Origin of the sequence: Sphingorhabdus buctiana, assembly GCF_042680825.1 — a bacterium.
In the GTDB taxonomy this organism is placed as follows: Bacteria; Pseudomonadota; Alphaproteobacteria; order Sphingomonadales; family Sphingomonadaceae; genus Sphingorhabdus_B; species Sphingorhabdus_B buctiana.
Genome location: NZ_JBHUEL010000011.1, coordinates 1 through 57,671 on the forward strand (window position 1 = coordinate 1; position 57,671 = coordinate 57,671).

47 protein-coding genes and 1 tRNA gene (1 of these 48 running past the window's edge) are annotated in these 57,671 nt (G+C 58.3%); 29 read left to right on the forward strand and 19 right to left on the reverse strand.

Going from position 1 to position 57,671, the window contains the following annotated elements; translation table 11 throughout:
* The 3 genes from ACFSAG_RS12570 to ACFSAG_RS12580 all read left to right on the forward strand — a co-directional run.
* On the forward strand, positions 1-983 hold a 983-nt coding region (locus ACFSAG_RS12570; protein ID WP_381515360.1), incomplete at its 5' end, for an amidohydrolase family protein.
* Positions 980-1,942, forward strand: coding sequence for an alpha/beta fold hydrolase (locus ACFSAG_RS12575; RefSeq protein ID WP_381515364.1), 963 nt, complete (start codon positions 980-982; stop codon positions 1,940-1,942). The genes ACFSAG_RS12570 and ACFSAG_RS12575, both read left to right, overlap by 4 nt.
* A 5-nt stretch (positions 1,943-1,947) precedes the next feature.
* Positions 1,948-3,474 (forward strand): FAD-dependent oxidoreductase, encoded by a 1,527-nt coding sequence (locus ACFSAG_RS12580; RefSeq protein WP_381515367.1) that lies wholly within the window; start codon positions 1,948-1,950, stop codon positions 3,472-3,474.
* A gap of 9 nt (positions 3,475-3,483) precedes the next feature.
* Here ACFSAG_RS12580 and ACFSAG_RS12585 read toward each other — a convergent pair whose 3' ends face one another.
* Positions 3,484-4,158, reverse strand: a complete 675-nt coding sequence (locus tag ACFSAG_RS12585; RefSeq protein ID WP_381515370.1) for a TetR/AcrR family transcriptional regulator — start codon at positions 4,156-4,158, stop codon at positions 3,484-3,486.
* Between the two features lie 185 nt (positions 4,159-4,343).
* On the opposite strand from ACFSAG_RS12585, the gene gltB reads away from it, so the two are divergent.
* Positions 4,344-8,984, forward strand: coding sequence for a glutamate synthase large subunit (gltB, locus tag ACFSAG_RS12590; protein ID WP_381515373.1), 4,641 nt, complete (start codon positions 4,344-4,346; stop codon positions 8,982-8,984).
* Between the two features lie 17 nt (positions 8,985-9,001).
* The gene (locus ACFSAG_RS12595) at positions 9,002-10,438 is read left to right on the forward strand and encodes a glutamate synthase subunit beta (RefSeq protein ID WP_381515380.1); all 1,437 of its coding nucleotides are present in this window, start codon (positions 9,002-9,004) and stop codon (positions 10,436-10,438) included.
* Between the two features lie 6 nt (positions 10,439-10,444).
* Here ACFSAG_RS12595 and amaB read toward each other — a convergent pair whose 3' ends face one another.
* Positions 10,445-11,935: an L-piperidine-6-carboxylate dehydrogenase gene (amaB, locus tag ACFSAG_RS12600; RefSeq protein ID WP_381515385.1), complete on the reverse strand. Its 1,491-nt coding sequence runs from the start codon at positions 11,933-11,935 to the stop codon at positions 10,445-10,447.
* Between the two features lie 196 nt (positions 11,936-12,131).
* Between amaB and ACFSAG_RS12605 the strand changes: the two genes are divergently transcribed.
* Positions 12,132-13,316, forward strand: a complete 1,185-nt coding sequence (locus ACFSAG_RS12605) for an acyl-CoA dehydrogenase (RefSeq protein ID WP_381515387.1) — start codon at positions 12,132-12,134, stop codon at positions 13,314-13,316.
* Between the two features lie 35 nt (positions 13,317-13,351).
* Here ACFSAG_RS12605 and ACFSAG_RS12610 read toward each other — a convergent pair whose 3' ends face one another.
* Positions 13,352-17,986, reverse strand: a complete 4,635-nt coding sequence (locus ACFSAG_RS12610; protein WP_381515391.1) for an NAD-glutamate dehydrogenase — start codon at positions 17,984-17,986, stop codon at positions 13,352-13,354.
* A gap of 196 nt (positions 17,987-18,182) precedes the next feature.
* Between ACFSAG_RS12610 and ACFSAG_RS12615 the strand changes: the two genes are divergently transcribed.
* Positions 18,183-19,520, forward strand: coding sequence for a dicarboxylate/amino acid:cation symporter (locus ACFSAG_RS12615; RefSeq protein ID WP_381515393.1), 1,338 nt, complete (start codon positions 18,183-18,185; stop codon positions 19,518-19,520).
* Here ACFSAG_RS12615 and ACFSAG_RS12620 read toward each other — a convergent pair whose 3' ends face one another.
* Positions 19,521-20,639 carry a kynureninase/PvdN C-terminal domain-containing protein gene (locus ACFSAG_RS12620; RefSeq protein WP_381515394.1) on the reverse strand — a complete coding sequence of 373 codons (1,119 nt, stop codon included), beginning with the start codon at positions 20,637-20,639 and terminating at the stop codon, positions 19,521-19,523.
* On the reverse strand, positions 20,636-21,424 hold the full coding sequence (locus tag ACFSAG_RS12625) for a tryptophan 2,3-dioxygenase (protein ID WP_381515397.1): 789 nt from the start codon (positions 21,422-21,424) through the stop codon (positions 20,636-20,638). The genes ACFSAG_RS12620 and ACFSAG_RS12625 overlap by 4 nt, the downstream gene beginning before the upstream one ends.
* Before the next feature lie 84 nt (positions 21,425-21,508).
* Here ACFSAG_RS12625 and ACFSAG_RS12630 point away from each other — a divergent pair, with 84 nt between their 5' ends.
* Positions 21,509-21,847 carry an Mpo1-like protein gene (locus tag ACFSAG_RS12630; protein WP_374614660.1) on the forward strand — a complete coding sequence of 113 codons (339 nt, stop codon included), beginning with the start codon at positions 21,509-21,511 and terminating at the stop codon, positions 21,845-21,847.
* On the opposite strand, the gene ACFSAG_RS12635 is transcribed toward ACFSAG_RS12630, so the two are convergent.
* Positions 21,844-22,437, reverse strand: coding sequence for a TetR family transcriptional regulator C-terminal domain-containing protein (locus ACFSAG_RS12635; protein ID WP_374614659.1), 594 nt, complete (start codon positions 22,435-22,437; stop codon positions 21,844-21,846). The genes ACFSAG_RS12630 and ACFSAG_RS12635 overlap by 4 nt on opposite strands.
* Before the next feature lie 33 nt (positions 22,438-22,470).
* Between ACFSAG_RS12635 and ACFSAG_RS12640 the strand changes: the two genes are divergently transcribed.
* Positions 22,471-23,634: an aromatic ring-hydroxylating oxygenase subunit alpha gene (locus ACFSAG_RS12640; protein WP_381515403.1), complete on the forward strand. Its 1,164-nt coding sequence runs from the start codon at positions 22,471-22,473 to the stop codon at positions 23,632-23,634.
* Positions 23,631-25,247: a phytoene desaturase family protein gene (locus tag ACFSAG_RS12645; protein WP_381515406.1), complete on the forward strand. Its 1,617-nt coding sequence runs from the start codon at positions 23,631-23,633 to the stop codon at positions 25,245-25,247. Before ACFSAG_RS12640 ends, ACFSAG_RS12645 begins: the two co-directional genes overlap by 4 nt.
* Here the strand turns inward: ACFSAG_RS12645 and ACFSAG_RS12650 are convergent.
* Together ACFSAG_RS12650 and ACFSAG_RS12655 are read right to left on the reverse strand one after the other, a co-directional pair.
* Positions 25,187-26,491 (reverse strand): amino acid permease, encoded by a 1,305-nt coding sequence (locus ACFSAG_RS12650; protein WP_381515409.1) that lies wholly within the window; start codon positions 26,489-26,491, stop codon positions 25,187-25,189. The genes ACFSAG_RS12645 and ACFSAG_RS12650 overlap by 61 nt on opposite strands.
* A gap of 11 nt (positions 26,492-26,502) precedes the next feature.
* Entirely contained in the window at positions 26,503-28,929 is a 2,427-nt protein-coding gene (locus tag ACFSAG_RS12655) for a TonB-dependent receptor (RefSeq protein WP_381515413.1), read from the reverse strand.
* A gap of 245 nt (positions 28,930-29,174) precedes the next feature.
* Here ACFSAG_RS12655 and ACFSAG_RS12660 point away from each other — a divergent pair, with 245 nt between their 5' ends.
* Positions 29,175-30,467: an MFS transporter gene (locus ACFSAG_RS12660; RefSeq protein WP_381515416.1), complete on the forward strand. Its 1,293-nt coding sequence runs from the start codon at positions 29,175-29,177 to the stop codon at positions 30,465-30,467.
* A 5-nt stretch (positions 30,468-30,472) separates the two neighbouring features.
* On the opposite strand, the gene ACFSAG_RS12665 is transcribed toward ACFSAG_RS12660, so the two are convergent.
* The 3 genes from ACFSAG_RS12665 to ACFSAG_RS12675 all read right to left on the reverse strand — a co-directional run bounded on the left by ACFSAG_RS12665 (position 30,473) and on the right by ACFSAG_RS12675 (position 32,342).
* A complete protein-coding gene (locus ACFSAG_RS12665) occupies positions 30,473-30,664 on the reverse strand; it encodes a hypothetical protein (RefSeq protein WP_374614652.1) in 192 nt (63 codons plus the stop codon).
* 128 nt (positions 30,665-30,792) lie between these two features.
* Positions 30,793-30,877, reverse strand: a tRNA-Leu gene (locus ACFSAG_RS12670).
* Between the two features lie 43 nt (positions 30,878-30,920).
* Positions 30,921-32,342 (reverse strand): coniferyl aldehyde dehydrogenase, encoded by a 1,422-nt coding sequence (locus ACFSAG_RS12675; RefSeq protein ID WP_381515419.1) that lies wholly within the window; start codon positions 32,340-32,342, stop codon positions 30,921-30,923.
* 143 nt (positions 32,343-32,485) lie between these two features.
* On the opposite strand from ACFSAG_RS12675, the gene ACFSAG_RS12680 reads away from it, so the two are divergent.
* The 5 genes from ACFSAG_RS12680 to glnA all read left to right on the forward strand — a co-directional run bounded on the left by ACFSAG_RS12680 (position 32,486) and on the right by glnA (position 38,633).
* Positions 32,486-33,676, forward strand: coding sequence for an acetyl-CoA C-acyltransferase (locus ACFSAG_RS12680; protein WP_381515422.1), 1,191 nt, complete (start codon positions 32,486-32,488; stop codon positions 33,674-33,676).
* 9 nt (positions 33,677-33,685) lie between these two features.
* On the forward strand, positions 33,686-34,360 hold the full coding sequence (locus tag ACFSAG_RS12685; RefSeq protein WP_381515425.1) for a DJ-1/PfpI family protein: 675 nt from the start codon (positions 33,686-33,688) through the stop codon (positions 34,358-34,360).
* Between the two features lie 66 nt (positions 34,361-34,426).
* Positions 34,427-36,616, forward strand: coding sequence for a PQQ-dependent dehydrogenase, methanol/ethanol family (locus ACFSAG_RS12690; RefSeq protein ID WP_374614647.1), 2,190 nt, complete (start codon positions 34,427-34,429; stop codon positions 36,614-36,616).
* A 198-nt stretch (positions 36,617-36,814) separates the two neighbouring features.
* On the forward strand, positions 36,815-37,153 hold the full coding sequence (locus ACFSAG_RS12695) for a P-II family nitrogen regulator (RefSeq protein ID WP_374614646.1): 339 nt from the start codon (positions 36,815-36,817) through the stop codon (positions 37,151-37,153).
* Between the two features lie 70 nt (positions 37,154-37,223).
* The gene (gene glnA, locus ACFSAG_RS12700; protein WP_374614644.1) at positions 37,224-38,633 is read left to right on the forward strand and encodes a type I glutamate--ammonia ligase; all 1,410 of its coding nucleotides are present in this window, start codon (positions 37,224-37,226) and stop codon (positions 38,631-38,633) included.
* A 67-nt stretch (positions 38,634-38,700) separates the two neighbouring features.
* Here the strand turns inward: glnA and ACFSAG_RS12705 are convergent, their stop codons facing one another.
* Together ACFSAG_RS12705 and ACFSAG_RS12710 are read right to left on the reverse strand one after the other, a co-directional pair.
* A complete protein-coding gene (locus ACFSAG_RS12705; RefSeq protein ID WP_381515429.1) occupies positions 38,701-39,345 on the reverse strand; it encodes a hypothetical protein in 645 nt (214 codons plus the stop codon).
* A 1-nt stretch (position 39,346) separates the two neighbouring features.
* The gene (locus ACFSAG_RS12710) at positions 39,347-39,556 is read right to left on the reverse strand and encodes a helix-turn-helix transcriptional regulator (RefSeq protein WP_381515432.1); all 210 of its coding nucleotides are present in this window, start codon (positions 39,554-39,556) and stop codon (positions 39,347-39,349) included.
* A 205-nt stretch (positions 39,557-39,761) separates the two neighbouring features.
* On the opposite strand from ACFSAG_RS12710, the gene ACFSAG_RS12715 reads away from it, so the two are divergent.
* Both ACFSAG_RS12715 and ACFSAG_RS12720 read left to right on the forward strand, forming a co-directional pair.
* Complete coding sequence (locus tag ACFSAG_RS12715; protein WP_381515435.1) at positions 39,762-41,186, forward strand: aldehyde dehydrogenase family protein; 1,425 nt, start codon at positions 39,762-39,764, stop codon at positions 41,184-41,186.
* An 8-nt stretch (positions 41,187-41,194) separates the two neighbouring features.
* Complete coding sequence (locus tag ACFSAG_RS12720) at positions 41,195-42,532, forward strand: M20/M25/M40 family metallo-hydrolase (RefSeq protein WP_381515438.1); 1,338 nt, start codon at positions 41,195-41,197, stop codon at positions 42,530-42,532.
* Here ACFSAG_RS12720 and ACFSAG_RS12725 read toward each other — a convergent pair.
* The 3 genes from ACFSAG_RS12725 to ACFSAG_RS12735 all read right to left on the reverse strand — a co-directional run bounded on the left by ACFSAG_RS12725 (position 42,529) and on the right by ACFSAG_RS12735 (position 44,428).
* Positions 42,529-43,590: a fatty acid desaturase family protein gene (locus tag ACFSAG_RS12725; RefSeq protein WP_381515441.1), complete on the reverse strand. Its 1,062-nt coding sequence runs from the start codon at positions 43,588-43,590 to the stop codon at positions 42,529-42,531. The two genes, ACFSAG_RS12720 and ACFSAG_RS12725, sit on opposite strands and share 4 nt — an antisense overlap.
* An 82-nt stretch (positions 43,591-43,672) precedes the next feature.
* Positions 43,673-44,149, reverse strand: a complete 477-nt coding sequence (locus ACFSAG_RS12730) for a DUF1465 family protein (protein WP_381515444.1) — start codon at positions 44,147-44,149, stop codon at positions 43,673-43,675.
* Positions 44,150-44,230: 81 nt separating this feature from the next.
* Complete coding sequence (locus ACFSAG_RS12735; RefSeq protein WP_374614698.1) at positions 44,231-44,428, reverse strand: YdcH family protein; 198 nt, start codon at positions 44,426-44,428, stop codon at positions 44,231-44,233.
* Positions 44,429-44,626: 198 nt separating this feature from the next.
* On the opposite strand from ACFSAG_RS12735, the gene ACFSAG_RS12740 reads away from it, so the two are divergent.
* From ACFSAG_RS12740 to ACFSAG_RS12775, 8 genes are all read left to right on the forward strand, one after another.
* The gene (locus tag ACFSAG_RS12740; protein ID WP_381515447.1) at positions 44,627-44,794 is read left to right on the forward strand and encodes a YdcH family protein; all 168 of its coding nucleotides are present in this window, start codon (positions 44,627-44,629) and stop codon (positions 44,792-44,794) included.
* A gap of 80 nt (positions 44,795-44,874) precedes the next feature.
* Positions 44,875-47,139: a phosphoenolpyruvate--protein phosphotransferase gene (ptsP, locus tag ACFSAG_RS12745; RefSeq protein WP_374614634.1), complete on the forward strand. Its 2,265-nt coding sequence runs from the start codon at positions 44,875-44,877 to the stop codon at positions 47,137-47,139.
* Between the two features lie 108 nt (positions 47,140-47,247).
* The gene (locus ACFSAG_RS12750) at positions 47,248-48,108 is read left to right on the forward strand and encodes a helix-turn-helix domain-containing protein (protein WP_381515453.1); all 861 of its coding nucleotides are present in this window, start codon (positions 47,248-47,250) and stop codon (positions 48,106-48,108) included.
* 148 nt (positions 48,109-48,256) lie between these two features.
* Positions 48,257-49,183 carry a tetratricopeptide repeat protein gene (locus ACFSAG_RS12755; protein ID WP_381515456.1) on the forward strand — a complete coding sequence of 309 codons (927 nt, stop codon included), beginning with the start codon at positions 48,257-48,259 and terminating at the stop codon, positions 49,181-49,183.
* Positions 49,184-49,224: 41 nt separating this feature from the next.
* Entirely contained in the window at positions 49,225-50,193 is a 969-nt protein-coding gene (gene tilS / locus ACFSAG_RS12760) for a tRNA lysidine(34) synthetase TilS (protein ID WP_381515459.1), read from the forward strand.
* A gap of 99 nt (positions 50,194-50,292) precedes the next feature.
* A complete protein-coding gene (gene ftsH, locus ACFSAG_RS12765; RefSeq protein WP_381516165.1) occupies positions 50,293-52,242 on the forward strand; it encodes an ATP-dependent zinc metalloprotease FtsH in 1,950 nt (649 codons plus the stop codon).
* A gap of 75 nt (positions 52,243-52,317) precedes the next feature.
* Positions 52,318-52,704 (forward strand): hypothetical protein, encoded by a 387-nt coding sequence (locus ACFSAG_RS12770; protein WP_381515462.1) that lies wholly within the window; start codon positions 52,318-52,320, stop codon positions 52,702-52,704.
* Positions 52,705-52,719: 15 nt separating this feature from the next.
* A complete protein-coding gene (locus tag ACFSAG_RS12775; RefSeq protein WP_381515464.1) occupies positions 52,720-53,334 on the forward strand; it encodes a DUF3800 domain-containing protein in 615 nt (204 codons plus the stop codon).
* 12 nt (positions 53,335-53,346) lie between these two features.
* On the opposite strand, the gene rpoZ is transcribed toward ACFSAG_RS12775, so the two are convergent.
* Positions 53,347-53,691, reverse strand: a complete 345-nt coding sequence (gene rpoZ, locus ACFSAG_RS12780; RefSeq protein WP_324333639.1) for a DNA-directed RNA polymerase subunit omega — start codon at positions 53,689-53,691, stop codon at positions 53,347-53,349.
* Positions 53,692-53,830: 139 nt separating this feature from the next.
* Here rpoZ and ACFSAG_RS12785 point away from each other — a divergent pair, with 139 nt between their 5' ends.
* A complete protein-coding gene (locus ACFSAG_RS12785; RefSeq protein WP_381515469.1) occupies positions 53,831-55,039 on the forward strand; it encodes a phospholipase D-like domain-containing protein in 1,209 nt (402 codons plus the stop codon).
* Here the strand turns inward: ACFSAG_RS12785 and ACFSAG_RS12790 are convergent.
* Entirely contained in the window at positions 55,036-55,662 is a 627-nt protein-coding gene (locus ACFSAG_RS12790; RefSeq protein ID WP_381515472.1) for a class I SAM-dependent methyltransferase, read from the reverse strand. The genes ACFSAG_RS12785 and ACFSAG_RS12790 overlap by 4 nt on opposite strands.
* 139 nt (positions 55,663-55,801) lie before the next feature.
* On the opposite strand from ACFSAG_RS12790, the gene ACFSAG_RS12795 reads away from it, so the two are divergent.
* A complete protein-coding gene (locus tag ACFSAG_RS12795) occupies positions 55,802-56,125 on the forward strand; it encodes an antibiotic biosynthesis monooxygenase family protein (protein ID WP_374615300.1) in 324 nt (107 codons plus the stop codon).
* Positions 56,125-57,435 (forward strand): MFS transporter, encoded by a 1,311-nt coding sequence (locus tag ACFSAG_RS12800; RefSeq protein WP_381515477.1) that lies wholly within the window; start codon positions 56,125-56,127, stop codon positions 57,433-57,435. The genes ACFSAG_RS12795 and ACFSAG_RS12800 overlap by 1 nt, the downstream gene beginning before the upstream one ends.
* Here ACFSAG_RS12800 and ACFSAG_RS12805 read toward each other — a convergent pair whose 3' ends face one another.
* Positions 57,436-57,671, reverse strand: the 3' portion of a protein-coding gene (locus ACFSAG_RS12805) for a CHAP domain-containing protein (RefSeq protein ID WP_374615297.1). It continues 232 nt past the right edge of the window; the window shows 236 of its 468 coding nt (coding positions 233-468); the start codon falls outside the window, past its right edge — the gene reads right to left on this strand; the stop codon is at positions 57,436-57,438.

Here is a 57,671-nt window from a genome sequence, read left to right on the forward strand (position 1 = left end):
ACGATGAGACCAAAACACTCCTTAAATCACAACATCAAATCTGTGCCATTGGTGCTGACGGGGAACACTCGCCGCTATTTGTCAGCGCCGACAATGTCGATGCGGTCAATCGCGTGATGGCACGGGTCGATGAACAGTTCGCGCGCGGTGCGCGCGTCTGGCCTCAGGTGCAGACCCGCCCGATCGACATCAGCTTCAGCTTTGCCGTGCCCAGCCTGTTGTTCATCCGCCTGCCCGGTTGGTACAATGTCATGCGCTTTGGCACCCGCGATGAAATCATCGAAGCCTTCAGCAATCCCGAAAGCCGGGCAAAGCTGGTCGCCGAGGCATCGTCGCAAATGGCACTCTGGTCGTTCCTGCGTCTGCGCCATGTCGCGAGCGAGGCCAACCAGCAATATGTCGGCAAGACATTAGCGGAAATCGGCGAAATGCGCGGTGTGACGCCGCTTGATGCGATGATCGACCTTTCGATCGAGGAAAAGCTCGACGCACATTTCATCGCCGAAAGCATGGGCCATAACCAAGACAAGGATGTCGGTGGCCTGCTGAAGCATCCGCGCGTCCATATAGGCGCAAGCGATGGTGGCGCGCACATCCTGTCATTTTCGACTTATGGCGACACCGGCTATCTGTTTGGCCATTTCGTCCGCGACAAGAAATTGCTGACGCTTGAAGAGTCGGTGCGGAAAATCACGTCGGAAACCGCCGCCATCTGGGGCATTCCCGAACGCGGCCTTTTGCAACAGGGGCTGGTGGCCGACATCGTGGTGTTCGACCCGCAGGCCATCGATCGTGGCGCAGAAGTCTATGTGCAAGACGTGCCCGGAGACGGCAGCCGCTATATCCGCGACGCAATCGGTGTGGATACTGTCATCGTTGCTGGGGGCGTCGCATGGAGCGCCGCAGAGGGTTATACCGATGATGCCCGCGGCTCGACCCTGCCCGCTCCGATCGAAACCCCGCTGGAGCGCATCGCCGCATGAGTTGGGACGGCGTCAGCGAGCGTCGGATCCAGACAAACGGGATATCGCTCAACATCGCAGAAGCGGGCGAAGGCACGCTGGTGCTGCTGCTCCATGGTTTTCCCGAAAGCTGGTATAGCTGGCGGCACCAATTCGCTCCGCTTGCGGCGGCAGGCTATCATGTCGTCGCCCCAGACATGCGCGGCTATGGCAAGAGCGACAAGCCCGCAGAAATCACCGCCTATAATCAGGTCGAAGTGGTGAAGGACATTATCGGCCTGATCCCGGCGCTGGGATATGAGACTGCCATCGTCATCGGCCATGATTGGGGTGCGCCGACTGCATGGGCTACCGCTCTGTTCCACCCGGATAAAGTGCGGGCGGTTGGTGGGCTGTCGGTTCCCTTCATGCCGCGCTCGCCAGTGCAGCCGATGCCGATGATGCGCGAAATGTTCAAAGGGCAGTTCTTCTACCAGCTCTATTTCCAGGAGCCCGGCGTTGCCGAGGCCGAGTTCGAGAAAGATTTGAAGACAGGGCTGCGCAAATTCCTCGTCATGGGTGGAGGTGAGACCGACCTGACCGCATTGCCGCCCAAGACCGAGCATGACGACCTGCTGTCAAACTTGCCCGATCCGGAAAAGCTGCCGCCCTGGCTCAGCGAGGCGGACCTTGATTTCTATACTGCCGAATTCACGCGTTCGGGAATGCGCGGACCGCTCAACTATTACCGCAACCACGACCTGACATGGGAAATGACGGAGGGCGCACCGACGCAAATCCACCAGCCCGCCATGTTTGTGGCAGGTACCGCCGATGGTGTGGTGATGATGGCGGCAGAAGCAATCAAGGCTATGCCCATGTTCGTCACGGACCTGCGGCTCAACCGCATGATTCCGGGGATCGGCCATTGGACCCAGCAAGAGGCACCAGATGCGGTGAATGAGGCAATACTCGAATTCCTTTCGATGGTGGATGGCTGAGGACAATGTCGACAGCTGAAAAAATCTTGGTCATCGGCGCGGGAATTGGCGGTTTGTGCACCGCGCTGCTGCTCGCGTCTTCGGGGCGTGAGATAGTCATGGTCGAACGCGACGGCCCGTTGGGGACATCCGATCCGGACGAGCTATTTCACAACTGGAAGCGCAACGGCGTCGCGCATCTACGCCAGAGCCACGCTTTCCTCGCCCGTTTGCGCAAGATCATGAAAGACGAGCATCCTGCCTTGCTCGACCAACTTCTCGCCACCGGCGTGCGCGAACTGCCCTTTGACGTCTGGCTGACCGAGCAGCAGCAGGCAAGTTATGAAGCCGCGCCGGAAGATGCCGACCTCACCATCATCACCAGCCGCCGCACGACGCTGGAAATGACGATGCGCCGCTATGTCGAGACCCTGCCCAATGTGAAGCTGCTGTGCGGATATCGTGTCGAGCGGTTGATCACGCACAAGGAAGACGGCGGCGTTTTGCATGTTTCCGGTATCGAAGGTGTGCAAGACGCAAAACCAGTCACTTTGACTGCCGACATAATCGTCGACACCTCAGGCAAAGGCGGCCGTTCGATCAACCAGTTGATCGCCGAAGGCGCGAACATCGCGGAAGAGAGCGAAACCGCAGGTATCCTTTATTTCACCCGGCACTATCGCTTGCGCCCCGGCCAGATAGAGCCGGATAGGACCAGCAATCCCCCGGCCTCGGGCGATCTGGGCTATCTGAAATTCGGCGTATTCCCGGGCGACAATGGCAATTTCTCGATTACGCTGGCCGTGCCCGAGGTCGAACTCGAATTGCGACAGAAGATTGTCGATCCTGAAATCTTCCACGGCATAACGCTGATGCTGCCCGGCCTCCATCCCTGGACCAATGCCGAACGTTCCGAGCCGGTCGGCAAGGTCATTGGCATGGGAGACCTTGTCAGCCGCTGGCGCGATATGGTGGTCGACGGCAAAGCTGCGACGCATGGCTATTTCGCACTGGGCGATACGTTGGTCCGGACGAACCCGCTTTATGGCCGTGGCTGCTCATTCGCTGCTGTGAGTGCACAAGCGCTGCGCAAAGTGCTCGACACGCATAGAGGGCCGGAAGAACGCGCCCTCGCCTATCATGAGGCCATAAAGCTCGAACTGCGGCCCTTTTACATCAACCAGCGAACGCAGGATCGCGCTGCCATAAAGGAAGCGCGCCGCGCCTTGACGCCGGGGCAAAAGCAACGGCTGCGCGCTCGGCTGACCAAGAGTTTCGTGAAAGACGGTATCGAAATTGCAATCCGTTCCGATACACGCCTGTTGCGCGAAGCATTGCGCGGTTTCCACATGCTCGAACATCCCGAAGCATGGCTGAAGCGACCCCGCAACCTTGCTGGCGTGCTATATTACTGGGCGCGGGGGAAACGCCGAAATGCTGCCGCCTATCGGCCTGATCCGGGGCCGGAGAGACAGCATATGCTGGCTGCATTGAAGATTGACCACCAGGCAGACATTGATCGTATCGCCGCTGAGCCATCCAAGGTCGCTTAGCGGCGGGTTTCAAGCGATCCGGATCTTCTTTTCGATTCCATCGATAATGCTTCCGAGCTTTGATGCAGCGCGCACCACATCTTCGATGGGTGAAGCAAAATCACTGAGGATCCAATCGAGCGCGATATGAACGATTGCCCCGACGGCGCCGATAGCAACCATCCGGTCGGTCCGCGAAAGCCGGTCGAGCGGCGCATCGACCACAACTTCGGCAAATCGTTCGGTCGCGGTTTCCAGATAAGCGTCAACCACCGGGCTGATGCCCCTGATTTCCACCAGAAAGGCGCGCGCATGGGCAGGCTGTTTGCGCAACATGCCATAATAGTGGAAAAGGATCGTCTCCAACCGGTCGGCTCGTGCGACCGCGGCACATTTGGCCTGCAATTCGCTCACCATATGCTCCAGCGACGCCGAAGCCACTGCGACAAGCATGTCTTCGCTATTGGCGAAGCTTTCATAGAAATAGCGCTCTGTCAGGCCCGCTTCGTCGCAAACCGCTTTTACCGATGAATGGCGAAAGCCCCGTTCGCTATAGACTTTGACGGCAGCCGCCATCAGCAGCGCGCGGCGCTCTGCCTTTCGCTCGTCAGCCCCCCGGCCACGCCATCGTCTTTCGGTCGTTTGCGCCATTATCGCGGGCAAGCTTAGCCGAACCGGATAGGAAGTGACAATCTGTATTGTCATTTATAGAGGCATCGTCACAGTTTGAAATAAATGGCATTTCAAAGCATCGAGTGCCGATCGGCAAATCGAAACTTGCAAATGGTGCAATTTTCTTTGCAGCAATCCGCGCTTTCCGGACTTTAAATTACCAAAACATCCGTCTACCGCGAATCAAATTTTCCAGATTCGCAGAATAAGGGTAGGCCATGGGATTTCCTCCGGCACAGGGACTGTATGACCCGCGTAATGAGCATGACGCATGCGGCGTCGGCTTTATTGCGAACATCAACGGTGAGAAGAGCCACACGACGATCGAGCGTGGCTTGCAGATCCTCGTCAACCTCGACCATCGCGGTGCGGTGGGTGCAGATCCGTTGCTCGGAGATGGCGCGGGCATCCTGATCCAGATTCCGGACGCGCTCTATCGAGATTGGGCCAAAGGCGCTGGCGTAAACCTGCCGGCACCTGGCGATTATGCCGTTGTTATGTGCTTCCTGCCGCAGAACGAGGCAGCGCGCGAATTCGGTATCAAGAATTTCGAGAGCTTCATCGTCAAGGAAGGCCAGACGATACTTGGCTGGCGCGACGTGCCAACCACGCTGGATGGCCTTGGTAAGGCGGTTATTGAACAGATGCCGGTCATTCGCCAGCTCTTCATCGGACGCGGTGAGAATTGTGCAGATCAGGACGCATTCGAACGCAAGCTGCTCGCGATCCGCAAGCAGGCGCAAAACCCACTTTTTGCATTGGAAGAAAAGCATGGTCTTCCCGGCCTTGGCAGCTTCTATATCCCGTCCATGTCAACGCGCACCGTTGTCTATAAGGGCCTGCTGCTCGCCGGGCAGGTTGGTTCCTTCTATGACGATTTGCGTAATCCGCTGTGCCAATCGGCGCTAGCCCTCGTCCACCAGCGTTTCTCGACCAATACTTTCCCAAGCTGGAAGCTGGCGCACCCCTATCGCTTTGTCGCGCATAACGGAGAGATCAACACGGTTCGCGGCAATGTGAACTGGATGAACGCGCGTCGCCGCACGATGGAATCGGACCTGATGGGCCCCGATCTCGACAAGATGTGGCCGATCATCCCGCACGGCCAATCGGATACGGCGTGCCTCGACAATGCGCTCGAACTGCTGCTCGCCGGCGGATACAGCCTCGCCCACGCGGTGATGATGCTGATCCCCGAAGCATGGGCCGGCAACCCGATGATGGATGCCGACCGCCGGGCATTCTATGAATATCATGCTGCGTTGATGGAGCCATGGGACGGCCCTGCTGCCGTCGCCTTCACCGACGGCAGGCAGATCGGCGCAACGCTCGACCGCAACGGCCTGCGCCCTGCTCGTTTCTGCGTAACCGATGATGATCATGTCATCATGGCATCCGAAAGTGGCGTATTGCCGATCAAGGAAGACAATATCGTCCGCAAATGGCGTCTCCAGCCGGGCAAGATGTTGCTCATCGATATGGAGCAGGGCCGCATCATCGAGGATGAGGAAATCAAGGCGCAGCTTGCGACCAAGGAACCTTATGCCAAGTGGCTCGAATCCGCGCAGTATAAGCTGAAGGACCTCGACGAGGTCGAAGTCGCGGATGGCGCGCTCGCCAACGATCACAGCGCATTGCTCGATCGCCAGCAGGCCTTCGGCTACACGCAAGAGGATATCAGCAAGTTCCTCGAGCCGATGGCAACCAATGGCGATGACCCACTCGGATCGATGGGCACAGACACGCCGATTGCTGTTCTCTCGAACAAGCCGCGCCTGCTCTACGATTATTTCAAGCAGAATTTCGCGCAGGTCACCAACCCGCCGATCGATCCGATCCGCGAAGAACTGGTGATGAGCCTCGTCAGCATGATCGGCCCGCGTCCCAACCTGCTTGGCCATGATGCGGGTACGCACAAGCGGCTTGAGGTTGACCAGCCGATCCTCACCAACGCCGATCTCGCCAAGATCCGTTCGGTCGAACAGGCCCTCGATGCCGCGTTCCGCGCCGAAACCATCGACATCACCTGGGATGCCGCCAGTGGTGCTGCTGGCCTTGAAATGGCGATCAAGGAAATGTGCTGGGCCGCGACCGAGGCGGTGCTGCAGGACAAGAACATCCTGATCCTTTCAGACCGTGCGCAGGGCCCGGACCGGATTGCCATGCCCGCCTTGCTGGCGACCGCAGCCGTGCACCACCACTTGGTCCGCCAGGGCCTGCGCATGCAGACCGGTCTGGTTGTCGAAACTGGCGAAGCGCGCGAAGTGCACCATTTCTGCGTGCTTGCAGGCTATGGCGCAGAAGCGATCAACCCCTATGTCGCCTTTGAAACGCTCGAGGAAATCCGCGTTCGACAAGGCCTGCAGCTTTCGACCTACGAAGTGCAGAAAAACTATATCAAGGCGGTCGGCAAGGGCATCCTCAAGGTCATGTCCAAGATGGGGATTTCGACCTATCAAAGCTATTGCGGCGCGCAGATTTTTGACGCGGTCGGGCTGTCGTCCGAATTTATCGGCAAATATTTCACCGGCACCGCGACGACCATCGAAGGCGTCGGGCTAGCTCAAATTGCCGAGGAAACCGTCCGCCGCCATGCCGCGGCCTATGGCGACAATCCGATCTATCGCAACATGCTCGATGTTGGCGGAATCTATGGATACCGCATCCGGGGTGAGGATCATGCCTGGACGCCGAACAGCGTTTCCAAACTGCAGCACGCAGTGCGCGGCAACAATCCGAAGGAATATGAAGAGTTTGCCCGTTCGATCAACGAACAGAGCGAGCGCCTGCTGACCATTCGCGGATTGATGGAGTTGAAGCCGGCCGACAAGCCGCTCGACATCAGCGAAGTCGAACCCGCATCCGAAATCGTCAAGCGCTTCGCCACTGGCGCGATGAGCTATGGCTCGATCTCTTGGGAGGCGCACACCACGCTGGCACTCGCGATGAACCGCATCGGCGGCAAATCGAACACCGGCGAAGGCGGCGAAGACCCCAAGCGTTTCAAGCCTCTGCCCGATGGCAGCTCGATGCGTTCGGCGATCAAGCAGGTCGCCTCGGGCCGCTTTGGCGTGACCGCGGAATATCTGGTCAATGCCGACGATATCCAGATCAAGATGGCGCAGGGTGCGAAGCCCGGTGAAGGCGGCCAGTTGCCGGGCGACAAGGTCGACAAGACCATCGGCGCAACCCGCCACTCAACCCCCGGCGTCGGCCTGATTTCTCCGCCTCCGCACCACGACATTTATTCGATCGAGGATCTGGCGCAACTGATCCACGACCTCAAAAACGTCAACACTGGCGCGCGTATTTCGGTAAAGCTCGTCTCCGAAGTTGGCGTCGGCACGGTTGCCGCTGGCGTTTCGAAGGCGCGCGCCGACCATGTAACCATTTCGGGCTATGAAGGCGGCACAGGCGCCTCTCCGCTCACATCGCTTACCCACGCGGGTTCGCCATGGGAAATCGGCCTTGCCGAAACCCAGCAGACCCTGCTTCTCAACAACCTGCGCAGCCGCATTGCGGTGCAGGTCGATGGCGGGCTCCGCACAGGCCGCGATGTTGCCATTGGCGCGCTGCTCGGGGCAGACGAGTTCGGCTTTGCGACAGCACCGCTGATTGCGGCAGGCTGCATCATGATGCGCAAATGCCATCTCAACACCTGTCCGGTAGGCGTGGCGACGCAAGACCCTGTGTTGCGCAAGCGCTTCACCGGCCAGCCCGAGCATGTGATCAACTATTTCTTCTTCGTCGCCGAAGAACTGCGCGCGATCATGGCCGAAATGGGCTTCCGCACCATCGACGAAATGGTCGGCCGCGTAGACCGCATCGACATGAAGAAAGCGATCCACCACTGGAAAGCGCAGGGCGTTGACCTGTCTCGCCTGCTGCACGTCGTCGATACCAAGGGCGGGTCGCTGCACCAGACCGAAATGCAGGATCACGACCTCGACAAGGCGCTCGACCGTGAACTGATAGCGGCAGCTGCACCCGCACTTGAAAGGGGTGAGGCTGTTCGCATCGAACGTGAGGTCAAGAGCCTGAACCGTACAGTAGGCGCGATGCTTTCGGGCGAAGTGGCCAAGAAATATGGCCATGCAGGTTTGCCTGAAAACACCATCCAGATCGCCTTTACCGGCGTGGCTGGCCAGAGCTTTGGCGCGTTCCTTGCGCATGGCATCACGCTCGACCTGACAGGCGATGCCAATGACTATGTCGGCAAGGGCCTGTCGGGTGGCCGCGTGATCGTCAAACAACCAGCCCATGTGAAGCGCGAGCCGACCGAGAATATCATCGTCGGCAACACCGTGCTGTACGGTGCGATTGCAGGCGAGGCCTATTTCAGCGGTGTCGCCGGTGAACGCTTTGCCGTGCGCAATTCGGGCGCGCTTGCGGTGGTCGAAGGTACTGGCGATCATGGCTGCGAATATATGACCGGCGGCGTTGTCGCCGTGCTCGGCAAAACCGGGCGCAACTTCGCCGCAGGCATGTCGGGCGGCGTCGCCTATGTCTATGACGAGGATGGTCGTTTCCGCGAACGCTGCAACATGGCGATGGTCGATGTAGAGGCGATCGAGGCTGATGGCCCCGAAGCCGAGAACAGCGCTGGAGCGCCGACGCAGCGGGCATCGAATGTCCATGATTTCGGCATGGGCGACATGCTGTATCATTCGGCGGATCGCCTGCGCATCCTGCTCGAACGGCACCATCTCTACACCGGAAGCAAGCGCGCACGCGCCATCCTAGACGATTGGCCCAATGCCTTGGGCAAGTTCGTCAAGGTGATGCCAAAGGATTACAAGCGCGCGTTGAAGCAGCTCGAGGCTGAACGCCTTGCCGCTGCCCATGTCGCGGCTGAATAAGATTACGGAGCAATAAAGTGGGTAAGGCAACAGGCTTTCTCGAGATCGACCGGCAAGACCGGAGCTATTCAGACGCCAAGGAGCGGTTGAAGCACTACAAGGAATTTGTCGTGCCGCTGCCCGAGGAGAAGCTGAAGGCGCAAGCATCCCGCTGCATGAATTGCGGCATTCCTTACTGCCACAATGGCTGCCCGGTGAACAACATCATCCCGGACTGGAACCATCTGGTCTATGAAGGCGATTGGCAGAATGCACTCGAGGTGCTGCATTCGACCAACAACTTCCCCGAATTCACTGGCCGCATCTGCCCCGCCCCGTGCGAGGCAAGCTGCACGCTCAACATTGATGACGCACCCGTCACGATCAAATCGATCGAATGCGCCATCGTCGATCGCGGATGGCAGGAAGGCTGGATCCAGCCGCAGCCGCCAAAGCGCAAGACCGGCAAATCGGTAGCTGTCGTCGGCTCAGGCCCCGCAGGCATGGCCTGCGCACAACAACTGGCGCGCGCCGGGCATAGCGTCACGCTGTTCGAGAAGAACGACCGGATGGGCGGGCTGCTTCGCTATGGCATCCCCGACTTCAAGATGGAGAAGGACCTCATCAACCGCCGCCTGATGCAGATGCAGGCGGAGGGTGTGGTGCTGCGCGAGTCCACTGAAATCGGCGTCCATGTCTCGATGGAAAGCCTGCGCGAGAATTTCGACGCAGTGGTGATGTCAGGCGGCGCCGAAGAGGCGCGCCAGTTGAACATCCCGGGTGCCGAAATGGCGGGCGTGCGCCTCGCCATGGAATTCCTGACCCAGCAGAACAAGCGCAATGCAGGCGACGAAGAAACCCGCGCCGCACCGCGCGGATCGATTGTCGCGACCGGCAAGCATGTCATCGTTATCGGTGGCGGCGATACCGGTTCGGACTGCGTCGGCACCTCGAACCGCCAGGGTGCGGCTTCGGTTACCCAGATCGAAATCATGCCCAAACCGCCTGTCCGCGAGGACAAGGCGATGGTGTGGCCCGAATGGCCGCTCAAGCTGCGCACCTCATCGAGCCACGAAGAAGGCTGCGAGCGCGACTGGGCGATCAATGCAAAGCGCGTGCTCGGCGAAAATGGCCAGGTTACCGGCCTCGAATGCGTCCGCCTCGATTGGTCAAACGGCCGGATGGAAGAGGTGCCGGGCAGCGAGTTCGTGCTGAAGGCAGACCTGATCTTCCTCGCCATGGGCTTCACTGGCCCGCGCAAGGCAGGGATGCTTGACCAATCCGAAGTCGAACTCGACGAGCGCGGCAATGTGAAAGCGAATGTCAGCGACTACAAGACCAGCCAGGAAGGCGTGTTCGCTTGCGGCGACATGCGCCGCGGCCAGAGCCTTGTCGTCTGGGCAATCCGCGAGGGTCGCCAATGCGCCCATGCAGTGGACGAGCATCTGATGGGGTCGAGCGAACTGCCGCGCTAAGCTGCGTCAGACATCAAAGCGCACACCCTGCGCCAATGGCAGGGCGTTGCTGTAGTTGATGGTATTGGTCGCGCGCCGCATATAGCCCTTCCATGCGTCGGAGCCGGACTCGCGTCCGCCGCCGGTTTCCTTTTCGCCGCCAAAGGCCCCGCCAATTTCGGCGCCCGAAGTGCCGATGTTGACATTGGCGATGCCGCAGTCGCTGCCCGATGCTGACAGGAACATTTCGCATTCGCGCATGTCGAGCGAGAAAATCGAAGACGAAAGCCCTGCCCCCACGCTGTTTTGCAGCGCGATTGCATCATTAAGTTCCGAATAGCGGAAGAGATAAAGGATCGGGGCAAAGGTCTCGCGCAAGGCCGGACCTGCATGGCTTTCCATTTCGACGATTGCGGGGCGTGCATAGACGCCGGGTCGATCAAGCCTTTCGCCTCCATATATCCTTGCGCCCATTTCGTTGGCTTCGGCCAACGCGGATTGCATCCGTTCAAACGCATTTTCGTCAATCAGCGGCCCTGCAAGATGGGCTGTATCAAGCGGATCACCAACCGGGATGCTTGCTGCCGCAGCCTTCAATTTGGCGGCGAAATCATCATAAACCGCGTCATGCACGAACAGTCGGCGCAGGCTGGTGCAGCGCTGGCCGCTGGTGCCGACCGCAGAAAAAAGCACACCGCGCAGCGCCAGGTCGAGATCTGCCTTGTTACTGACAATCGCGGCATTGTTGCCACCCAGTTCAAGAATGGTTCGGGCGAAACGGGCTGCTGCCGCCTGCCCCGCTGCGCGGCCCATTTCAGTGCTTCCCGTTGCCGAAATCAGCTTTATGCGGGAGTCCGCAACCAATGCTGCGCCGGTATCGCGCGCGCCAATGATGACCTGTGACAATCCATCGGGCGCATCTTCGAAATCAGCCAGCACCTTATCGAGCAACGCCTGCACCGCCAGCGCGGTGAGCGGCGTTTTCTCCGACGGCTTCCAAACGATGCTGTTGCCACACACCAACGCCAGCGCGGCATTCCATGCCCAGACCGCTACCGGAAAGTTGAAGGCGCTGATGATCAGCGTCGGCCCCAGCGAGTGCCACTGCTCCATCATCCGGTGGCCGGGACGTTCGCTGGCGATGGTCAGGCCATGGAGTTGACGCGACAGGCCGACAGCGAAGTCGCAAATGTCGATCATCTCCTGCACTTCGCCTTCGCCTTCGCTGATTGGCTTTCCGCATTCGATGGTGACAAGGCGGGCGAGATCAGCCTTGTGATCGCGCAAGGCATTGCCGAAGCGGCGGACGAGTTCGCCTCTTCGTGGCGCAGGTAAGGTGCGCCAAGCAAGGAAGGCGTTCAGGGCGCGGTTCAAGGCTGCATCGATTTCCGCGGGTGACGCTGTTTTGACGGAGCCGATCTGGCTGCCGTCTATGGGCGTATGGACCGGGAGGTCGCCGCTGGAAACGGTGCAGCCAAGTTGACCCAGCACAAAGTCGACGTCCATCCGAATTGACATTACTGCCTCCCAAAGGCGTCATCCTGAAATTTTTCAGGATCCATTTCGCCTTTCAAGTTTCGTCCTTAGCTGCACGATGGACCCTGAAACAAGCATGTCCTGAGCCAGTCGAAGGGTTCAGGGTGACGGCCTCTGATGCAACTTGTTTCATCTCGATGAAAAGTCTAGCGAGCCGGAAACGCAAATGGAGATTCCCATGGCCGAAATGGCAGCCTTTGACTGGTCCGATCCCTTTTTCCTCGACGATCAATTGACCGAAGAGGAGCGCATGATCCGCGATGCCGCACACGGCTTTGCGCAAGAGGAGCTCCAGCCGCGCGTGATCAAGGCGTTTCGTGAGGAAGTCGATGCGCCCGAACTGTTCCCGCTGATGGGACAGGCTGGCTTGCTGGGTGCAACGATCGACCCGGCTTATGGTGGTGCAGGTGCGAGCTATGTCGCTTATGGCTTGATCGCCCGCGAAATCGAGCGCGTCGATTCAGGCTACCGGTCGATGGCTTCGGTCCAGTCGAGCCTCGTCATGCATCCGATCAATGCATATGGTTCGGAAGAGCAGCGCCGCAAATATCTGCCCGGCCTTGCCGCCGGCAAATTGATTGGCTGTTTCGGCCTGACCGAACCCGATGCGGGCAGCGATCCTGCGGGCATGCGCACCACAGCCAAGAAGGTCGATGGTGGTTACGTCATCAACGGCAGCAAGACATGGATTTCAAACGCACCTTTCGCGGACGTATTTGTCGTTTGGGCAAAGAGCGAGGCCCATGGAGGCGGCATTCGCGGCTTCATTTTGGAAAAGGGCATGAAGGGTCTGTCCGCGCCCAAGATTGAGGGTAAGCTCAGCCTTCGCGCATCGACCACCGGCATGATCATGATGGACAATGTAGAGGTCGGTGAAGACGCGCTCCTGCCGGAAGTGCAGGGTTTGAAGGGGCCGTTCGGTTGCCTCAATCGCGCGCGTTACGGCATCAGCTGGGGCGCTCTGGGTGCAGCAGAATTCTGCCTCCACGCCGCGCGCCAATATGGCCTCGACCGGCACCAGTTCGGCAAGCCGCTGGCGGCGAACCAGCTTTACCAGAAAAAACTCGCCGATATGATGACTGACGTCGCACTCGGCCTTCAGGCTTCGCTCCGCGTTGGCCGTTTGATGGACGAAGGCCGCTTCGCGCCCGACATGATTTCGATCGTGAAGCGCAACAATGTCGGAAAGGCGCTCGATATCGCCCGGATGGCACGCGACATGCACGGCGGCAATGGTATCAGCGAGGAATATCAGGTGATCCGCCACATGGTGAACCTCGAAACCGTGAACACCTATGAGGGTGCGCACGATGTCCATGCGCTGATACTCGGCCGTGCAATTACGGGAATTGCCGCTTTCTAAACTGCCTCCCTTCCCGCTTACGGGAGGGGAAGGAATTACCGCCCCAACAGCGTCCTTGCCTGCCCAGCGATTTGCGCGAGCATCGCAGGCGTTGGCAAACCGCCACGCCGTGCCCGGTCTATCATGCCGCGGAACATCGACACCCGATCACCATGCTTGGCGAGCCAGGCAGTAACGGCATCGCTGTCAGCCTTTTTCTGGCGGCGCAGGAAATCGAGCCGCATCGCCTGGAAGTCCCGCGCGAGGCCGGCGACGAGCAAGCGTTCCCAAGGATCTTTGGGATCCATCTGCATCGCGCAATTCTGCGCCCAGCCAAGGCCTAGCGCATCGCCAATAAGGACAAAGGCCCGGGTCAGTTCTTTGGCATCGGCATTGCGATCGCTGGCCAATGCCGCCAAGCCAATGGCACCGTCGAGTTGTGCCATGCGCACCAGTTTCGCCACCAGTTTGGCCGGAGCGCCGCCTGCCGACAATTTGTCGCCATAAGCTTCGGTTTGCGCGGCAACATCGGGGGTGAGCAATTCCTTGCGCGCAGCCGACAATATTTCGACAATCGGCGCATAATCGGCAATCGCTGCACCAACGCTTCGTCCTTCCTTGCCGTTGCGGATCATGTCCGCCATGTGCGCACGCGTTTCGGCCGCCACTTGCTGGAACAGCATGATGCGAGTGGCCTCAGGGATTTTGGCCGCGTCGATTTCAGCCCATAGCTCCGGCAACTCGAACAGGCGTTCGGCAATCGCAAAGGCCTCAACCACAATCCCGAGCGAGCAACCTTCTTCTTCGGCAAGTTCGAACGGATGCAGCATGCCCATGCGGTTGATCATGCGATTGGCAATCTTGGTCGCGATGATTTGCGGCCGCAGTCGGTGCGCAAGGATCGCATTGCGATGCGCCTTTGCCATCGGTTCGGGGAATGCGGCGAGCAGTTCTTCATCCATCGCGCTGTCTTGCGCCAATGGACTATGCTCTGCGGCATCCTGCGCTGCGAGCTTTGCGGTCGACAGCAGAACGGCAAGTTCAGGCCGGGTCAGACCATAGCCATCTGCCTCGCGCCGCAGATATTCGTCATTCCCCAGCAAACCCTCGACCGTGCGATCGAGCCGTCCCTGGCTTTCGAATATCTCCATCAAACGGACACAAGCGGGCAGATCGCCTGCACCTCCGCTTTCGGAAATCGACAGCGCAAGGGTTTGGAGGCGGTTATCCTCCAGCACCAGCCCCGCCACGTCATCGGTCATGCTAGCAAGCAATTTGTTACGCGACTCAATTTTGAGTCGGCCTGCCGCCATCTCTGCATTGAGCGCGATCTTGATGTTGACCTCGTTATCCGAGCAATCGACACCCGCGCTGTTGTCGATGAAGTCGGTGTTGATGCGCCCGCCCTTCAGACCGAACGAAATACGCGCCGCCTGGGTCACGCCCAGATTGGCGCCTTCACCAACAACCTTGGCGCGCAGGTCCTGCGCGTTAACGCGGATCGCGTCGTTTGCGGGATCACCGACTTCGACATTCGCTTCACCGGCGTCCTTGATGTAAGTGCCGATACCGCCGAACCAGATGAGGCCGACTTCGGCGCGCAGTATCGCCTTCATCAACGCCGCCGGTTCCATCACGCTATCTTCCACGCCAAGCAGCGCGCGCACTTGCGGTGAGAGCTTGATCTCCTTTTCGCTGCGCGCAAATACACCGCCGCCCTTGGAAATCAGCTTTGCATTATAATCCGCCCAGCTCGATCGTGGCAGGTTGAATAGCCGCTGCCGTTCCTTCCAACTGGTTGCCGGATCGGGATCGGGATCGAGGAAAATGTGGCGATGGTCAAAGGCCGCGACCAGTTTGATCGACTTGGAAAGCAACATGCCGTTGCCGAAGACGTCGCCCGACATGTCGCCGACGCCGGCAACCGTCACCGGCTCCTTTTGCACATCGATGCCCATTTCGGCGAAATGGCGCTGCACCGATACCCAGCCACCCTTGGCGGTGATGCCCATGGCCTTGTGGTCATATCCGACCGAGCCGCCGCTGGCGAAGGCATCACCCAGCCAGAATCCGCGTTCAAGCGCGATCGCATTTGCCACGTCGGAAAAGGTTGCCGTGCCCTTGTCTGCCGCAACCACGAAATAGGGATCATCGCCATCGCGGATGACGACATCCTGCGGGTGGACGACCTTGTTATCGACTAGGTTGTCGGTGATCGACAGCAGCGTGCGGATGAAGATGCGATAGCTTTCGGTGCCCTCGGCCAACCATGCATCGCGGTCTACGCGCGGGTCGGGCAAGCGCTTGGGATAGAAACCGCCCTTGGCTCCGGTCGGAACGATCACCGCATTTTTGACGCGCTGCGCCTTCATCAGTCCAAGGATTTCGGTGCGGAAATCGTCGCGCCGGTCAGACCAGCGCAGGCCGCCACGCGCCACCGGCCCGGCACGCAAATGGATGCCTTCGACGCGGGGCGAGTAAACGAAAATCTCGCGCCATGGCAGCGGTGCCGGCAACCCGGGGACATGGACGCTATCGAGCTTGAACGCCAACGCCTCCTTCGATGCGGGGGCAAAGGCATTGGTGCGCAGCGTCGCACGGACAACTGCGTGCATTAGGCGCAGGATGCGGTCTTCATCGGCGGCGGCCACCTTGGCCAAACCTGCCTTGATTTCATCGTCGAGCTTTCCAGCCGTCGTCGCACGGTCACCCGCAAAAGCCGGATCGTGTAGTGCAGTGAACAACGACACAATGGCGCGCGCAATCCCGGCATTATTACCGAGCGCAGCGACAACGGTGGGGACACCATAATTAAGGCCTGTCTGGCGCAGGTAACGATGCCATGCGCGCAGCCAGACCACTGCCTGCGGCTCGAGCCCGGCAATGGTGATCAGCTGGTTGAACGCATCATTCTCCGCTTTGCCGTCGATTACCTGCGTCAACGCGGTTTCAATAATTTGCTTGCGCGCGAACAACGGCTCGGTCGATGCGCCGCCGCGCAGTCCAAGGTGGAAGTCGTGGATATGGGCGAGCTCACCAAGCGCGGTCGGCACCTGTTCGATTACATTAAAACCGAAATTTTCGAGCACCGGCACAACGTCGGAAAGCGGCATCGCTCCGCCGGCGTTGTACACTTTCAAGCTGAGTGTGCTGTCATCCTCGTCCTTGTCACGGATCAGACGCGACACACGCGAGTGATCGCGCTCCATCGCGAGCAGCCCGATCATGTCCTGCGCGGCCTCTTCGATCGCATATGCCATGCGGTGCGATTGCGGGAAAATGGCGGCGTAGCGTTCCATCAAAGCAGCAGCGCGTTTTTCATCGGTGACGCGCGCCAGTTCGGCCTCGACCGCAGGCTCCCACCCGCGCACCATCAATTGCAGGCGGCGATCAAGCGCAGCCTCGTCAAACACCACCGAGCGATCTTCAAGGTCGAGAAGGTAACGAAGCAGGCCAATGCCCCCATCTTCAAGCCCGATGGACCAGCCGAGCACGGTCGCACCGCGCGTTTCGGTCAGCATCGCTTCAATGGCGCGGCGCAGACCGGTGGAAATATCATCGCGCGGCAGCCAGACAAAGACGAACACGTGCCGCCCCAGCGCGGAACGCACCGCGAGCAGTTTGGGCCGCGGCCGATCGATCAGCGACATCGCGGTCAGCGTCACGCGCTCGAGGTCCGCAGGTTTGAACGATACCAGCAGATCGTGCGGCAACGAGGTCAGTGCATGCGACATGGCCTTGCCAGCATGCCCCGATGGGTCGAAGCCGTAGCGTGCCAGCAAGTCGGAAAGCTGGGTACGCAGGAGCGGGATGCGCTCTGGCGGGGTCGCGAGCGCAGCGCTGGTCCAAAGGCCACCCGTTACCGAAAGTCCGGTCAGCTTGCCGCCTTCGCGAACAGGCACCACCAATATGTCCAGCTGAACCGAACGGTGCACCGTCGAAACACGGCTCGATTTGAGGATCAACGGCGCTTCACCGCCGTCGGCAAAAAAGCGGGTGGCGCGTATGATGCTTTCACCAGACAGCAAGGCGACATCGCTCGATCGGGCGAGCCCCAGCCGTTCCACACGCTCGCTGCCACCCATGATGCGCTCGTGTGCCAAAACCGTCATCGCGCCGTCGATGAACCAGCGCATCAGCGCCGCGCCCTCACCGTCGGGCAGGCTGTCGGCATCGGCCGCCATCGCGCTTTGCATCTTTCGCCAATCGGTCACGGCGCAGCGAACATCCTGCAGCACCGCATTCAGATTGGCGGCAAGCGCGCGACGTTCCTTCGCATCGATCCGCGAAGTCTCGACATAGATGAAGCTTTCGCGATTGCCCGTCAGGCCGCGCTTCTCGCTCAGGGCGGTGAGGTTGCCGGATTTGTCACGTTCGACATCAACCACTGGGTGGATCAAGCGTTCGATCGCGACATTCGCGGCAGCCAAGGCCGCGGCGACCGAATCCACCAGGAAAGGCATGTCGTCGTTGATCAGGGCGATGCGCATCGCAAGGCGGCCCGATGCATCTGCGAAAGTATCGATGCCGATGTTGGGCTTGCCGCTGCTGCGTTTTCCGGCAGTCGCGAGCATGAAATCCACGGCCTGCGCGAGCGCTGCTTTGTCCAGACCGTCAACTTCGCCGGGAAGCGCCGTTGCCAATATTGTTGCAGCCAAGGGTTTTGCCAATTTGGGATCGGCACTCGCCATGTCGTTCACTCCGCATCATTTGGGGGGTCGCATGCCCCTTTGATTTTCTTTGCCCTATGCCGCTGTTGGAACGGCCAAACAACAAGATAGTTGCGATTGTAACGATTTTTACGCTGCGGAAACGGATGCGCTTGCCGAGCCGCTACCGCTCGGTTACCACATCGTGACAACAGCATAAAGTAAAGGGGAAGCACGGATGGACCGTCGGCTGACATGGTACATATTGGCAGGAATGGTCCTGGGTGTGATCGTCGGGCAGGTCTTGCACGCTTATGTCGACCCCGCCGTGGTGAAGGAATCGGTCGCACCCTGGCTAAAGCTGTTGTCCGATATCTTCCTGAACCTCATCAAATTGCTGGTCGCGCCCTTGGTGCTCTCCACCATTGTCGTCGGCATAGCGAATATGGGCGATAGCAGCGCGCTGGGCCGCATCGGTTTCCGAGCGATCAGCTGGTTCATCATCGCCAGCCTGATTTCGATCGGGCTTGGCCTCATCATGGTCAACCTGTTCCAACCCGGTGTAGGCGCGCCCATCCCCGAGGCCGCCGAAGCGGCGAAGGCGGTGGGTGAGGTCAAAGACCTGAAGGCGACCGAGTTCATCCTCTCAATATTCCCGAAAAACGCCATTGAGGCGATGGCGACCAACAATATCCTGCAGATACTGGTCTTCTCGATTTTCGCCGGCGTTGCCTTGTCGGCAATCGGCGAAAAGGGCGCATCGCTCGTTCGCGGTGCTGACGCGCTGGCCGAAATGATGCTGCAGGTAACCGGTTATGTCATGCGCTACGCACCGGTTGCGGTTTTTGGCGCAATCGCCAATGTCGTCGCTGCAAGCGGGCTCGACATTCTGGGTACCTATCTAGAGCTTCTTGTCGAATTCTACCTCTCGCTGGTGCTGCTCTGGATCATCCTGTTGACGGTGGGCGCGATCTTCCTGCGCCAGCGTATCTGGACGCTGATCCGCTATATCCGCCAGCCGCTGATGATCGCCTTTTCGACCGCATCATCCGAAGCGGCGCTGCCCAAGATGTTTGAACAGCTTGATCGCTTTGGCGTGCCCCGCCGCATATCGGGCTTCATCCTGCCGCTGGGCTACAGCTTCAACCTCGATGGTTCGATGATGTATATGAGCTTTGCGACGATCTTCATCGCGCAGGCCTATGGCATCGACCTTTCGATCACGACGCAGATCATGATCCTGCTGACGCTGATGATTTCGTCCAAGGGAATCGCTGCGGTGCCGCGGGCATCGCTGGTGGTCATCACCGGCACGCTGGCGATGTTCGGATTGCCCGTCGAAGGCGTCGCGATCATTCTCGCGATCGACCAGTTCCTCGACATGGGCCGCACCGCGACCAACGTTGTCGGCAATGCGGTTGCCACTTCGGTGATCACCAAGTGGGAAGGCATGCTGGAGGTGGAAGAGCCCGAATTTGTCGAGCACCCGCATGCCCCCGCACATACAGCTCATGGCGGTGCGAGAGGCCTCGAACTTGCGGAGGATATGGTCGAGGACGAACGGACGAAAAAGTAATTATCGGGCGCGGAGTATTTCGATCAGCCGGTCGACATCCTCTGCGTCTTGATACAGTCCGAAACCGATGCGCAGCACGTCGCCGCGCACATCGGTGATGACATTCCGGTTTTCCAATTGTGCATGCAGCGCCGCAGCGCCCGGCCCTTTATAGGCCAGGAAACGGGCATGATTCCCACTGCCAGACGGATTGAGAAGACGGAAATCCGGCAATGCATTGGCGTCGATAAAATGTTTCTGCAGCTCGGCCACATGGGCAGATACCTTAGGGGTCGTCAGCCCCTCGGCATCGAGCATCCGCCGCACAGCGTTGAAGCGATAGAGGCCGGATGGATCGAATGTACTTCCCAGGAACCGGCCGCCATCCTGCGCATATCCCACTGCGCCGGGCGGCAACGCCAAATCCTCAAATGCCGCATACCAGCCAGTGATGACTGGCCTGGGTGCAAATCCGGGCGGTGCATGCAGGAAGCAAACCCCCTCCCCTGCCATGGCGTATTTATAGCCGCCTGAGACGTAGAAGACGCGATCAGCTATTGCCGATAAATCGGTCGCTATCGCCATGAAGCCATGATAGCCATCAATGACAACCCACGGGCCTTCAGGTTTTGCGAGCGCCGCTAACCCCTCCAGGTCGGTGATGATCGCCCCCGAGTTGAACAGCACATGGCTGGCAAAGATGAGGTCGAAATCACTTGCCTCTGCGGTGGCGGTCAGTTTGTCCGCCGATACAGTGGAGAGAATCGCTTCCCCAGCCTCTACCCAACGGGCCATTTGCCTGCGAAAGCTGTGAAACTCGCCATCGGTGGCCAGCACCCGCACCGGCCGTTTTGGAATGGCGGAAAAGATACGGACGAGAAAGTCGTGCGTGTTTGGCGAGAAGGCAATCGTCGATGGATCGGGCAGGCTCAATTCGCGCGCGATGTGGCGCTGCGCCTCACCCCAAACCGGCCCCATGATGTGGCCCCATTTCAGGTCCGCCATACGGGCCGCATCTTCCCAAGCCGCCGTCTGACCATCGAAACTAGCATCGGGCCACAGATGGTGGCTGTGCGCCGCAAAATGCAGCCGGTCCGGTTTGGCCGAGAGCGAGCGGGAGAAGAGGTGTTTGTAGGTCACAATTCGGTTCTCAACGACCAAAGCTCGGGAAATGCCCGCTTGCCCAGCGTACCCTGCAAATAGCTGACACCTGCAGTGCCACCTGTGCCGCGTTTTCCGCCAATCACGCGCTGAACTGTTAAGACATGCTTGTGCCGCCAGCTCGCCATGGCATCGTCCAAGTCTACCAGTTTCTCGGCGAGCTGGTACAATTCCCAATATCGTTCGGGTTCGCGATAGACTTTCAGAAAGGCGGCTTCGACCGACGCGTCCGGTGTATATGGCTGGCTGACATCGCGATGCAGCACTGCGTCCGAAATAGGCAGCCCAGCCCGCGCAGCGGCGGCAATGGCATCGTCCCAAATGCTGGGTGTCTGCAGCGCATTGCGCATTGCCGCCTGTGCCTCGGGTCGGTCTTCCTGATATTTCAGGAAGCCCCCGTCCTTCAGCCCGAGCAGATATTCAACCGTGCGGAACTGGTCCGACTGGAAGCCAGAGCTGGGCCCCAGTACATGCCGGAAGCGCGTATAATCCGACGGTGTCATCGTTGACAGCACATCCCAGCTCAGCGTCATCACCGCCTGGATGCGGCTGACCCGCGCAAGCGCCTTATAGGCTGGAACCAACGCATCTGCCTGAATCTGGCTTTTGGCCAGATGCATCTCGCGAATAATCTGTTTGAGCCAGAGTTCTTTGGTCTGGTGGATGATGATGAACAGCATCTCGTCATCCAGTTCAGATTGCGGGTGCTGGCAGGCAAGAAGATCATCGAGTGCCAGATAGCGGGCGTAGGTCATATCGGTCATGCCTGACCGATACAGTTTCATTTGAAACTATGCCAGCCTTGCAAATACAGCCATGTTGCAGAATAAGGCTTGGGAGGTGGAGTTATGAGCAAGATGGCAAACAGCTTTTCCGAATTTTGGCCAATTTACCTGCGCGCACATAGCGTGCCGTTGTGCCGGGCGCTGCATTATTGCGCGTCGATTTGCGGGTTATTCGCAGTCGCGATGGTGGCATTCACGGGCAATCTGTGGTGGATCGCTTTCGGGCTGGTCGGCTCCTATGCATTTGCCTGGGCCGGCCATTTTAAGGTCGAGAATAATGTGCCACTGACGTTCAAGCATCCGCTCTGGTCATTGATCGCCGATTACCGGATGTTCTTCCTCTGGGCGGGCGGTCGATTGGGGCAACACCTCGCCGCAGCGGGTGTCAGCGCCAAGGGCTAACCCAAAAGCGCATCCAGCCATTTTTCAACCAGCACCCCGGCCTCTTCCCTGCTGAACGGCGCGTCGCCAAGGCTGAGTTCGAGCCAAAGCCCGTCGACCAATGCTGTCAGCGCAACAGCGGTCAACCGATGGTCACCGGGCTGGCAGGCAGAGAGTAGCGTTTCCAGATCGGCGCGGTAATCGCGGTAAATTTCACCATGCAGAGCTGCAATATGCGGGTCGGTCTTGGTCAACGCCCAAAAGGCAAGCCAGGTCGCCAGCAATTCGGGGTCGGCAATCGGCGGTACGAAACTCGCGGTCAGATAGGCGAGAAGGCGGTCGCGGGGGGCATCGGGCGCTGCAGCAACAGCATCAGCCAATGCCTTCTGCACACGATCGCCCGTCGAGCGATAGGTCGCAGCAATCAAAGCATCGATGCCATCATAATAATGGCGGAGCAGCCCGGGGGAGACACCTGCCTCGGTACAGATCACGCGCACCGAAGTTCCCTGCACGCCATTGCGAGCGAGCGAGTGCGCGCAAGCCGCGATCAATGCGTCGCGCCGGGCATCGGCGCTTTCGCGCGTGAAGGATGATCGGGCTGCTTGCATATTGTTATACACTCGTATAACAACTGCTCCATCATGGCAAGCATCCATAAACTCGACACTGGTCACGACCCGTTGGACGGCTGGAGCCTTCCGGCATGGACTTATAACGACGCCGAATTCGCACAGCTCGAAATCGACCGCATTTTCCGCCCCGGCTGGCAGGTGGTCTGCCATGTTTCGGATGTGCCCAATGCGGGTGACTGGCACAGCCTCGACTATGTCGGTGAAAGCGTCATCGTCGTGCGCGGGCAAGACATGCAGTTGCGCGCCTTCACCAATGTCTGCCGCCACCGTGGAAGTCGGCTGGTCGACGGATCAAGTGGCTGCGCCAAAAAGCTGGTCTGCCCCTATCACGCCTGGACCTATGATTTGGATGGCCGGCTTACCGGCGTTCCCGATAGTGCCAGCTACCCCACGCTCGACAAGGGCAAGGCGGGGCTGGTGCCAGTGGACATGGAAATCTGGCGTGGCTTCATCTTCGTTCGTCTCGAAAGCGGTGGCCCCTCGGTTGCCGAGATGATGGCCCCCTATGAAGATCAGGTTGCGCCCTATCGGTTCGAAGAATTGAAGGCATTGGGCCGCGTCACGCTGCGCCCGCGCGATGTGAACTGGAAGAATGTCGGCGACAATTATTCGGATGGTCTGCACATCCCGGTCGCGCATCCCGGCCTGACCCGCCTGTTCGGCAAAAGCTATGGTGTCGAGGCCGAGCCGCATGTTGATCGCATGTGGGGCGACCTTGTCGACCGGCCATCGAACAACTGGTCCGAACGCGCCTACCAGAACCTTTTGCCCTCGGTTCCGCATCTTCCGGAAGCAAACCAGAAACGCTGGCTCTATTTCAAGCTTTGGCCCTCGGTCGCATTCGACATTTACCCCGATCAGGTCGATTTCATGCAGTGGCTGCCCACTGGGCCGACCACCTGCCTGATCCGCGAAATCAGCTATGTTTTCGATGATGAACGCCGTGAAATGAAGGCCGCGCGCTATCTCAACTGGCGCATCAACCGTCAGGTCAACGCCGAAGATACCGCACTCATCACCCGGGTGCAGGAAGGCATGGCTAGCCGCACCTTCTCGATGGGCCCGCTGTCCGACAAGGAAGTCTGCCTTAAAAGCTTTTGCGCACGCATCCGCGATCTTATCCCGGAAGCCCGCCTCGAAAAACGCCCGGCACCGGGCTGGAGCCACAAATGACCCAGAAATATGATGCCGTGATCATCGGCGGCGGCCATAACGGCCTTGTCTGCGCCTTCTACCTCGCCCGTGCGGGCATGAAAGTGCGCATCGTCGAGCGCCGCAATGTCGTGGGCGGAGCGGCCGTAACCGAGGAATTCCACCCCGGTTTTCGAAACTCGGTCGCGAGCTACACAGTCAGCCTGCTGCAACCCAAGGTGATTGCCGACATGCGCTTGGCCGATCATGGCTATCGCGTGATCGAGCGCCCGATCAGCAACTTCCTGCCGCAGGAAGATGGCGGTTACCTGAAACTCGGCGGCGGGCTGGAACGTACGCAGGCTGAGTTTGCCCGTTTTTCCAAACATGATGCACAGGTCCTGCCAGAATATTACGACATGCTGGAAGGCGTCGCCGATGTGTTGCGCGATCTGGCGCTCAAATCGCCACCCAATGTCGGCGAGGGCCTGAAGACGTTGTTCGATGGTGCGCGTCAGGGAATGGGACTTGCCCGCCTGTCGCTATCGCAGCAGCGCGATGTGCTCGACCTATTCGTCAAATCCGCGCGCACATTCCTCGACAGTTGGTTCGAAAGCGAAGCTGTGAAGGCAGCCTTCGGTTTCGACGCTGTGGTCGGCAACTATGCCAGCCCCGATACGCCGGGCAGCGCCTATGTCCTGCTCCACCATGTCTTTGGCGAGGTGAACGGAAAGAAAGGCGCATGGGGCCATAGCGTCGGCGGCATGGGCAACATCACCCAGATCATGGCCAAGGTGTGCCGCGAGCATGGCGTCGAAATCAGTCTCGAAAGCCCCGTCGCGCGCGTACTGGTCGATGGCGGCAAGGTGGCAGGCGTGCGCCTCGAAAGCCGCGAGGAAGTGATTGCCGACCGTGTGATTTCCAATGTCGGGCCGAAACTGCTGTACGAGCGGATGTTCGATGACAGCGACCTGAGCGGCGAATTCAAACGCCGCATCAAGGGGTTCAAGGCAGGCAGCGGCACCTTCCGCATGAATGTTGCCTTGTCCGAACTGCCCAAATTCACTTGCTTGCCCGAACCTGGCGAGCATCACCAGTCGGGCATCATCATTGCACCAACGCTCGATTATATGGACGAGGCGTTCCTCGACGCCAAGCGCTATGGCTGGTCGAAACGGCCGATCGTTGAGATGCTGATCCCCTCCACCGTTGACGACAGCTTGGCTCCTCCGGGCCAGCATGTAGCCAGCCTATTCTGCCAACAATTCGCCCCTGAGCTGCCAGATGGCCGCGACTGGGATGCGGAAGAAAGCAAGGCTGCCGATACCATCATCGACACGGTTGAAGCCTATGCTCCCGGTTTCCGTGCCTCGATCCTAGGGCGCCAGATCCTCAGCCCGAAGGGGTTGGAGCGCAAATTCGGCCTTGTCGGTGGCGACATCATGCACGGCAATATGAGCCTCGACCAACTGTGGTCAGCTCGTCCGGTGCTGGGTAATGGCGCCTATCGCGGTCCATTAAAGGGGCTCTATATGTGCGGCGCAGGCACGCATCCAGGCGGCGGTGTTACCGGCGCGCCGGGGCACAATTGCGCTCAGGAAGTGCTGGCCGACCGGTCGGTGCTCGGCAGGGTTTTCCGCCGCGCCCACCAGTAAAGCGGCAGGCCAGCGAACATCAACACGATGCTCAAGCCGCTGGCTTCGATACCAGCGCCCCAAAGGCTCCAGACACCAAAGGCGAGGCCCAGAAGCGCAAAGGGCACAGCGACCCGGCGTTTCAGGGCCACCGCTGCACAGGCGAGGTAAAGCCACAAAGTCACCGATGTGGTCAGAAGCGCCATGAAGGTGAAAAGCCCCGCCATCGACTGGCTGCTATTTGTCAGAATAAGCAAGCTGCCCAATATGGTCGCAGAAAGCAGACCGTTGATTGGAACGCCATTTTCGGTGACCCGCGCGAACCATTCAGGCATCATCTTGCGCTTGGCCATCTCCAGGGGGAGTTCGCCTTGTACCAGCGTCCAGCCATTGACCGCCCCGATCGCACTGATCGCAGCGAATGCCGCAACCATCGATGCAGGGCCGGGTGACCAGAAAGTAGAGACAAAAAGCTCAAACGGCGCAGGCGAAGCCGCGACCTGATCGGCGGGCAACATCAGGGTGATGCCCGAACAGACGACCAAATAGATTATGCCGGAAAGCAGCGCGCCGTAGAATGTTGCACGCGGAACATTGCGTTGCGGATTGTCGATCTTGTGCGAAGCGGCGCAAGCGGCCTCGAAACCGATCATCGCCCAAAGCGTCATCGCGGCAGCCGTGTTGACCGACGGGAGTGAAAGCCCCTCTTCCGGGAAAGGTGCCAATGCGGCGGTTCCTTCGCGGCCGAAAATCACACCGATCAGGATGGCGACGACAATCAATGGCGTCAGCTTGAGGAGCGTCGTCACCACCTGGAACGAACCAGCCGAACGCACCCCAAGCAGGTTTACGCCGGTCATCGTCCAGATAACAGCAAGCGCCGTGAGCGACGGATGTTCGCCGAGCACCGGAAGGAAACTCGACATATAGGAAGTGGCGCCAACGGCAATGGTGACACAGCCGGTCCATACCGACACCCAAAAGGCAAAGCCGATGAGGAAGCCGGCGAGCGGACCGAAACTGCGCTCGACCAGTTCGGCAGGGCCGATAGCGCCTTCATGGCTGGCCGTGAGTTTGGCGAGGACATGCGCAAGGCACAACGCCCCGGCAATCGTCACTGCCCAGCCTGCGATCGCATTCCAGCCAAAGGGTGCCAGTCCCTGCGGTAACAAGAAAACCCCAGAGCCGATCATATTGCCCATGACCAGAGCCACGGACATGAAAAAGCCGAGCTTTTGGCCCGGCTTTTTCGTTTCTTCGTTCATCAATCCCGCGATCAGAAATCGCGGCTGAATTTAAGGCCGATCACCCGTGGCTTGATGATCGTATCGTAGAATGCACCACCCGTTGGTGTGCTGGGCGTAACGCCCGTACCACAAACAGTTTCGACGCAAGATACGCCGGTGTTCACGACACCGAATGAGTCAAACAGGTTGGTTGCAAAGGCTTCAATGCTCCACATGTCGTTCTTCACACCGAAGCTGAAGTCGACAGTGGTGTAAGCGCCGAGGTTGCCCTTGAGTGCTTTCTGCGCAGTACGCAGGTCGGTAGCGCGGCTACCGGTATGATTTGCCGCGAGTTGGACATGGCCGTTCCAGTCCGAAATCGGGAATTCATAACGCGCAATCATGTTACCCTTGAATTTCGGGGTAACCGGCAGGCGTGACCCAGCAGGTGCAAGCAGGGCGTTGCCCGGCGTGGTGCAATCAAAGGTAGCATTCGCGATGCGGCAGAAATCGCGACGGATTTCGGCATCGTTATAGCTGAAGCCCGCGTTGAGGCTGAAACCGCCCTGACGGTAACCGACATCCATTTCGACACCGCGAATACGCGCGATACCGGCATTCCGGATTTCGGTCAGGCCGTTGGCACCGAGGAAGGAAAGCTGGATGTTGTTCCAATCTTCCTGATAGACGGCACCGTTGAAGCGGAATGCGCCGAAAGTGGTCTTCCAGCCAAGCTCGTAATTGTCGAGTTCATCCGGGCCATAAGGCGGGAGCGTACCGCGGCGGTTGATACCACCAGGACGGAAACCGCGTGACCAGGTTGCATAGACCAACGCGTCATCGTTGATCTTGTAGGTCGCATTCAGCTTGTGGATGAAATCGCTGTCCGATGTGTTCTTGTCCACATTGGTGCAAGGGGCACCGGGCAGGATCGGGGTAGCAAAGGTTCCGGTCGGGTTGTCGCGGAATTCGGCTCCCGTGGTGGTGACGCAGCGGGCAACACCTGTGTTCCGCGAATATCCGCGAGCAAAGCCAAAGAAGCCAAACAGCGAGTTGTCATATTTATAAACGCGCGCGCCACCGGTCAGCGTCAGCTTGTCGGTAACATCAAAGCTGAGCTCACCAAATGCGGCATAGTCGCGATCGGTGCGCAGCTGCTTGGTCAGCCAGATATTGCTGTCGGTTCCCGGAACGGTGATGCTGTCAGCGATATCGTCGATGATGTAGTTCTGCTCAATATTGTGTGTCTGGCGTTGCCAGAACAGACCACCGATGAAGCGAAGCGAAGCATCCTGCGGCGATGAAACGCGGAATTCGGCAAAGCTCTTACGATAACGGTCGATACCCTGGATATACTGGTTGGGGCTGACATAATCGCCAGCATTGTCATACCAGTAAGCACCATATCCCGACAAAGCGTCGTAGAAATAGCCATAGTCCGAATAGTCACTCTGGGTTTCAGTCTTGCGCCGCAGATGGCCGCCGGTGAGCGTCATATCCCAGTTGCCGATCTTGCCTTCGATCGTCATCGCAGCCTGGATCCACTTATCCTTGCTGCCTTCGGGGTTGTACTGGACAGTGGTATATTTACCGCTCGACTGGCCGGAGCGCTCACGCGCATAACTGCCTTCGGTATTCTGAATCTGGCCCATCAAGGTCGGCTTGATGGTCCAATTTTCGTCAAGATCGATACCGAGTGCAAGGCGTGCACCATAGGTTTCGGCATCGTTGTAGTTTTTCTCAACAAGGGCAGCGTTGTTTTGTGTGATGCCAGATGTCGGATAGGTGCGCGATCCGGGCAGGTTATCGATATAGCCGCCATCGTCGCGATACCAGCCGACCAGGCGCAAGGCTGCACTGTCACTAAGCGGCGCGTTGATGAAACCTTCGAATACCGAACCAAAGTCGCCATGGGCGACATTGTTGATCTCTACACCGGCATTTCCGTAGAAACCTGAAGTGTCAGGCGCATTGGTCACCAGCTTGAGCGTGCCCGCCATCGAGCTTGCACCATAGAGCGTGCCCTGCGGCCCGGCGAGCGCTTCGACACGGGCAAGGTCATAAGCATGAATGTCGAGCGCACCCTGGATCGTGGTGATCGGCATTTCGTCCAAATAGGTACCAACGGTCGGAAGCGACGCTGAGTGGTTGGCATTTTCACCCGAAGCCACGCCGCGGAAATAGACCTGCGCGAAGCCAGGTCCACCCTGCTGGATGGTCACCGAGGGAAGGAATTTCACGACATCGGCAAATTCATTGACCTGCAGTTGGTCAAGCTTCTCGGTTCCAATCGCGGTGATCGCGACGGGAACGTCTTGCAAATTCTGTTCGCGCTTCTGCGCGGTAACGACGATTTCGTCGGTGTCTTCCGCCGCAGCTGACTGGGCATAGGCGGGAAGTGAAATTGCGACCGAACTTGAAGCCAGAAGCGTCGCGACCGCTGTACGTACATGCTTATTGCGTAGTGATTTGCGCATTGCGCACCCTCCATTATGTTGCAATGCCGCAATCCCACATATTTCTGGAATCATGGCAAGATTTTTTCGTCTAATGACGTGTTTGGGCCAAATTATTCCGTCTGCTGTGGCTTTGGCGCAACGCTGCCATCAATCGTCGACAAAAGGGAAACCGATGTCCTGCTGGCGTTCTTACCCGAAAGGGCTTGCCAACTACTGACTGCGCGTTAGGGCATATTCAAACAGGGTGAGGGACCGATCCGTATATGCAAACTTCCATGGCTTTGCTTGGCAAGCGGCGTTTCCTGCCACTTTTCGTCACCCAGTTCCTGAACGCGTTCAACGACAATTTCTTCAAGATGGCGATGGTGATGTTGATCACCTATTCCATCCTGCAGGGCGGAGAAGCCGAAGAAGCCTATTACAATGCGCTTGCGGGTGGCATTTTCATCCTGCCCTTCTTCCTGCTGTCGGCAATTTCAGGCCAGTTGGCAGACAGCGGCGACAAAACCCGCATCATCCGTTTGGTCAAAACCGCCGAGATCTTCATCATGATCGTCGGCGCAGCCGGTATCTGGCTGCACAATATCCCGCTGATGTTCCTCGCGCTTTTTGCCATGGGCGTTCATTCGACCTTTTTCGGCCCGATCAAATACGGAATCCTGCCGCAGCACCTTAAAGACGAAGAAGTGCTCGGCGGTACCGGCCTCGTCGAAGCCGGCACCTATATTGCGATCCTGAGTGGTACGATCGTAGGCGGGATTTTGGACCCCAAGATTTCCGCTGTGGCCGTTATTCTTGTTGCATTGATCGGTCGCGTAACCGCACAATTCGTTCCCGCAGCACCACCGGAAGATGATGCGCCCACCGGCAAGATCGACTGGAACATTTTCCGTTCGAGCTGGCGCCTTGTGCGCGACACGATGCATGTGCCGCGCCTGTTCCTCGCGATCATGGCCATCAGTTTTTTCTGGGCTATCGGTGCAGTCCTTGCAGCGCAATTCCCGCCGATGGTCAAAAATGCCCTAGGCGGCGACAATACCGTCGCAACCATGTTTACCGCCATTTTCTCGGTGGGCGTCGCCATCGGTTCGGTGCTGATCAACCGCATTCTCAACGGCTCTGTTTCAGCGAAATATGCGCCGGCTTCGGTGTTGATCATGGCGGCTTTTGTTCTGTTGCTTTGGTGGGCCGTCAAAGGATGGGTGCATGTGCCCGACAACCCGCAAGATGCCGATGCGTTGCTGAACTATGCTGAATTCTGGGCATTGCGCCAAGGTGACATCATCTTGTTTGCGCTTTTGGGAATAGCCGTGGCCGGCGGCATGTTCGTAGTGCCGCTATACGCGTTCCTCACCACTACGGTCGGCAAATCGCAAACGGCCCGTACGGTTGCGGCAAACAATATCGTGAATTCTGGTGCGATGGTGATCGGCGCGTTGGTTTACAGCCTGCTGACGGCGATGAACATCAGCACAGCCGATACCTTGTTCCTGATTGCTGCTGCGTGCCTCGTTTCAGCATGGATCAGCTGGAAACTGCACCTCGCCTGCGATTGACTGCATCAGGCGATGAAGGTGTAGAACACCGTAAAAAATGCGCCAAAGCTGATCAGGAACAGGTGCGTATCTTCGCGCTGCCACCATTTCGCAGCAACTGGCTGCCACTTTGCAGGCACAGCAAGCACATGCGGAGCCAGTTCCTGACGGAAGGGGTGCTGCGCACCTTCATTCGATTGAACCAGCTGTCGTTGCATCGCGATTGTCCCTTAATGCTTTGGTTACGCGGGACGTTAACGTTTCATTAGGGATATTGGCGAGGCACAAAGGTGGTTAATAACGGTTCCGACGGCAACCGTTCCATTTTGCGACAGATTTTGTGGAGTGGTGCCCCTGGCCCGACTCGAACGGGCACACCTTTCGGTACTCGATTTTGAGTCGAGCGCGTCTACCAATTCCACCACAGGGGCAGTGAGGGGGAGCCTCTAGCGAAGCTCCCGCCCGGGCGCAAGCCTACTTGCGCAGTTCGCGTTCAAGAGTCTTGTGCGTCGACTTGCCATAAGGCGGTTTGAACCCGGCCATACCGGCAACATCCATCGCAGGCTGGCGGTAAACCGCGCGCATATGGCTGAACGTCTTGAACCCATCGGCGCCATGATAATTGCCCATTCCGGAAGGGCCGATGCCGCCAAAGGGCAGGTCTTCCATCGCATTATGGAAAATCACGTCGTTGACGGTAGCCCCGCCCGAAATGGTGCGGGTGAGGACGCGTTGTTCCTCTGCTTTGTCGTTGCCGAAATAATATAGGCCCAATGGACGATCATGCGCGTTCACATAATCAATCGCTTCATCCATTGACGAATAGGTCATGACAGGAAGGATCGGGCCGAAGATTTCTTCCTGCATCACCTTCATGTCGTCATTGACGTTGCGAACAATGGTCAATGGCATCTTGTTGCCGTTCGACGATCCGAAATCCTCATTGGCTGGATTGACCTCGATCAGTTCGGCACCCTTTTCCTTGGCATCGGCAAGATAGCCCTGCAGCCGGTCATAGTTGCGGCCATTGACCACCGATGTGTAATCATCATTGTTCAACAGCGAGGGATAGAGCGTCGAAACGCCATTGACGACGCCGTCGATCATTTCCTGTTCCTGCTCTTTGGCGACAAGCAGGTAATCGGGCGCAAGGCAGATCTGCCCGGCATTCATCATCTTGCCCAGCGCGATGCGTTCACCCGCTTTTTTCTTGTCGGCACTGCGCCCGATAATCGTCGGTGATTTGCCGCCGAGCTCGAGCGTGACCGGCACGAGGTTATCCGCTGCAGCGCGCATGATGTGCTTGCCGACGCTGGTAGCGCCGGTGAAGATCAGGTGGTCGAACGCAAGTTTGGAAAAGGCCGTGCCAACTTCAACCCCGCCGGTAAAAACCGCCATTTCCTCTTCGGCGAAATATTTGGGCACCGCTTCGGCAAACACCTCTGCCACGCGTTCGGTATATTCGGACGGTTTGATCATGGCGCGGTTGCCCGCTGCCAATATACCGGCCATCGGCACCATCACCATGCCAACGGGGAAATTCCAGGGCGCGATGACCCCGACAACACCCTTTGGCTGGTAAACCACATCCGCCTTCGCCCCGATCAGACCGAGCGGGAAAGTGGGTTTGCGCTTTTCATTGCGTGCCCAGCTTTCAAAATGCTTCTTCGCATGTTTGAGCGCACTCACCGACGGCATGATGTCGGTCATCAGCGTCTGTTCGGTGCTGCGATGCCCGAAATCGGCCGAAACCGCCTGGGCAAACACATCCTTGTAATCAATAAGCAGCGCAATCGCGCGGTCCATGCGATCGCGCCGGACCGACATCGGCTCCGGCATGGCTGAGGTAAAAGCGGCCCTCTGCTTTTGCAGAACGGTTTGCATATCTGCGGTCATGTCTCTCTCCTCTATTTAACTGGTGGATTAACATTTGTGCATAAGAATGCAACGCGTCTGCACATTGTGTTGCGGCGTACAGGGGATTAAGGGCGAATCCGTAACGTCTCCCATGCCTAAGGCGCAATAAAAGGAATGCATCCATGAGCAGCACCGATCCCGTCGTCATCCTATCCTATGCCCGCACCCCTATGGGCGGCATGCAGGGCGTGCTTTCGGATGTGGCCGCAACCGATCTGGGCGCAACCGCTGTCAAAGCAGCCGTCGAACGCGCTGGCGTATCGGGCGACGATATCGAACGCATCTATATGGGCTGCGTGTTGCCTGCCGGCCTTGGCCAGGCCCCTGCCCGCCAAGCGGCATTGAAGGCGGGCCTCCCGAAATCGGTGCAGGCCACCACCGTCAACAAGGTATGCGGCAGCGGCATGCAAACCGTAATCATGGGCGCAGAAGCCATCGCCGCCGGCTCGGTCGACTATGTCATCGCGGGCGGCATGGAGAGCATGACCAACGCGCCCTATATCCTCAAAAAGCATCGCAGCGGTGCGCGCATCGGCCATGACACCGCCTATGACCATATGTTCCTCGATGGCCTTGAGGATGCCTATGAACCGGGCCGCGCGATGGGCACCTTCGCACAGGAAACCGCAAACGAATATCAACTCACCCGCGAAGATCAGGACGCCTATTCGATTGAATCGCTTCGCCGCGCACAAGAGGCGATTTCCTCTGGCGCCTTTGCATCTGAAATAGTTCCGGTAACCGTCGTCAGCCGTGCAGGCGAAACTGTAGTCGACACCGACGAACAGCCTGGCAAGGGCCGCCCGGACAAGATCCCGACGCTGAAGCCCGCTTTTGCCAAGGATGGCACAATCACTGCAGCCACCTCTTCATCGATTTCAGACGGTGCCGCTGCGCTTGTGCTTTCGCGCGCTTCGACCGCAGAGGCAAAGGGGCAGAAGCCCGTTGCGCGTATCGTCGCGACTGCGGCGCACGCGCAGGAACCCGCTGCATTCACCACCGCTCCAGTCGGTGCGATCAACAAATGCCTCGCCAAGGCAGGTTGGAGCATCAGTGATGTTGACCTGTTCGAAGTCAACGAGGCCTTTGCCTGCGTTGCCATGTTTGCGATGCGCGACCTTGGTATCCCGCATGAGAAGATCAACGTCCATGGCGGCGCAACCGCGCTTGGCCATCCCATCGGTGCTTCGGGCGCGCGCATCATCACCACACTGATCGGCGCGTTGAAGCATAAAGGCCTGAAGCGCGGCGTCGCTTCGCTCTGCATCGGTGGCGGCGAAGGCACTGCGATTGCGATCGAACTGGTTGATTGATCCGCAGCGGTGAACATCGTCTTCGTCCTTTTTGACAATGTCACCCAGCTCGATTTCGCCGGGCCGGTTCAGTTCCTGTCACGCCTGCCCGGCGCGACAACCTATATAGCTTCCACGGATGGCAAAGCTGTCAGCACCGATTGCGGCTTTGCCATCGTACCGAACACCAGCTTTGCCGATTGCCCGCAGGCAGACATCATCTGCGTTCCGGGCGGACATGGCGTGCGTGAGGCGATTGCAAATACCGCCATCGTCGAATTCGTGCGCGAACAGGCCAAGGCTGCCGATTGGATAACGAGCGTCTGCACAGGCAGCTTCATCCTAGGCGCTGCGGGATTGCTCAATGGCAAGCGCGCGACCACCCACTGGGCCTATACCCAATTGCTGCCGCTATTTGGTGCCACGCATGAAGAAGCCCGCGTCGTGCGCGATGGCAATCTGGTGACAGCAGGCGGTGTGACCTCCGGCATTGATTTCGCGCTTGAACTGATGGCGCTTGCCAAGGGCGAGGATGTCGCTCGCTCGATCCAGCTCGCGCTCGAATATGATCCGGCCCCGCCTTTCGATGGCGGCCATCCCAGCCGCACTGCGCGACCGCTGGTCGAAGGCTTGAAGGCGCGGGTCTATGACAAGGCTGCTGCCGATATGGAAGCAGCCATCTGCGCGACACTCGCCGCAACTTAACGCTGGACCGACTCTGCATCGCACGCTAGCGATTTAATCGAGGGATTAAATCGGGAGAGAGAAGCGATGCGTTTTGGGCGTAATTCGTTGCTGGTGGTTGCTGGTCTGGCTGCCCTGGCGGTAACTGGCTGCAAGTTGGCAGATAATAATCCGGGGGCGAAAGACCCTGAATTTGCCAAGATTGACGGCGAATTTCTGAAAACTGGTGGCAATGGCGATGACTGGGCTTTCCCGGCTTATAGCTATGGCGAACAACGCCACAGCCCGCTCACGCAGATCAACGACAAGAATGTCTCCGAACTCGGCATTGCCTGGTTTGCCGACATGCCCGATGCGCGCGGCCATGAATCGACCCCGGTCGAAGTAGACGGCACGCTCTATGTAACCGGCCCTTGGTCCAAGGTTTTCGCTTTCGAGGCAAAAACCGGCAAGCCTTTGTGGCAGTTCGACCCCGGCGTGGACAAGGCACGGGGCGTGAAAGCGTGCTGCGACGTCGTCAACCGCGGCGTCGCCTTCTGGAAAGGCAAGCTTTTCGTCGGCACCATCGATGGCCGCCTGATCGCGCTTGATGCCAAGACCGGCGGGGAAATCTGGTCAGTACAGACTCTCGATCCCAAGTCGAACGGTACGATCACCGGCTTCCCGCGCGTCGTGAAGGATAAAGTAATCATCGGCAATGGCGGCTCCGAATTCGGCGCGCGCGGCTTTGTGACTGCCTACAATGTAGATACCGGCAAGCAGGTCTGGCGTTTCTACACCGTGCCAAACCCCAAGGGCGAACCCGACAACGCCGCCAGCGACAAGGTGATGAAGGAACTTGCCTACGACACGTGGAGCAAGGAACCCAAAAAGCATGACTGGCGGGAATCTGGCGGTGGCGGCACAGTTTGGGACGCGATCGTTTACGATCATGAGCTGGACCAGCTTTACCTAGGCGTCGGCAACGGCAACCCGTGGAACCACGGCATCCGTTCGAACAGCGAAGGTGACAACCTGTTCCTCTCGTCCATCGTCGCGCTTGATCCCGATACGGGCGAGTATAAATGGCACTATCAGGAAACCCCGGCCGAAAGCTGGGATTACACGGCTACCCAGCCGATCATCCTCGCCAATGAAAAGCGCGATGGCAAGGATGTGAAGGTGCTGTACCACGCGCCGAAGAACGGCTTCTTCTTCACGATTGATCGGACCAACGGCAAATTGCTCTCGGCCAATCCGTTCATCAGCGGCATCACCTGGGCAACAGGCTATGACCTTGCCACGGGTCGCCCGATCGAAAATCCCGAAGCGCGTTATGAAAAGACCGGCAAGCTTTACATGGCGAACCCGTCTGCGCTGGGTGCACACAACTGGCATCCGATGAGCTACAACCCGGCCACGGGCCTGGTATACATCCCGGCCCAGCAATTGGGTGGGGCCTATATGCCTCCAATGGCGCCGAACGAGCAGGGCCGTAGCTCGATGGGCTTCAACACCGGCGGTGCAATTGCAACCGCAGACGTGCCCGACGACTTCAACATGGTGAAGGCGATCCAGGCGGTGACCACAGGCCAGTTGGTCGCGTTCAACCCGAAAACCGGCAAGGCGCAGTGGACCGTCAACTATCCCACCCCGTGGAATGGCGGCACGATGACCACGGCAGGCAACCTTGTTTTCCAAGGTGATGCCATGGGCAAGTTCAACGCCTACGCCGCTGATACTGGTAAGTTGCTCTACAGCCTTGATGTGCAATCAGGCGTGCTGACCGGTGCTTCGACCTATCTGGTCGATGGCGAGCAATATGTCGCCTTCATGACCAGCAAGGGCGGCGCCTTCCCGCTGGTTTCGGGTTATGTCTCGGGTGCGAGCCAGGAGGTTCCCAATATACCGCGCCTGGTGGTGCTCAAACTGGGCGCCAAGGGCAAGCTGCCCCCTCTGCCGCCCGCGGAAGAATGGGTCTGGAATCCACCGGCACAATTCGGCAGCCCGGAACTGATCGCAGCAGGTCAATCCAACTATCAGCGCTATTGCCTGGTTTGCCACGCCCCGGGTGCAGTGGGATCTGGTGTACTTCCCGATCTTCGCAAATCGGGAACCATTGCCGACGCGGCAACCTTCAAGTCGATCGTCTATGACGGCATCCTTGCGAAGAACGGCATGGCCAGCTTCAAACCCGTGTTGAAGCCCGAAGAGGTGGAAGCGATCCGTGCCTATCTCGTCAGCCGCGCGCACTTCGCAAAAGCCAATGACGCGAAGTTCAAAGTCAGCCGCAAATGATGCCCATGAATCTGGCATCTGCCTAAAAAATAGGCAGCATAAAATGAGCAAGCCCCGCGCCTTTACCGCGCGGGGCTTTGCTTTTTCCGCAACTAACTGCGCCTCGCTCTAAAACACAAACTGGCACGATCCTTGATAAGGTTGCGCCATTACACTCGCGCGCGCGGGTTTCAGCGCTGCGCCAAAATGGGGAAAGCCATGAAAAAGATCGAAGCGATCATCAAACCGTTCAAGCTCGACGAAGTGAAGGAAGCGCTGCACGAAGTTGGCGTTTCGGGCATCACCGTGACCGAGGCAAAGGGCTTTGGCCGCCAGAAGGGCCATACCGAACTGTATCGTGGTGCCGAATATGTCGTCGATTTCCTGCCCAAGGTGAAGCTTGAAGTCGTGGTTGACGATGCCCTCGCCGAGCGTGTGGTCGAAGCGATCGCGGCAGCCGCGCAAACCGGCCGCATCGGCGATGGCAAGATTTTTGTTATCCCGGTCGAAACCGCCCTGCGTATCCGCACCGGTGAACGCGACAGCGATGCCGTCTAAACCCAAGAAATCCGCCCAAAAAACAAAATCGGGCAAATCCAAACAATCCAAGTCAAAGAAGGAAAGCATCATGGCTTCAGCCAAGGACGTACTGAAACAGATCAAGGAAAATGATGTCGAGTGGGTAGACCTGCGTTTCACCGACCCGAAGGGCAAGTGGCAGCACCTCACCATGTGCGCTGGCGTGCTCGGCGAAGATGAACTCGAAGACGGCCTGATGTTCGACGGTTCGTCGATCGAAGGTTGGAAGGCGATCAATGAATCCGACATGATCCTGCGTCCTGACCTGGACTCGGTCTATATGGACCCGTTCAGCGCGACGCCGATGATGATCATCAACTGCGACATCGTCGAGCCTTCGACCGGTGAACTCTATGCCCGCGACCCGCGTTCGACCGCGAAGCGCGCCGAAGCCTATCTGAAGGCAACCGGCATTGGTGACACCGTCTATGTCGGCCCCGAAGCAGAGTTCTTCATGTTCGACGACGTGACCTTCTATGATGGTTATGACGGTTCGGGTTTCCGCATCGACGATATCGAACTGCCGACCAACACCGGTCGTTCGTATGAAACCGGCAACCTTGCCCATCGTCCGCGCGCCAAGGGCGGCTATTTCCCCGTTGCTCCGGTCGACAGCGCTGTCGACATTCGCGGCGAGATGGTCACCACCATGCTCGAAATGGGCCTGCCCTGCGACAAGCATCACCACGAAGTTGCTGCCGCCCAGCATGAGCTTGGCCTGACCTTCGGCACGCTGGTGCAGACCGCCGACCGCATGCAGATCTATAAGTATGTCGTGCACCAGGTTGCCCATGCCTATGGCAAGACCGCAACCTTCATGCCGAAGCCAATCAAGTCGGACAACGGCTCGGGCATGCACACCCACATTTCGATCTGGAAGGGCGGCAAGCCGCTGTTCGCAGGCAATGGCTATGCAGGCCTTTCGGAAATGTGCCTGTACTTCATCGGCGGCGTCATCAAGCACGCCAAAGCGCTTAACGCCTTCACCAACCCGACCACCAACAGCTACAAGCGCCTGGTGCCGGGCTTTGAAGCCCCCGTGTTGCTCGCTTATTCAAGCCGCAACCGTTCGGCTTCGTGCCGCATTCCTTACGGCACCGGCGACAAGGCAAAGCGCGTTGAATTCCGCTTCCCCGATGCCCTCGCCAACCCCTATCTGTGCTATTCGGCACTGTTGATGGCGGGCCTCGACGGCATCCGTAACAAGATCCACCCCGGCGACGCGATGGACAAGAATCTGTACGACCTGCCGCCGGCAGAGCTCGCCAAGGTTCCGACCGTTTGCGGAAGCCTGCGTGAAGCGCTCGACAGCCTCGCTGCAGACCACGACTTCCTCCTCGAAGGCGATGTCTTCAGCAAGGATCAGATCGAAGCGTATATCGAACTGAAGTGGGACGAAGTGACCCGTTGGGAAACCACCCCGTCACCGGTCGAATTCGACATGTATTACAGCGGCTAAAGCTGGGGGGCATGCCGCAATCGAAAGGCGTCCGGAGCAATCCGGGCGCCTTTTTGCTTGCCTTTCCCTATCGCGGCATCATCAAACCAGCACGGCCGGCTGCAACAAAGGCCGCAAGCAAAAGGCCCCCGCTCACCAGTGAAACCAGCATCAGCGGCGTCGGTGTGACCGCCATGCCGATGGAAGCAGCAGCGCCCCAGAGCAAAATGACCGAGCCGACTATGCAAAATGCAATATTGCCAGCGTCGCGGCTGAGGCCGCGCATCATCTCGTCATAAAATTTCCAGTCGCGGAACGAAACCACGACCGAGACAAACAGTGCCACTACAATTGCAAGAAAGCCCATTGTTGGCGATATCGCGCGATCCGGCCCGGCATTCGCCAAAGCAATCAGCGCCAGACCCAAAGCCACCATCGAGATGGTTGAACCTGTTAGCACGCGCCGCTGCTCGCTGATTTCCTCAGCATCTTCGACATTCAGGAACTTTGAACCCAATTTCGGCGACAGCAAGCCCAGCCCGACTATCCCGCCGGTCAGGAGGTAGATTATCCCGACTCCGCTGGTGAGGATCTGGTCGACTTGCATCGCCTTCGGATCAAGCTGGCTCATACCGAAATAACCGATGACCCCTCCAACCAGCGCGCCGGATACCAGCTGCACAAAGAGTTTGCGAAGTTTGCGGCTGTTCTCGTCAACTGTACTGCGCGTCATTTCAATCTACCTCAGCTTCCCAATGATCGATGAAAAGGTCAGGCACCTGGCAGGCGAAAAGTTTTGCCATCCTGAGTGCCAGTGGCAGGCTTGGGTCATATTTGTCGGTCTCGACCGCATTGATCGTCTGCCGCGATACGCCAAGGCGTCGGGCTAGTTCACCCTGGCTCCACCCTGCACTTTCACGGAATTCCTTCAAACGGTTTTCCAAGATTGCCACTCCTTTGTGTCAAGAGCTCTTTACAGTCCACGATTTCGGATGTCAAGAGCTCTTTACAGTACGTCCTCGGCCGTCAGCACAGTCTGCCCTGAATTTTAATCGTGCGATTGAAACGCCAGTTGACCTTGGCTCAAAAAGTCCCAAATCAAAACCCAAGCTTCGCTTTTGCGACTCGCTGGGATTTAAGGAGAGAGACATGGACAGCTATCTGAAGCATTATATCAACGGCAAATGGGTCGACAGCATCGGCGGCAAGCGCCACGAAGTGATCAGCCCCTCGACCGAAGAGCCCTGCACCGAGATTACCCTTGGCACCCAGGCTGATGTTGACGCTGCAGTCGCAGCAGCGCGCGAGGCATTCAAGACCTTCAGCCAGACGAGCCGTGAAGAGCGGATCGCGCTGATGAACCGCATCATCGAAGAGTATAAGAAGCGGATCCCCGACTTCGCCAAATCGATGGCAGCCGAAATGGGTGCGCCTGTCAGCTTCGCAACGATGGCGCAGGCCCCGGCCGGCCTTGGCGGCTTCCTTGGCACCCTTCCTGCGCTTGAACAGTTTTCGTTCAAGGAACAGCATGGCGCGAACACTGTTGTGTACGAGCCGATCGGCGTCGTTGGCATGATCACGCCGTGGAACTGGCCGCTGAACCAGATCGCACTCAAGGTTGCGCCTTGCATCGCAGCAGGCAACACCATGGTGCTGAAGCCTTCGGAAGAATGCCCCGGCAACGCGGCGATCTTTGCTGAAGTGATGGATGCCGCTGGCGTTCCGCCGGGTGTGTTCAACCTCGTTCAGGGTGACGGCCCAACCGTAGGTGCGGCGATTTCGGCCCATCCGGGAATCGACATGGTCAGCTTCACCGGTTCGACCCGTGCAGGTATCCTTGTTGCAAAGGCAGCTGCCGATACCGTGAAGCGCGTCCATCAGGAACTGGGCGGCAAATCGCCCAACGTCGTGCTTCCCGATGCCAAGTTTGAAGAAGTCCTGCCGCCGACCGTGCAGGGCGTCCTCATCAACAGCGGCCAGAGCTGCATCGCGCCGACCCGCATCCTCGTTCAGAAGGATCGCGCAAAGGAAGCTGCAAACTTCGTCAAAGCGATGTTTGAAGGCACCAAGGTTGGCGATCCTCTACAGGAAGGCGCGCATATCGGCCCTGTCGTGAACAAGGCTCAATATGAGAAGATCCAGGGGCTGATCCAGTCAGCCATCGACGAAGGCGCTACGCTGGAAACCGGTGGCACCGATCGTCCGGCCGATCTCAACCGCGGCTATTACATCAAGCCGACCGTATTCTCGGGCGTCACGCCCAACATGCGCATCGCCAAGGAAGAGGTTTTCGGCCCGGTCGCGACCATCATGGCCTATGAGGATCTCGATCAGGCAATCGAAATCGCCAACGACACCGAATATGGCTTGTCTGCGGTTGTTTCGGGCGATCCTGCCAAGGCGGCTGAAGTGGCACCGAAGCTGCGTGCCGGCATGGTTGCCATCAACAATTGGGGCCCCGCACCCGGCGCACCTTTTGGTGGCTACAAGCAGTCGGGCAATGGCCGTGAAGCCGGCCTGTTCGGTCTCAAGGACTTCATGGAAGTGAAAGCGATCAGCGGCCTGCCTGCATGAGCTTTCACATGACGAAAAATGTGCGCCAGTCCCTCGCCCTCATGGGTGCGGGGCTGGCGCTCGCCTTTTCAGCCCCGGCGACTGCGCAGTTGAACAAGGCCGAGGCCAAAATGGTTGCAACTGTCGACGCCGAATATGAGCGGTCGGTTGCGCTGCTCGAGAAACTGGTCAACCAGAATTCGGGTACAATGAATTTCGAAGGCGTGCGCACCGTCGGTGAGATGATGCGCGCCGAACTGGAACCGCTGGGTTTCAAGGTTGAATGGATCGATATGGCCGCTGCCGGCCGATCCGCGCACCTCGTCGCGACCAAAAACGGCAAGAAAGGCACCAAACGCCTCTTGCTGATTGCGCATCTAGATACCGTCTTTGAACCCGATAGCCCCTTCCAGAAATTTGTCCGCATAAAAGCAGGCTCGACCGACGAGGCCGAAGGACCGGGCGCGGGAGATGACAAGGGTGGAATGACCGTCATCGTCGCTGCACTTCGCGCTATGCAGGCGGCTGGAACGCTTAAAGACGCCAATATCGAAATCCACATGACCGGCGACGAAGAAGATGCCGGCGATCCGATTGAAGTGACGCGCGGGCCGTTGATAGAGGCCGGCAAGCGCGCCGATGTCGCATTGGATTTTGAGGGACTGGTCCGCGATGAGGGGCGCGACATGGGCTCGATCGCGCGGCGGTCTTCAAACAGCTGGAAGCTGGAGGTCAGCGGCGTCACCGGTCACAGCTCGCTGATTTTCAGCAACACCTATGGCGATGGCGCGGCGTTTGAACTCGCCCGCATATTGCACCGCTTCCGCACAGAATTGCCCGAACCAAATCTGACATTTAATGTCGGGTTGATCGCTGCCGGGCAGGAAGCTGCGCTCGACGCCAGTGGCATTCGGGCCACTGCCGCAGGCAAGACCAATATCATTCCCGGCATCGCCTATGCGCGGGGCGACTTCCGGACGCTTTCCGAAGAACAATCGGCGCGCGTTCGCGCCAAGATGCTGCAGATCGTCTCTGAATCCGCGCCGAAAACCAGCGCCAAAATCAGCTTCGATCCCGGCGCCTATCCGGCAATGGCGCCAACGGCTGGAAACAGGGCGCTGCTCGACAGGCTGAACGGCGTAAACCGTGACATGGGGCTGGCCGAGATGCCCGCGCTGGATCCGCTGAAACGCGGCGCGGGCGATATCAGCTTTGTCGCCAATGATGTCGATGGCCTCGCCGGTCTTGGTACCTACAGCCGTGGCGATCATGCACCCGGTGAAACCGTCGATCTCGACAGCATCAAACGGCAGGCAAAACGCGCCGCCATCCTGATGTCGCGTTTGAGCAAAGAAAAGGCGAACTAAACCGCCTTGCCACCCCGGAAGGACGAGGCCACCAATCGCGACAGCAAGCCGCGGAGATTGGGGTAATTGGCCTTGTCGTAATTGCTGCCATTGCCGAACTTCGCCGCAAGACGGCGATGCACCTCGGGTAGCGCGTGGTACGGCACGCTGGGTACCAGATGGTGGAGCGCGTGATAGCGCAGGCCCACCGGGGCCCAGAATTCACCCATGATGCCCGGCGGCGGTACGTTGACGCTGTCGAGATATTGCTCGGTGACGCTCAGCACCTCGCCATCATTTTCCCACAGATGGGCGACGAGTGTGCGAACCTGGTTCAGCACCAAAGCGGCGGCCACAATTGCAAGATAGATGAGGAAGGCCTTGACCGGGATCCAGCCAATGAAAACGGCGGTCAATATTCCAATTGACCAGACCGCCGCACCGGTTTCCATGATGATCCAGTCACGGCGGAATTCGCCTTCGGGCATCGCGCGCCGATAGGAAGGGTTGATCGACAAGGTCGAAAAACGCGCAACGGTCTCGCGGCGAATCCAAGGGCTTATCAGCGATAACGGTGACAGGATCGCGAAACGCACCAGAAACCCAATCGAACCCAGGGCGGCGACCAGCATGAAGAAAACCAGCATGTGCGGCTTCATTAACGCCAGCGGCAAATATTCCGGATCGCGGTCGGTTCCGTAGCGCATCTTCGAATGGTGCTGGTTGTGGGTATCTTCATAGGTGAAGGACGGAATCAGCATCGGGATGCCAACAAGGAAATTCCAGACCCAGCGGAACCCGGGCACATGATCACGCTTCATATGCGTAATTTCATGGATAAACAGCGCAGCGCGATACAGGAAGGTGATGGCCACGGCCGCACCAGCGAGTTGGATGGCCAGTGACGAACCGGCAATCGTAAAATAAAGACCCGCATAGCCGAGCAAGGCCGAGCCCAGAAAATCAGGCCAGTAAATGCCGGGTTTTGCAACGCTGAATTCGCGCGTCAGGGCAGCAGCTTCACGGATAAGTTCATTATCCTCGACTGACTTTGCCTTCGCTACTGTCACTTGTTCCATGCGGGCCATATAATCGGTCAAAGCCGCAACGTCACGCCCCGTGAATTGCAAATCTTTCCGATTTGAGTAATCGCTGCGAAACTCAGAAATTCTGGCGCAACCGCTCGATCATCCGGTGCGGCATCGGTGTGTTTTCCTGCTCCGCATAGATATGGCTGCTGATCCGTTGCACGCGATAGTACAGGTCTTCGCTGGCCATGATCAGGGTACGCGCCTCTTCGGGCATGCGCTGCACCATCCAATCATCGGTCGCCGGAGCATAGCCCAGCTCATCCAACTCGCGCATGATATCCGACGCATGGATTTCCCCCGCTCGAATGGCTTTCTGATTCAGCAACCATGCAATGACATGCATCAGCCGGGTCGTAACCTTCAGGGATTCGCAGGAAAAGGCGACTGCGACATCCGCGGGTGAGATTTCGCGCGCGCGATCACTGTCGAAATAGGAACGCGCCTCATCGGCCAGCACCATCGCTTCGGTGTAAAGACCGTCAATCAGCTTGGGCGTTATTTGGTACTGCGGCGCATGCATCAAATGCCCATGCCAAACCGACTCCACCGCTGTCAGCAAGATTTACCACTTTTCCACTGCATTCCTGAAAATGTTCCATAAAGGAACGTTAACCAGAACATGCCGTGTTTATGCGATGATATCCGGGATCAATTGATCCTCAAGCACGCCAATCCTGTCTTTCAGGGCCAGTTTCTTCCTCTTCAGCCGCGCAATTTGCAGTTGATCCGACACTGGATTGGCCTGGAGCGCAGTAATCGCATCGTCAAGATCGCGGTGTTCGATCTTAAGCAATTCAATCTGCTGACGGATACCCTCGTCGTTCATGGCGCCCCGGTTCATAACAACTTGTAATCCAACCCTGATAGCCACCCTGGCCCCGTGTCGCCAGAACGAAAATCACCTGCGGCAAAGTGGATGCTTTTTCGCGAGACAGGCTGTGGAAAACATGTTCTACTTTCCGTCTTGGCTCTGGTGAGTCGAAATGAATCGGCTCTCCGGGCGACAAGCCAGAAGGAGATAGCGGTGAGTGAAAATCATCTGTCGGCCCTGCGCCTGAAACATGCCGAACTCGAAGCGCAGCTTGAAAAAGAAGAAACCCGGCCATTTCCAGACGATGATTTGATACACCGCATCAAAAAGCAGAAATTGCAGTTGAAAGACGCGATGGCACAGGAGTTAGCCTCGGTTTAAACCCGACTGCATACGTAATTTTTTGCTGCGAGCCTGTATCGGGTATCGCGTGCGCCCATGCCATCTGCTAACCGGGTGGCATGGAAAGCGCAGCCATAGCCGCACGCAACATATTGACCGGCCTTCACGAAGTGATGGCTTCGGGAAATCACGCGCAGGCAAAGCTGAACCAAGTGGTCAATATCATCGGTGAGGCGCTGTCGAGTGAGGTTTGCTCGATCTATCTGCTGCGCGATGGTGTTCTCGAACTTTTTGCAACGCGCGGTCTGAATCAGGACGCTGTGCACGTCACCAAACTGGGCTTTGGCGAAGGACTTGTTGGAACGATTGCCGACAATGTCGAAACGCTGAACCTCGATGAAGCTGCAGCGCATCCGGCATTCCGATATATGCCCGAGACGGGAGAAGAACGCTTTCACAGCTTTGCCGGTGTGCCGATCGTCCGTTCCGAACGGGCGGTGGGCGTGCTCGCGGTCCAGCACGCCGAGCCGCGCAAATATGCCGAAGTCGAGATCGAGGCGTTGCAGACAACCGCGATGGTGCTTTCGGAACTGATCGCCAATGCCGGCCTGATCGACGAAGCTGGCACCATCGGCAGCGGCCAGACCGGCACTGCCGTGCTGAACGGCCTGCCATTGGTATCGGGTGCGGCAGCGGGTATCGCCATTTTCCACCAGCCCAATGTGCGCATCGAACACACAATGGCGGAGGATACCGAGGCCGAGCGCGCACGCGTCTATTCCGCGTTCGACAAGATGCGCGAGCAGATCGACCGCATGGCGAACATGGCCGAATTCGGTGCGGGTGGGGAGCATGAGGAGATCCTCGATACCTACAAGATGTTCGCCTATGACGAAGGCTGGTCGCGGCGCATCAACGAAGCGATCGACAGCGGCCTGACCGCAGAAGCCGCCATCGAGCGCGTCCAGCAGCGCACCCGCATGCGGATGCGTCAGATTGACGATCCCCTGCTCGCTGATCGCATGCACGATCTGGAGGATCTGTCGAACCGACTGCTGCGCATTGTTTCCGGCCAGATGGGGACTGCGGCCCAGTTGGGCCTCAAGCAAGACTCGATCCTCGTTGCGCGCAACCTCGGTCCGGCCGAATTGCTCGAATATGACAAGCGTCGGTTACGCGGGGTTATCCTAGAAGAAGGTTCACTGACGGCGCATGTCACGATTGTTGCTCGGGCAATGGGTGTTCCCGTGCTCGGCCGTGTGGGGAGCGTGCGCCAGACGATACGCGAAGGCGACATGCTGCTTCTCAATGTCGATGAAAAAAATGTCATCGTCAGGCCATCGGCGGCGGTCCAGCAGGCATTTTCAAGCGAGCTTGCCGACCGCCAAAAGAAAAAGGCCCGCTACGCCGCACTGCGCGACGTTCCTTCGGTCACCAAGGACGGGCAAAAGGTCGCATTGTTGATCAACGCAGGGCTGCGTGACGATGCACTGGCCATCGGCTTGTCTGGCGCAGAAGGTATCGGCCTGTTCCGCACCGAGTTCCAGTTTCTGATTTCCGCGACGCTGCCACAACGTGAGCGGCAGCAGCGATTCTACCGTGAAGTGCTTGATGCCGCGGGTGACAAGCCAGTCATCTTCCGGACCATCGACGTGGGCGGAGATAAGGCGCTGCCCTATCTGAAGCATATTTCCGAAGAAGAGGAAAATCCGGCCATGGGCTGGCGCGCCTTGCGCCTTGCGCTCGATCAGGAAGGCCTGATGAAAGCGCAGGCCCGCGCCTTGCTGGAGGCTGCCGCTGGACGTAACCTCAATGTGATGTTCCCGATGGTTTCGGAACCTTGGGAGTTTGATGCTGCGAAACAGGTTTTTGAGGCACAGCTGGAATATCTGACTGCACGCAAGAAACAGCTGCCCTCACGCATCCGTTATGGCGCGATGCTGGAAGTACCCGCTTTAGCGGAGATGCTCGACTTGTTGTTGCCAAAGATCGACTTCCTTTCGATCGGCACCAACGACCTGACCCAGTTTCTGTTCGCGGCCGACCGCGCCGACCCGAGGCTCGCTGAGCGCTACGATTGGCTGAGCCCGGCCATTTTGCGGTTTATCCGCCGTATCGTTATTGCCTGTGAAGAGCATAAGGTCGACCTCACTGTCTGTGGTGAAATGGGTGGCAGGACGCTCGAAGCCATGGCGTTGGTTGGCATCGGGCTGCGAAGGCTGTCGATCACTCCCGCAGCGGTCGGTGCGATCAAGGCGATGGTCCGTTCACTTGATTCAGAGGCAATCGCTGTGGAAATGGAAACAATTCTGTCATCTCCATCGGGCAATATCAGGGACAGGCTCAATCAATGGGCAACAAGCCAAGGCGTTGAAATCGCTTGAGACGATACAAGTTTTGACCTTTTAAACATTGACTTTCGTTATAGCAGCGCCATTGTCTTGCATCCGCTCGGCAGAAGTGGGTTTCTCGGGTCGTTGGAGTGCGATTAAGTGAAAGATCGCGATCAGGATAATAGCGAAACAGAGGCGACTGCGCCCGAAACTGGTAGCGTCGGAAGCCAGTTGCATGCCGCGCGTGAAGCTGCAGGCCTCTCCTTGACCGAGATTGCTACGCGTACGCGTGTTCCCATCCGTCATCTCGAAGCTATCGAGGCTTCGAATTATTCGGCGCTTCCCGGTTCGACCTATACGATCGGCTTCACCCGGTCCTATGCAAAGGCTCTGGGACTTGATGAAACCGCTCTTCTTACCGAATTGAGGCAGGAACTGGCTGAGGGCGGATATCAAAACGTCGCCCGAACACCCGAATATGAACCAGCCGATCCAGCACGTGTGCCTTCGCGCCCGCTTGCCTGGGGGGCGGCGGCTCTCGCCATCGCACTCATCATTGTCTATTTCATCTGGCGCAGCTTTGCCTTGGCGCCCGTCGCAGAGGGTGATGCTGCAAAGCCCGTCGCCGAAGCCCCGATCAAGGACCAATCAGGCCCGGCCAAAGCCGAGACGCAAATTGATCCGTCCGGCCAGGTAGTGATTACTGCGCGCGAAACCGTGTGGCTGAAAATTTACGACGCAGGGAACAACCGGCTCTATGAAAATGAAATGAAGGCCGGTGAGAGCTTTACCGTTCCTAAAGATGCCAACAATCCGATGATCGTTACCGGCCGGCCGCAGGTTTTGGACGTGACAATCGGTGGAAAGCCCGTTCCGCCGCTTGGTAATGGTGAACGGTCGATCGCAGATGTCGGCATAAGCGCGGCAGCGCTGCTGGCACGTAAGACCGAGGCTGCACCAGTGCAAAATGCTACTGGCGCAAGCACGGGACCCGCAGCAGAGAGTGCAGCCCAACAATAAGGCGAAAGCCATCCACAGATTTCTGGCAAGAATTGGGCTGGAAGTTCCACTTGCCCTTTATTCGGGATTCCACCTCCGTTATAGTAATCAAAGTGGTGGCAATTGTAAAAATTGCATTGAATCCAGATTGTTGGCCGGGAGGGCTGTGATGAATTTCAAATATTTCCTTACTGCAGCGGTGGTGGCAGCGGCAGTTCCCTCTGTGCAAGCGCAAGATGCCAATGTCGAAGGCCGCGTGGTCAAGCTCGAAAAAGAAATGAAGGCTGTCCAGCGTAAGGTATTTCCAGATGGTGCGGGGAAGTTTTTCGAACCCGAAATCCAGGCTGACGCAGCCAAGCCGACCAGCACGGCAGCACCTTCCGGCAGCGCAGTTACCGACCTGATCGCACGCGTCGATGCGCTGGAATCGCAGCTCGCCACCCTGACAGGGCAAGTCGAAACGCAGAATGTGGCAATCAAGGCAATGGATGCCCGGATCAACGCGCTTGAAGTTGCCAAGGTGCAACAGCCGGTGCCTGTGGCGACCAATGCCGTAGTTGAATCCGACACAAAGGTTGCCGTCGCGCCAGCCAAGACTGAGCCAGCTCCCAAAGCAGCAACCCCGGCAAAAACGCCTGCGCCAGTTGCCAAAGCAACGCCAGCGCGCACGACTGCGGTTGCCGCAATCGAACGACCTTCGACCGGGGATGCATTTGAAGACAGCTACTCCTACGGGTTCCGCCTGTGGGAAGCGAAATTCTATCCCGAAGCACAGGTGCAGTTACAGGATACGGTAACGAAATTCCCGAAGCACAAACGTGCCAGCTATGCCCGCAACCTGCTCGGCCGCGCATGGCTTGACGACGGAAAGCCTGCGACCGCAGTCAAGGTGTTCTATGATAACTATAAAAATGATCCCAAAGGTGATCGCGCACCGGAAAGCCTCTATTTCCTGGGTGATGCGCTGGCGCAATTGGGCAAAGCGCCTGAGGCTTGCGAAGCATTCGGCCAACTTGCTAGTGCTTATCCTTCCGAAGCCAGCGGACGCTTGGCAGCGCGTCTCGCCGATGGGCGCAAGAAGGCAAAGTGCAAATAAGGCGATAGCCAAGCCCGAGCGGCCGGTTTAAATCCTGCTTCATGGCGGGATCAACCAGCAGCATGTTACCTTTGTTCGTCGATTCCGCGTGCCGGTTGACGGGCGGCAATCCGGCTATGGCAGGTTCGCCTTGCATTGGCTTGGCGGTGTCAGGTGGGCCGGATAGCCTTGCCCTTTTGCTGTTGGCGCATGCTGCGTTCCCGAAAGCCATCATGGCGGCAACGGTTGACCATGGCCTTCGCCCCGAGGCCGCGGACGAAGCAGCTTTTGTCGCTGAACTTTGCGCCGAACGCGGCATTGCGCATTCTATATTGAGGCCTGAGGCGCCGATTACCGGCAATATCCAGTCAGCGGCGCGCGAAGCTCGCTATCAGTTGCTGCAATACTGGGCCGATACCAACAACCTCAATTGGATTGCGACCGCACATCATGCCGACGATCAGTTGGAAACGCTGTTGATGCGTATTGCCCGGGGCAGCGGCATTGCCGGGCTTTCGGGCATTCGCGAGCGCAACGGCCGGATCATCCGACCATTGTTGGAATTGACCAAGGCGCAATTGCTGGGAATCTGCCACGAAGCAGGCGTGGTGCCGTGTGAGGACCCCAGCAACGCCAATGAGGATTTCGATCGGGTGCAGGTGCGCAACTGGTTGCAGTCAGCCCCGCCGCTGATGAGTGCGACGCGCATTGCGCGAACAGTGGCGGCATTGCGCCAATCGCACGAAGCACTTGAATGGATGGCCGCGAAGCTTGAGCCCGAGCGGCTTGTCGCAACCGAACAGGGCGCGACCCTCGATCCATCGGGCCTTCCGATTGAGCTCGTACGACGGCTGCTGATCCGCGCCCTGCAAAGCCAGGATTCAGGCATCACGCCTCGTGGCGACACCATCGATCGTGCGCTGGAGACGCTGCAAAGCGGCGGGAAAATGACGATTGGCGATCTGTTGTGCAGTGGCGGATCGCTTTGGCGTATCCAACCCGCGCCCCCTAGAGGCCAAAACCATCACTGAAATCGGATTTTTCGCACGTTTCGGCAAAAGCCTTATATTGCCATTCACCTTTTGCGACCTACATTAGGCAAATATTTCTCCCTTCATTGGAAGACCATGATGAACGACGAACAGGAACCCAAAGGCAACCCCCTCGCCCGCAATCTGATGATTTGGGCCGGAATCATGGTGGCTTTGCTGCTCGTGGTTTCGATTTTTAGCGGCGGAGGCAGCTCTGCCTCGACAGGCATCAGCTATTCCAACTTCCGCGACAAGATTGAAGCGGGAGAGGTAAAGTCGGTCGCGATTTCGCCCGACCGCATCACCGGCGAGCTTTCAAATGGCGAGCAAATCGTCACCGTTCCCATCCAAGGCGATACCGAGCTGTACAAGCTGCTCGATGAAAAGGGTGTCGATGTTCAGGGTAAGCCCGAAGAACAGCCGAGCCTGTGGTTGATCCTGCTTTACCAGGCACTGCCCTTCCTGCTCATCCTCGGCATCGCTTTCTTCGTCCTTCGCCAAATGCAGAAGGGCGGCGGCGCCGGCGGTGCGATGGGCTTTGGCAAATCCAAGGCCAAGATGCTGACCGAGAAGCACGGCCGCGTCACTTTTGACGATGTTGCCGGTATCGATGAAGCACGCGAAGAATTGCAGGAAATCGTTGAATTCCTGCGCGACCCGCACAAGTTCAGCCGCCTGGGCGGCAAGATTCCCAAGGGTGCGCTACTGGTCGGTTCGCCGGGTACCGGTAAGACCTTGCTGGCACGCGCGATTGCGGGCGAAGCGGGCGTGCCTTTCTTCACCATTTCGGGTTCGGACTTTGTCGAAATGTTTGTTGGCGTCGGCGCCAGCCGTGTGCGCGACATGTTCGATCAGGCTAAGAAAAACGCACCTTGCATCGTCTTTATCGACGAAATCGATGCCGTCGGTCGCAGCCGCGGTGCCGGTCTCGGCAACCAGAATGACGAACGCGAACAGACGCTCAACCAGTTGCTGGTCGAGATGGATGGTTTCGAAGCCAATGAAGGCATCATCATCATCGCCGCGACCAACCGTCCTGACGTCCTCGACCCTGCGCTGCTGCGCCCGGGCCGGTTCGACCGTCAGGTCGTCGTGCCGCGTCCCGATATCGAAGGCCGCGTCAAGATCCTTGAAGTGCATATGAAGAAGGTGCCCCTTGCACCCGACGTCGATCCGCGCGTGATTGCACGCGGCACGCCCGGCTTTTCGGGTGCGGACCTTGCCAACCTTGTCAACGAGGCAGCCCTGTTGGCAGCGCGCCGCGCCAAACGGCTTGTCGCCATGCAGGAGTTTGAGGACGCCAAGGACAAGGTGATGATGGGCACCGAGCGCAAGTCGATGGTCATGACCGAAGACGAAAAGCGCATGACCGCCTATCACGAGGCCGGCCACGCCATTGTTGCAATCTATGAGCCAGCATCTGACCCGATCCACAAGGCGACCATCATTCCGCGCGGCCGCGCCCTCGGCATGGTGATGCGCCTGCCTGAGCGCGATAACTACAGCTATCACCGCGACAAGATGCACGCCAACCTGGCCGTCAGCATGGGTGGCCGCGTTGCCGAAGAACTTGTGTTCGGCCATGACAAGGTCAGCAGCGGCGCATCGGGCGATATCCAATATGCGACCCAGCTTGCCCGCGACATGGTCACCCAATGGGGCATGTCCGAAGAACTTGGCCCGTTGCAATATGAAGAGCGCCAGGATGGCTATCTCGGTTATGGCTATAGCCAGCGCACGGCAATGTCGGATGAAACGGCGAAAAAGATCGACGCCGAAATCCGTAAGCTGGTTGAAGGTGGCTATGAAAAGGCGACTGCTTTGCTCAAGAAGCATCGCAAGCAACTGAACCTGCTCGCCGAAGCCCTGCTGGAATTCGAGACACTTTCGGGTGACGAAATCAAGCAACTGCTTGAGACCGGCAAGTTTGAGCGTGATGGCACCAAGACCACCATACCGAACAATATTCCGTCGGTTGGTAACGCCATTCCCAAAGCCGGGCGCGGCAAGCGCAACGGTGTGGGCAGCGCGACTCCGCAAGGGGCCTGAAACACAGCTGGTCAAGCTTGCCAAATAGATTCAAATCCTTACTCTCCCGCCACTGGAGTGGCAGGAGAGTAAGTAATGGCATTGCGCAAATCGCTTTTGGTTCTTGGACTAACGGTATCTGCCGTCACAGTGACCCCTGCCTGGGCATCGGGCGATATGAGCGTCGCCACTTTCCTTGCCAAAGCCGATTCATTGAAAGCCAAGGGTCTTGGCGCCATCGGATCGCCTGACATCAAATTGCTTTATGGCGAAGCGCAGGCTGCGGGCGCAGAGTATAAAGCGAAAATCGAAGCAGACAGGAAAGCTGGACGCGAACCGCACAGTTGCCCGCCGAGCAAGGCAAAGATGGATTCGAACGCCTTCTTATCGCACTTGCGCAGCTATCCAGCCGCAGTACGGCCCAAAACAACGATCACCACCGCCATGTTCGATGTGATGAAAAAACGTTACCCCTGCCCTTGAGCAGATGAACGTGTGATGGCCATTTATTGCGATGAATCGGGGGGTGTCGGCCGCGGGGTGATGACCCTTGCCGCGATCGATATAGACGAAAGCGTAGCGGAGGCATTGCTGGCGCGGTTCCGGACTGTGACCGGCTATCATGGCGAAGTGAAAGGCAGCCGGATTGATCTGGCCGAACGCGCTTTGCTGTTCGAACTGATCAAGGACAGCGTTTCGTCTATCACAATTGGCATCGCGATATCGGCCTTGGTTCCTGAAAAGAATGCCGACCGGGGCGACCACGACATGCAAGTCTATGCCGCTCTGCTGGAAGATGTTGTGACCGCGATGCTACCCGAAATTCCCGGGTGCGATAGCGTGATCATCGACGATGGACGTTACGGACCCGAAACCTTGAATGCGATACGCGCCGATATTGCGAAACTAGTTGGTCCATGCGGCACCACGCAATTGGAGCACAGCCATCGATTGGCTGGCCTGCAAATCGCAGATGTTATCGCGAACACATTCTACAACCGCGCGCTGGTGACCGAACGGCAAGGGCGGATCGCAGCCATAGCTGCGCCCTTGCTGGAAAGCGGTCAGATCAAGATGCGGGTGCTTGGCGGCAAGAATGCCGCCACAAGCTAATTCGGAGAGCGATTAACGGTCGTAGTCGCGGGCAACGCCGGCGCTGCGGGCAGGCGCAGCTGCGGTAAGGCGAAGCGCCTCTGCCGACTTCGCCAGCGAACCGATGTCATCAACCTCTTCGTCTTCGTCGACCTGAACCTTCTGCAATGACTGCGTCAGGCCTTCCTTCAGATGTTCCGGGCGAACGGTTTCTTCAGCGATTTCGCGCAGGGCAACGACAGGATTTTTGTCGCGATCGCGATCAATCGTCAGTTCGGCACCGCCCGAAATCTCACGCGCACGCTCTGCTGCGAGCAATACGAGATCGAAACGGTTCGGGACCTTATCGATGCAATCTTCAACGGTTACGCGCGCCATGTCGGCTCCTGAATCACTTTGGATGTTTGGAAAGTCGTGGGCAATTACGGGTTGACCGCCAATTTGTCAACGAAAAGCGGCCCGGGCAGTAGCGGCTTCGCAGGTTGCACCTTCGCGCGCGCCACCCTATCTCGCATATATGGAGGATGCAGAAGACCAGCTGCGACTGCCTGGGAAAAGGTTCAATGTCGCGGGCCACAGGCTCCACATCCTGCACGCGCCGGATGTTCGCTTGCGGGCGATGCTCGACCTCATCAACGGCGCACGCCAGTGTATCGCGCTGAGCATGTATATGTTCGAAAACGATACCAGCGGTACCGAGGTCCGCAATGCATTGGTTGCGGCGGCAATGCGCGGGGTAAAGGTGGCGCTTCTCGTCGACAGTTTTGGTTCGGCGCGCGTCCCCGCATCCTTTTTCCAGCCCTTGGCCGACGCAGGCGGACGTTACCATTTCTTCAGCTCTCGCTGGAGGCTTTCCTACTTCATTCGCAACCATCAGAAGATTTTGATCGTCGATAAACAGCATGCCCTTGTTGGCGGCTATAACATCACCGATCAATATTTTGACCGCCGCGGCGACCAAAGCTGGGAGGATCTGGGTCTGCTAGTTGCAGGCCCAGATGTTGCGCGGATAGAAGCCTATATTTCGGAACTTATCGAATTGTCGGCCGATGGCGGGGTCCGCCTGCTCGCGTTGCGGCGATTGATCAAGGAATGGCAGCCGGGCGATGGCGCTTTGCAATGGCTGGTGGGTGGGCCAACCAACCATCTTTCACCATGGGCGTTATCGCTGAAGCGAGACCTGCAAAATGCGCGGTTGATTGATATTGTTGCGGCTTACTTCTCACCCACCCAATCGATCCTGCGTCGCTTGTCCAAAGCTGCAAGAACTGGGGGAGCTGTGCGTCTGGTATTGGCGGGAAAGACCGACAATGGCGCAACCATCGGTGCAGCTCGCATCCTTTATGGCTATCTGCTGAAGCGCAAAGTGAGGATTTGCGAATATCGCCCACGCCTATTGCACACCAAATTGCTCGTTATCGACGATGCAGCCTATATCGGCTCGGCCAACCTCGATATTCGAAGCCTGTTCATCAACAAGGAACTGATGCTGCGCATCAAGGATGCAGCGGTCGCCGACCACCTGCGCGAACTGGCCGATAGCCTTGCGCGACAAAGTGATCCGCAAACCACAGAGATGCACCGCAGCCGTCTATCATGGTTTAACCGGCTCCGCTGGTCGCTGGCCTATTTGCTGGTGAACAGCGTCGACTATAATATCGGCCGACGGATTTCGTCGCGTATCACGCAAGGATTGCGCAAGCGACTGCCCGGAACGAAAGCTTAAGCCTTCCAGCCCCAGAACAGGTAACAGGGCAGGATGTTCCAGAATTCATAGCCGCTATCAATCCGCTGGAAATACGGGGCCATGAAATCGCGCGCGCGCGCGCGAAACTGGTATACAAGGAAGGCACCGCCCGGGCGGATTGCCTTGCCGGTTTCCTCAGCAATCCTTGGCCCCAGGTCGCCGGGTAAGGTCGAAAACGGCAAGCCGGACAGGATATAGTCGGCATATTCGAAACCAAATTCGCGGATGATTTCGTTCACATCGGCGGCCGAGCCATGCACCGCGATGAAACGGCTGTCGCGGAAATGCTTGCGCAGGAAATCAATGAAATCGGGGTTGGTATCGATCACCAGCAGCGTTGCATCCTTGCGCATCCGATCGAGCACCGGCTGGCAGAATGTGCCGACACCCGGGCCATATTCGACGAACAATTTGCATTCATCCCACTTCACCGGGCCTAACATTTTCTGGACTGTCCAGCGGGACGAAGGAATGATCGAGCCGACCATTACGGGATGCTTCAGAAAGCCTTTGAAGAATACACCCCAAGGGCCGAGGAATCTTTTCACCTGATCCCTGATGCGTTCGAATCTGGAAGCGAGGGCAATCGAACTATCGCTCATCAATCCGCCTTAGCGTTATAATACACCATGTACCTGCAGTCGCAAATGCGCGCCTGCGATGCAACCCGATTAAGCAAAAAAGTCGACGAAAAGATGTTGCACGCTTGCCCTATAGTTAAAGTCGTTACATTGGGAATATATGTCCACTTACCCGTCCTCTACGGTCGCCGTGATCTTCGTTTCCGAACGAACATTGGAGGATGACGAGGGGTATGGCGAAGCGGCGGACGCTATGGTGGCGCTGGCCAAGCAGCAACCCGGATATCTAGGCGTGGATTCAGCGCGCGGCGATGACCGTATCGGAATCACTGTCAGCTATTGGGCAGATGATACCTCTGCCAAAGCATGGCGCGACAATGCAGAGCATGCCGCCATCCGCGATGCCGGACGCGGTCGGTGGTACCGGTGGTACGACCTGCATGTCGCCAGCGTCACGCGCAGCTATGATTGGGTAAAAAGCTGATGGGCAAAGGCAACGCCATTCCTGCGGATCGGGTGACGATCCTGTTCCTCGTCATGCTAGTCGCCGCAGCTGGCAACACCGCGATGCAATCCGCGCTGCCCGCAATAGCAAGCCAGCTGAAAATCGCAGATGTTTGGGTGAGCCTAGCCTTTAGCTGGTCGGCTTTGCTGTGGGTATTGACCGCCCCCAAATGGGCCCGCCAATCCGACAAGCGCGGGCGAAAATTGCTGATGACGGTGGGTGTGATCGGCTTTGCCGCATCGATGGGCTTGTGCGGCTTAGTGCTGTGGCTTGGCCTGGAAGGCTATATTGCGCCCGCGGTGACCTTCATCGTCTTTGCCATTTTCCGCAGTCTTTACGGTGGTTTCGGTTCGGCGGCACCGCCAGCAGTGCAAGCCTATATCGCGGCGCGCACCGAGCGCGAGGAACGCGCCAAGGCACTTTCGCTGCTGGCATCATCGTTCGGGCTGGGCACAGTGATCGGCCCTGCCCTTGCCCATTTCCTGATCTTTGAACCATTCGGGCTAGCGGGGCCATTGGTCGTGTTTGCAAGCTTTGGTGTGCTGGTGCTGATCGCTCTCAAGCTCCGCCTGCCCAATGACACACCCCGTTTCGCTGCGCGGGGCGTGGTGACATCCTATCCGTCGGCAGCGTCGGTCAATAGGCCCGAGGTCGAGGAAGGAGTTGAAGAAGACAACGCCCTTCCACGCGAAGAAGTGCGACTGCGCTGGCGCGACGAACGATTTGCAAGCTGGTTGATGGCAGGGCTGATCGGTGGACATGCGCAGGCCATTATGCTCGGCGTCGTCGGCTTCCTGATCCGCGATCGGCTGGGCCTGCACGATCTGCCCAAGGAAACGGTCGAGGCCACCGGCTCGGTCATGTTCGTGGGCGCGATGGCGACGCTGCTCGCGCAATGGGGACTTATACCAATTCTGTCCATTGGACCCCGCGCATCGGTCTTGTGGGGGGCATTCCTTGCCCTTTTGGGAATCGTGCTGGTTGGCGTCAGTTACGATTTCTATGGCATCACACTGGGCTTTGCACTCGCATCCTTGGGCTTTGGATTGTACCGCCCGGGCTTCACTACGGGCGCTTCGCTCGCGGTGCGTAGGTTTGAGCAAGGTGATGTGGCAGGCAAAATCGCCTCACTTAGCGGTTCCGCCTATATCTTCACGCCTGCGATTGGCGTCGCGCTGTTCAACTGGTGGGAACCCGCGACCTTCATCCTGATGAGTGCGGCGCTGCTTTATCTAATCATATGGGGTCGGCGGGTGTTGGACGATGCGCCGCAACCGCTCGAGAACTGATCAGGCTTCTGCGTCTGCCGCTTCGTTATAGATGAAGCCAAACAGTGGATAGCTGGAGGTGCCGAGGCCTTTGACCGGCGCATACCACACGCGCACTTCGCTCCAGTCGCCTGCAGCCGAGACATCGATGACACGCGCGCCGCGTTCGATATGGCCGCGGCGACCATTGATCGTCGACCAGTTTGCATGATCGATCAGAACTTCGCGATCCGAAACGATCTTGCTGACCATGCCGA

What these genes read in the sequence shown, in the direction of transcription:
- ACFSAG_RS12800 (WP_381515477.1), top strand. Translation starts at nt 56,125, where the DNA reads ATGGGCAAAGGCAACGCCATTCCTGCGGATCGGGTGACGATCCTGTTC.
- ACFSAG_RS12690 (WP_374614647.1), top strand. Translation starts at nt 34,427, where the DNA reads ATGCGTTTTGGGCGTAATTCGTTGCTGGTGGTTGCTGGTCTGGCTGCC.
- glnA (WP_374614644.1), top strand. Translation starts at nt 37,224, where the DNA reads ATGGCTTCAGCCAAGGACGTACTGAAACAGATCAAGGAAAATGATGTC.
- ACFSAG_RS12630 (WP_374614660.1), top strand. Translation starts at nt 21,509, where the DNA reads ATGAGCAAGATGGCAAACAGCTTTTCCGAATTTTGGCCAATTTACCTG.
- ACFSAG_RS12655 (WP_381515413.1), bottom strand. Translation starts at nt 28,929, where the DNA reads ATGCGCAAATCACTACGCAATAAGCATGTACGTACAGCGGTCGCGACG.
- ACFSAG_RS12610 (WP_381515391.1), bottom strand. Translation starts at nt 17,986, where the DNA reads ATGGCGAGTGCCGATCCCAAATTGGCAAAACCCTTGGCTGCAACAATA.
- ACFSAG_RS12705 (WP_381515429.1), bottom strand. Translation starts at nt 39,345, where the DNA reads ATGACGCGCAGTACAGTTGACGAGAACAGCCGCAAACTTCGCAAACTC.
- ACFSAG_RS12790 (WP_381515472.1), bottom strand. Translation starts at nt 55,662, where the DNA reads ATGAGCGATAGTTCGATTGCCCTCGCTTCCAGATTCGAACGCATCAGG.
- tilS (WP_381515459.1), top strand. Translation starts at nt 49,225, where the DNA reads ATGGCGGGATCAACCAGCAGCATGTTACCTTTGTTCGTCGATTCCGCG.
- ACFSAG_RS12575 (WP_381515364.1), top strand. Translation starts at nt 980, where the DNA reads ATGAGTTGGGACGGCGTCAGCGAGCGTCGGATCCAGACAAACGGGATA.
- ACFSAG_RS12725 (WP_381515441.1), bottom strand. Translation starts at nt 43,590, where the DNA reads ATGGAACAAGTGACAGTAGCGAAGGCAAAGTCAGTCGAGGATAATGAA.
- ACFSAG_RS12645 (WP_381515406.1), top strand. Translation starts at nt 23,631, where the DNA reads ATGACCCAGAAATATGATGCCGTGATCATCGGCGGCGGCCATAACGGC.
- ACFSAG_RS12625 (WP_381515397.1), bottom strand. Translation starts at nt 21,424, where the DNA reads ATGACCGATATGACCTACGCCCGCTATCTGGCACTCGATGATCTTCTT.
- ACFSAG_RS12695 (WP_374614646.1), top strand. Translation starts at nt 36,815, where the DNA reads ATGAAAAAGATCGAAGCGATCATCAAACCGTTCAAGCTCGACGAAGTG.
- ACFSAG_RS12650 (WP_381515409.1), bottom strand. Translation starts at nt 26,491, where the DNA reads ATGAACGAAGAAACGAAAAAGCCGGGCCAAAAGCTCGGCTTTTTCATG.
- ACFSAG_RS12755 (WP_381515456.1), top strand. Translation starts at nt 48,257, where the DNA reads ATGAATTTCAAATATTTCCTTACTGCAGCGGTGGTGGCAGCGGCAGTT.
- ACFSAG_RS12795 (WP_374615300.1), top strand. Translation starts at nt 55,802, where the DNA reads ATGTCCACTTACCCGTCCTCTACGGTCGCCGTGATCTTCGTTTCCGAA.
- ACFSAG_RS12635 (WP_374614659.1), bottom strand. Translation starts at nt 22,437, where the DNA reads ATGCAAGCAGCCCGATCATCCTTCACGCGCGAAAGCGCCGATGCCCGG.
- ftsH (WP_381516165.1), top strand. Translation starts at nt 50,293, where the DNA reads ATGAACGACGAACAGGAACCCAAAGGCAACCCCCTCGCCCGCAATCTG.
- ACFSAG_RS12680 (WP_381515422.1), top strand. Translation starts at nt 32,486, where the DNA reads ATGAGCAGCACCGATCCCGTCGTCATCCTATCCTATGCCCGCACCCCT.
- ACFSAG_RS12770 (WP_381515462.1), top strand. Translation starts at nt 52,318, where the DNA reads ATGGCATTGCGCAAATCGCTTTTGGTTCTTGGACTAACGGTATCTGCC.
- ACFSAG_RS12785 (WP_381515469.1), top strand. Translation starts at nt 53,831, where the DNA reads ATGGAGGATGCAGAAGACCAGCTGCGACTGCCTGGGAAAAGGTTCAAT.
- ACFSAG_RS12675 (WP_381515419.1), bottom strand. Translation starts at nt 32,342, where the DNA reads ATGACCGCAGATATGCAAACCGTTCTGCAAAAGCAGAGGGCCGCTTTT.
- ACFSAG_RS12585 (WP_381515370.1), bottom strand. Translation starts at nt 4,158, where the DNA reads ATGACAATACAGATTGTCACTTCCTATCCGGTTCGGCTAAGCTTGCCC.
- ACFSAG_RS12665 (WP_374614652.1), bottom strand. Translation starts at nt 30,664, where the DNA reads ATGCAACGACAGCTGGTTCAATCGAATGAAGGTGCGCAGCACCCCTTC.
- ACFSAG_RS12775 (WP_381515464.1), top strand. Translation starts at nt 52,720, where the DNA reads ATGGCCATTTATTGCGATGAATCGGGGGGTGTCGGCCGCGGGGTGATG.
- ACFSAG_RS12715 (WP_381515435.1), top strand. Translation starts at nt 39,762, where the DNA reads ATGGACAGCTATCTGAAGCATTATATCAACGGCAAATGGGTCGACAGC.
- ACFSAG_RS12580 (WP_381515367.1), top strand. Translation starts at nt 1,948, where the DNA reads ATGTCGACAGCTGAAAAAATCTTGGTCATCGGCGCGGGAATTGGCGGT.
- rpoZ (WP_324333639.1), bottom strand. Translation starts at nt 53,691, where the DNA reads ATGGCGCGCGTAACCGTTGAAGATTGCATCGATAAGGTCCCGAACCGT.
- ACFSAG_RS12640 (WP_381515403.1), top strand. Translation starts at nt 22,471, where the DNA reads ATGGCAAGCATCCATAAACTCGACACTGGTCACGACCCGTTGGACGGC.
- amaB (WP_381515385.1), bottom strand. Translation starts at nt 11,935, where the DNA reads ATGTCAATTCGGATGGACGTCGACTTTGTGCTGGGTCAACTTGGCTGC.
- ACFSAG_RS12615 (WP_381515393.1), top strand. Translation starts at nt 18,183, where the DNA reads ATGGACCGTCGGCTGACATGGTACATATTGGCAGGAATGGTCCTGGGT.
- ACFSAG_RS12660 (WP_381515416.1), top strand. Translation starts at nt 29,175, where the DNA reads ATGCAAACTTCCATGGCTTTGCTTGGCAAGCGGCGTTTCCTGCCACTT.
- ptsP (WP_374614634.1), top strand. Translation starts at nt 44,875, where the DNA reads ATGGAAAGCGCAGCCATAGCCGCACGCAACATATTGACCGGCCTTCAC.
- ACFSAG_RS12720 (WP_381515438.1), top strand. Translation starts at nt 41,195, where the DNA reads ATGACGAAAAATGTGCGCCAGTCCCTCGCCCTCATGGGTGCGGGGCTG.
- ACFSAG_RS12735 (WP_374614698.1), bottom strand. Translation starts at nt 44,428, where the DNA reads ATGAACGACGAGGGTATCCGTCAGCAGATTGAATTGCTTAAGATCGAA.
- ACFSAG_RS12605 (WP_381515387.1), top strand. Translation starts at nt 12,132, where the DNA reads ATGGCCGAAATGGCAGCCTTTGACTGGTCCGATCCCTTTTTCCTCGAC.
- gltB (WP_381515373.1), top strand. Translation starts at nt 4,344, where the DNA reads ATGGGATTTCCTCCGGCACAGGGACTGTATGACCCGCGTAATGAGCAT.